This window comes from Chryseobacterium sp. ON_d1, from assembly GCF_006829085.1.
In the GTDB taxonomy this organism is placed as follows: Bacteria; Bacteroidota; Bacteroidia; order Flavobacteriales; family Weeksellaceae; genus Chryseobacterium.
In genome coordinates this window covers 57,672-115,342 of record NZ_BJTC01000011.1, presented here as the reverse complement: position 1 = coordinate 115,342, position 57,671 = coordinate 57,672, and the positions used below count along the sequence as shown (strand labels likewise).

Genomic DNA, 57,671 nt, shown 5'->3' with positions numbered 1-57,671 from the left:
ACAATAAAACTTCAGAGGTAAGCGACCTCGATAAACTACGAAACAGCAACAATGAAAAAAGCTATCCTGCTGTACAGATGGATAGCATGCAGGCCATTAACTCCATCACCAAACAGAAAGTTCAGGAACTTCTTGACCTGTCAACTCTTTATCTGACCGGAAATCGAAATACGGAAATAGATACTGTCATTTACTCACAAATGGAAAGCTATTTCCACAAACCGGATTCGTTGACATTCAAAAAACTGCTGAAAGAGCTGGACAGCATGAAAGTAAAGACGGCAAAAGTAAGTAACCTGAATGTTTATAAAGAATTTTACAAAAAGGATACTTTGGATTACGCCAAGTTCAATGTTGAGTATTTTGACAATAAAAACAAGTCTCTCGGAAGCTTTGAAAAGAATGCACAATACATTTTGCTGTCAACTTCAAAACTTAAAAAAGAATTTAAATTTTATTTTCTGGATTTTTATTCCAAACCGCTTAAGAAAGACAGCACTTCTGTAGGAGTGACCAAATAGTCAAGGGGAATATCATTCTCCCAGACATCATCCACATATTCATCGGGGTCAAAATAATTGACTCCGATTTTTTTGGTGTCCGGAGATATACTTTGAAACAAACCATCATAAAATCCTTTCCCGTATCCTACCCGATTTCCTTTCCTGTCACAATACAGCAATGGGGTAATGACATAATGAAAGTCATTTTCAACGGAATCTTCATTGGAAACCGGTTCTGAAATTCCCCAGCTGTTAGTTTCAAAAACAGTGTCTTTAAAGATCTCAATATTAATCAGTTGATCAGCAACAATCTTAGGTACATAAACCCGGATATTCTGTGCTAAAAAATATTGAATGAAGATTTGGGTATCAATTTCCTTTCTTGCCGAAATAGGGATGAAAATATGTACTTTTTCCCCTTCTTTCGGATTGAAATACTGAATAAAATTTTCAAAAATCTTCTGTGATAACAAGAAAGCCTCATCATCAGACAAGGCTTTTCTTTTTTGGGTATATTTTTTTCTAAGCTCAGCTTTCAGCATCATTATCAAGTTGTTTTAACTGACATAATTTTTACCCGAGAGGTTTTGGATTATGCGTTATCCAAAATTCTATACAGCTTATCAGACAAACGAACTCTGAAAGGAAGCTCGAAAGTGATTTGATCTCCAGGCTTCGCGGTTTCACAAGGACCACCATTAGCATAGATTTGAGTAATGGTAACTTCCTGCTCTCCTGTTGTCGGACCTGAAATCAATATTTTATCTCCTACAGACAGATCTTTATTCTCAATTAAGAACTGTGCAATTTTTGATTTTGAGTAGTAATGTTCAGCCTTTCCAATCAGCTCTTTTTTCACAGCAATCTTCTGGCGGATATTCTTTGTTTCAGCTTTTGCCAGAGGTTGGTCAGGTAAATCACCAGACTTTTTAAATTTCAAGGCATCTGATTTTCCTTTTCTGAAGACTTTATTTCCGACCTGCAGGCCTTTTCTTAGTTTCACCTGTTCGTCCCAGGGCAGATGTATGGTATCCAGACATTCTGCAGAACAGCAGTTTTCCATTGCAGCTTTACATTCGTCACATTGGATGAATAATAAATGACAAGCGTCATTGGCACAATTCGTATGGTTATCACAAGGCTTACCGCACTGGTGGCACTGTGCAATAATATCGTCTGTAATCCTCTCCCCTAAACGGTGGTCAAATACAAAGTTTTTACCAATGAACTTACTTTTTATTCCTTCTTCTTTAATCTGGCGTGTATATTCAATGATTCCTCCTTCCAGCTGGTATACATTTTTAAAACCCTGATGTTTGAAGTAAGCACTTGCTTTTTCACATCGGATTCCACCGGTGCAATACATCAATAGGTTTTTATCTTCCTTAAAGTCCTGTAACTGCTCATTGATAATCGGTAAACTTTCTCTGAAGTTTTCCACATCCGGAGTAATCGCTCCTTCGAAATGTCCTACTTCACTTTCGTAATGATTTCTGAAATCCACTACAATGGTATTCGGATCTTCAAGAAGATTATTGAACTCCTGGGCTTTTAGGTGAATCCCTTTATTGGTAACATCAAACGTTTCATCATTAAGACCGTCAGCAACAATTTTGTTTCTGACCTTAATGGTTAGTTTTAAGAAAGAATAATTGTCCTGATCTACCGCTACATTCAAACGGATTCCTTTCATAAAGTCATAAACTTCCAGCGTATTACGAAAAGCCTCAAACTGGTCTGCAGGAACACTCATCTGAGCATTGATTCCTTCAGTAGCAACATAAATACGGCCAAGAGCATCCAGTGCATTCCAGGCTATAAATAATTCGTCGCGAAATTTTTTGGGATCTTCAATTTTGGCATACGCATAGAAAGACAAAGTAAGGCGGTCTTTACCGGCTTCATCAATAAGTTTAGCTCTTTCTTCTGCGCTTAAGGTGTTATACAGTTGCATGCTATAAACGTTTTAAGTGAGAATAAAATTTTTGCAAAGATAATCATTTTTGAATTAAGTATATTTATGACACCAATCAATGCAATAAGAAATGAATGATCAGCATGAATATTATATGATGTCCTATCTTGTGAAAGTCTGACATATTTTCCTTAATTTTTTTTTAAGTTTTGTTAACTGTGACATTAACAATTATGATTTAAGACACAAAATGATATAATAGCCGTTAAATTTTAGTTAAAATTGAAACATAGCATACTAATTGCTTACTTATTTAACATTAAATTTGTTTACTCAAAAACATAAAAAAGAAATTAATTAATAAACAAGAAAGATATACAATGAAGAGTACTTTAAAAAAACTATTACCATTTGCAGTAGTTGGAGTCATTTCCGGAGCTACTACCGTTGGAGCTCTACAATATTTCGGACACAACTCCAACAATGGAGATCAATCTTATTTTACAACATCAGCACCAAACACCTCATTCGCAGGAATGAATACGGGAGCAGTAGGTGATGATTTTGTAAAAGCAGCTAAAACAACCGTTCCAGCTGTAGTTACCATTAAAAATTACCAAAGCAGAACTTCAAGCAGAGCTTCAGAGCAAGACCTGTTCGACTTTTTCTTTGGAGATCCTTTCGGTGGAGGAAGAGGCCAGCAGAGACAGAAGCAGCAACAGGCTCCTGATAACATGCCATCTGGAATGGGTTCTGGTGTCATCATCTCTCCGGACGGATATATTATCTCTAATAACCACGTAGTAGCAGGCGCTAATAAGCTAGAAGTCGTATTAAGCAACAAGAAGTCTTACATTGCTACTTTGGTTGGAACAGACCCTAATACAGACATTTCTTTATTAAAGATTGAAGAGAAAGGACTTCCTTATTTAAATTTTGCAAATTCTGACAATATTGAAGTAGGACAATGGGTTCTTGCAGTAGGAAACCCACTTGGGTTAAATTCTACAGTTACAGCAGGTATTGTTTCTGCAAAAGGAAGAGGTATTGGAATCCTTGGAAGCCAGGGAAAAGCCGCTAATCCTATTGAAAGCTTCATCCAGACGGATGCTGCGATCAACCCGGGTAACTCAGGTGGTGCATTGGTGAACACCAATGGTGAACTTATCGGGATCAACTCGGCAATTCAGTCTACTACAGGATACTATCAGGGATATGGATTTGCAGTTCCGTCCAACCTTGCCAGAAAAATTGTTGAGGATATCAAGAAATTCGGAATTGTACAGCGAGGATTCTTAGGAGTACAGTCTCTGGATCTTTCAAATGATCAATTGGTAAGCTCCTACAATCAGCAATATAAAACGAACCTAAAAGTAGGGTCCGGAATTTATATTACAGGATTTGGTGAAAACAGTGGTGCTGAAGATGCAGGCCTGAAAAAAGGTGATATTATTACCAAAGTAGATACCTATGACATTACTGATTTTGCAGATCTTTCTATGTCTATCGGAAGCAAACGTCCGGGTGATAAAGTACAGGTAACTTATCTGAGAAATGGTAAAGAAGGAACAACGAACGTAACGCTTAGAGACCAAAAAGGCGGGACTTCCACAAGAACAAAAGCAGATCTTAGCGTGACGGAAAAAATCGGAGCAGAATTCCAAAGCATTGATGACAGAACAAAAGCTTATTACGGCTTAAATAGCGGAGTTGTTGCTAAAAACGTTATAGAAGGAAGTGAGATGGCCAAAGCAGGAATTGTAGACGGTTATATCATTACAGAGATCAATGGAAAACCTGTCAACTCACAGAAAGACGTAGAAAACTTACTGACTAAGTTCTCCGGAACCGCTCAAATAAAATACATGGACGACTACGGAAGAAATTACCAGAGAGGATTCAAAATGCCTTAATTAAGAAAACAAAATTAGTTTTTCATATCAACAAAAAAACGCTGCAAAAACCTGCAGCGTTTTTTTATTTATTATTCATTTTTTCAGCAATCCTCTTTTTCTTATTCCGTTCATAGATCACTTCTACAATCTTACCGCCAATCCAGGAAAAAGGGAAAAAGGTAAGGAAAATAGAAATTTTATAAAATGTAGGATGATAAGGAAAAATAATAACATCCAGCATAGCAATAAAGAGCATGATAAACCCTATCAGAATAGCATAAGCCACTTTAGCATATTTGACAATAATGGCTGTAGCGACTCCTCCAATAGTAGTTCCCAGTCCGGAAATGAATAAAAGGAAGCCAAAAAATGCCTTATCATCTTTCATGCTGAAAAGAAATCTCTGCCAATGCTCAAACGGAGCGAAAGCCTCAAAAGTTACCCATTGCGGAAAAGCCCTTATACCAAGAGTGATAATAAGTCCTGCAATACCAAGACCTATCAGAACCGCAACTGTATTTCTTATAAAGTTCATTAATCCTGATGTGCGATCATAGAAATTTCAATATCCACATTTTTAGGCAAACATGAAACCTGTACTGTTTCACGGGCAGGATAGCTTTCTGAATCTAAGTAAGATGCATAGATATCATTCATTACCGCAAAATCATCCATATTCTTAAGGAAGATGGTAGCTTTTACAACATTTTTAAAAGTCATTCCGGCCTCTGTAAGGATCGCCTCAAGGTTTTTCATTACCTGATGCGTTTCTTTCTCAATTCCCTCTACCAATTTACCCGTTGCAGGATCTACAGGAATCTGTCCGGAGATGTATAAAACCCCATTGGCCATATTAGCTTGTGAATAAGGTCCGATAGCTGCAGGTGCATTCACGGTGTTGATTATTTGTTTCATATGTGGATATTTAATTTTTTTAAGCTCATATACTGTCACTGCCCACTCTATTCTTTATAAAAAATCTGTCTTGCAGTGATCTCATTAGAATTTATTTTGGTTGCAAATATAAAATTTATATTTACAAATGCCAATCTGATATTAGAAAGGCGCATTAGGCTGGGTAAAGCTTCTGTCTTTGTACTTTAAGGCATCACTTAAGATATTGGCTTTGATGCCAATAAAGAAGTCATACACCTTATATTGACCGAAAGGCACCCAGTTGAAGTTGATTGTAAAGCTTCGCTGATCTCTCGAAAAACCGATCCTTGTATATGCCAATTCTTTAGTCACCATATCATAATGGGTACTTCCGTTGATATTCCAGTAAGGAGTAAGCTTGATGCTGCCATCTAGTCCGATAGATGCAATTTTATTGGCAAATCTGCTCAGTCCTTTGGAGTAAGCATAGTTAGCGCTGATATTTAAAGTCCAGGCCTGATCAAAATGAGCATAATGATCATCATCAAAATAATAATTTTCATTTCGAACCTCTCCTTTTGATGAATATTTTTTAGCATAATCTGTTTTCTCCCCAAAAATCTCGCTGCTTAAAGGATATGATAACTGAACATTGAATCCCTGAACACTGAAGTGACCGAACTGTTCTGTTCTTATTCCGTTGTCCTGGCCTGATGAAAAATCAATTTTATAAGGCTCCAGCGCAAGACTGGTATTTACGGTAAGCTTATTATTGAAGAAAGACGACTGTCCGTTGATGGAGAATACAGACCAAGGGTGATCTTTAGCAGCAAAGTTATAGCTTCCGGCAAGGTTTAAAGATTCAAAGATTTTAATCTTTTTCACTCCTGTAGAATCACTCTTAGACTTTATTTTCATTTCAATATTGTTCCCAATGTTGAAACCTAATGCCCCCTGCATCCCACTGGAAGGACTTCCAATAATCCCTTTTTCAAAAATCGAATAAGGGGTTAAAGCTCCGGTAGCATTATAATAGTTCCTGTAATATCCGAAATTAGGACTTGAAAAATCCGGAGAATATGTGAAGCTAACGCTTGGTGTCATCATATGTCTTACGGCCTCCACTGCGGATCCTTTTTTGAATTTCAGCATCCCGTACAATGTAGTCTGAAGGCTGGCAGAAGTAGAGAAGGTAGAGTATCCGCTGAAGTTTTTCTTAATCTCATCAACTGTTACATTTTTTACAGGATCATAATATCTGTTCAGTGTTTTTGTAGTGAGGGCATTATCAATATTGGCACTTAAGCTGAATGTAAAGTATTTGGCTACTGTTGTGTTGGTTGCCAATGCGATATTATTTTTAAGACCAGTCTGCATCTTATCCCACATTTCTTTTTTAAACAGCTCATTTTCCTGAGTATTTACAAAATTGGTAAGATTGAAGCCTGTGTTCACTGTAATATTTTCAAGAAGCCCCTGTCTGATGCCTGTTCTTGATTTAAACAGATAAAACTGATTGATTGCTACGTTCATCTGCGGAAGACGCAGATCTGCCAGTCCTGTTGCAAAGTTCTGGGAATAAGAGGCCGTTCCGGTAATGGTCATCGGAAGCTTCAGGAATCTTTTGGTAAGGGTTACCGTAGAATTCTGTTGGGTATTCAGTACATTTTGGTTGAAAATGTAGTTATTGTTAAGTGGGTTGTTATAAAACTTTGTACTTACAATATCCACAGAAGCACTGAACGTAAGAAAAGGATTGGCCTTGGAATCCTGGGAGTGAGTCCAGTTGATTCTATAGGTACTGTTCTTGGTATAATCGTCCAAACCTTTGATTCCTCTTACCATAGTACCGATATCTGCAGTAAAGTTACCTGAGTACCGGTATTTTTTCTGATAGTTTACCTGAGGGCGCAAGTTCCAGCTTCCTTTTGTATAAATATCCGCTAAAACCTTAAGATCAAAGTGTTCTCCAATAGGCTGGTAATATCCTATCCCGTTCAGAAAGAAACCCACATCTTCTCTTTCCCCGAAACTCGGGATCAGAATTCCGGCAGCTCTTTTATCGGAAAACGGTAAAATGGCAAACGGAAGATACAGAGGGGTAGGCACCTGCTCGATAAACATCTGGATAGGACCTGTAACGATCTGGGATTTTGTTTTGGTTTTAATCAGCTTAATATTATAAGCTCTCATAAAATAATCCGCAGCCGTATCTTTTTTCTTAATGAAATAATCATCCGTTGTATAATCCGCTTTTCTCATTGCGAATACCGAATCATTATATTTTTTGGTCTTCTGGGCTATAATTACCCCTTCGCTTTCTTCTGTACGGGCATTGAAAGCAATAGCCTGTTTCGTCTTTGTATTATAGCTGAATTCGTTGGTCTCGTATTTTTTTCCGGCCTGGGTCGTGATTACGGGCTCAATTATTTTCCCTAAAGAATCCTGTTTTCCTCTGGCATAGATAAGATTTTTATTATCATCTATTGAGATATAATCTGCATCAATCTGCATATCCTGATATTTCACCTGTGCGTTTTTATTCAGGAATGTCATTTTTTTCGGAACATCTCTTCTCTGATCGTCTGCCTTTGTTCGAAGAACATCATTTAAAGATTCTTTTTTTACAACTATGGTATCCTTTTTGGAAATAGTATCATTAACCGCATTTTTAGGCAATTTTTCAGGAGTTTTCTGTGCTAAAAAATTGTTAAAAATTAGGATAATTAAAATTTGTAATATATTTTTGAAGACGGTTTTGGCCAATTTTATACTATATAATTAAGGCCCAAAATTAATATAATTTTTATAACTGTAAGATGCACAAACAAAATTTTAAAATAATTTTATCATTTCTCCTTATCCTTGCCAGTAACTTTATTTTCTCTCAGAAGAAGTTCACTATCGTTTTAGATGCCGGACACGGAGGAAGTGATCACGGGGCCAACAGGACCTACGCAGACATCGGAAGAGTCGCAGAAAAAGACATTACCCTTGCTATTACCTTAAAGATAGGTGCGATGTTAGAAAAAAACAGGGATTTCAAAGTAATATATACCCGTAAAATCGATGAATATCCATCTCTATCCGACAGAACGAATCTTGCCAACAGAAGCAAGGCAGACCTTTTTGTTTCCATTCACTGTAATTCTTCACAAAGACCTACAGCGTATGGTACCGAAACTTATGTACAGGGACCTAACCAGAATAATGAAAACCTTGAGGTAGCCAAAAGAGAAAATGATGTGATCTTTCTGGACGAAAAAGATAAGCAGACCTTTGGATCTTACAACCCGGATTCACCGGAATCTTTAATTGCTTTGAAACTTCAGCAGAGTAAATATCTTGAATCCAGCCTTCTTTTAGGAGGATTGGTTGAAGATAATTTTGTCAATAAAGATAAAAGGTCTTCCAGAGGAGTATTTCAGAAAAACCTTCACGTTCTCCGTATGAATGCCATGCCTTCTGTACTGATTGAAACAGGTTTTATCAATCATCCTGAGGAAAGCCATTATATAGCATCCGACAAAGGGCAGACTGAAATTGCAGAAAGTATTTATAATGCAATTATCGATTATAAGAAAGCGATTGACAGAAAATCAGGAGGTTCTGTTGCGGTTAGAAAACCTGAACCTGAAAAACCGGCAGAGGTTCCTCTGAAAAATGATTTCAGAATTTTACTGATGAGCTCACCTACAAAGTATAATGAGAACGACCCTGCTCTTAAAGGATTGAATTATATCCTGACTCTTAAAGAAAACGGACAATATAAATATTACTATGCTGTAACAAATATGGCCTCTGTAAAGGATATTAATCTTAAAACGGCCAAGGACGCAGGATTTAGAAATGCTTTTGCCGTAGGATTCATGCCTAACCAGAGAATCAGCATGGGGTATTATACAATAGAAGTCTATTCCGGTGATAAACTGAATGGCAATTCTTATATTCTTCAGAACCTGAAAGATGTGGAAAGAGAAAAAGACAGCGGTGTATTCTATTATACCTATGGAAAAGTATACACACTGGAAGATGCTGTAAAACTTCAAAAGGAACTTGAAGCTAAAGGCATCAAAAATACAGTGATACAAAAAGTATATAAATAATTTCTAAATAAATTTTGAAGTTTAAAAGTTAATTTTTACTTTTGCAACCTCAAAATTTGGCCTATTCGTCTAGTGGTCAGGACTCAAGATTTTCATTCTTGCAACAGGGGTTCGATTCCCCTATAGGCTACAGTTAAAAACCTTTAACAGATTTGTTAAAGGTTTTTTAATTGCTTCAACAGCTAATTGATTAGATTATATTTACTTTTGATCTTGAAAAAGAATTTTTTCCCGATTAGTGGCAAATACATATAAACAATGCATAACATATCATTATAATATACTGAAGAAGAATCATATTCGATAAAAAAGACAATTGCTTTTATTTTAAAAAGAGATTCTGTTTACATTATATCTGACAAAAGCATTATATTTGCAAAAAATTTTTAACCATAATGGGTCACACCATATGGTGACACAGGTGAAAAAAAATTATTTATAAATCATGTTTGTAGCTGGCTGCAGACTATCAAATTTTATATCATGCCGGATTTAAAAATACAAGAAGCGAAATTGCTTTTTAAGAAAATCCACTCTAACCCAAAAAGTTATGATTTACAAATCAATGAAGACGGGATTACAGGCAGAGATGATAAAATCAGTTTCAGACTTTACAGGACTGGAGAAAGGGTTGCTTTTGAAGTAACAATTGACGGACTTACTTTCACCAATACCACTGGAGAATGGAACAACGCACTGATCATGCTGGGAAATACGATCAAAAAATTAGAAAAAGAACAGGAAAATTTAAAAATAGAACAGGCAATAAATAAACTTAGAAAGTACCTCTCAGAAGAAAATTAATTTTTTTAAAAAATAATTTGGTAGTTTAAAAAAAAGTTTATAGTTTTGCACTCACATTTAAACGATATGGCAAATCATAAATCAGCACTAAAGAGAATCAGACAAAACGAAACTAGAAGACTTCGTAACAGATATTATCACAAGACTGCTAGAACAGCTTTAAAAGCTTTAAGAAATGAAGAGAACAAAGCTGCTGCTACAGAACAATTGCCAAAAGTTATCGCTTTATTGGATAAATTAGCTAAGAAAAACATTATCCACAAAAACAAAGCGGCTAACTTAAAAAGCAAATTAACAAAGCACGTTAATAAATTAGCGTAATAATATAGCCGGCCCGTTCGTCTATCGGTTAGGACCTCAGATTTTCATTCTGGTAAGAGGGGTTCGATTCCCCTACGGGCTACTTACATCTTAAAAAAACACTGTATAACATCAGTGTTTTTTTAAAGAGCGTATTAAAGCTATAAATATAACTAACCGGCCCGTTCGTCTATCGGTTAGGACCTCAGATTTTCATTCTGGTAAGAGGGGTTCGATTCCCCTACGGGCTACAATAAGAGTTGATACTTATCAAAACAAAAGCTAACACATTGCCTTGGCAATGGAAGATAGAGGGCCCGTTCGTCTATCGGTTAGGACCTCAGATTTTCATTCTGGTAAGAGGGGTTCGATTCCCCTACGGGCTACAAAAGGACTTTTTCGAAAGTCCTTTTTTCGTTTCTTACTATTCTTTTTGGTGATTCTTGAATCAAGCGCAAAAGTTGGGGGCTAGTACAAAATCTATACTTTTATTGAACCGACAGGTCATTTTTTAATCGCAAAGAAAAATGATTCAAATGTTTTATTCTAGAAAGCTAAGAAGTACGACTTTGTCGCTTAAGAAGCTTAGTGGATATGTATTTGCTTAGAAAGAATCAATGAAATTCATTCCATCCTTTGCCCCCTTGAAAATATGGGATAAGAGGCTAAAAACTTTGCGTTAGTTTAAATTCCATAAATACAATATTCCCCCAGCTTTTGAGACTGCCCCCTAATAACCTTCTCAATTATAATTCCATTAATCAAAACGATAATGCTATTTTCATTTTCAACGAGAAAGCTGTATTAAATTTCATTAAAAATATCACTGATATTGGAAATATTATTTCCTATTTCTTCCATTAATCCTTACATTTGAATAAAACTATTCATTTTAAAATATATAACATGAAATTCAATCTACTTTTGAGAAACAAATTCTCCTTTAAAGCCGGTTTGATGGCTTTATTTTTCTTTTCAACCGGTACAATGTCTTTGGCTCAGAACAGAATTTACGCCCATGCACAAAATTCAGGCGTATTTGGAGTGGCATGTCTCGGATGTCGTGTAGACAATCCTTTGAATGCTATCGGAGACAACGAAGATGATTATTCAACAATGGTATTGGGTACTGCTCTTTTAGGTGGTATTCAGCAGACTTTGACCTTTCCTGATCTCAGGTCAGATACAAGATTGGTAGTAGGAATCGGAACAGACAATATTCCTTTATCTGTGCAATTACTGAGCGGGGTAACCCTTGAGACGATGAACGGCGGCACTTCAAATGAAGACCGCAGAACAATAGATGTAAGCCTGCTTAAACTGGGAGCAACTCCCAACAGAGGTACGGTTGAATTTAAACCGACAAAACCTTATGATGGAGTAAGAATAGGCTTAACCGGCGGTGTCCTGAGCCTTGGTGGAGGGTTCAGAATTTATTATGCTTACCAGGATCCTTTAATCAATATTATGGCGCACAGTCAGAACGGACAGACTACTCTTAGCGGAAACGTCTCTTTAGAGGGATCCGAGATCACTTTGTTCAATACTTCAGGAAAGGAAGTATTCCGCTCTGCACTGAAATCAAATACATTTGAGTCAAGACAGTCTGAAGGTGTTTATATAATGAACATACAGACTAAAGAAGGAAAAACATATTCCAAAAAAATTATAATCAAATAATTTGGCAGGAAACAAAAAAATGCGGCGGGCTTATAGCCTGCCGTAGTTTTTCGTATTGGTATTTATAGAAATATTTTTAAAAAAAATTTAAATAAAACAAATCCATAATTACTAATATCAACAAATTATTAACAAATCACATAAATATGAAATAAAATAAACAACATAATCATTTTATTTATAAATTTACAAAAAAGCTAAAACCCAAAATTTTTCTACATATGAAAACTTATTTATTACTTGGCCGCCGCACTGTGAAAGCTGCAATGCTGGCATCATTCCTATTTTTAACAAGTGCAGTATCTTATGCACAGATTGTAAAAACCTATGCAAGCAGTCAGACCAATCAGGTACTTGGAGTATGTCTTGGTTGTGGTGTGTTGAATCCACAGAATGCTGTAGGGAGCAATGAGAATGACTACTCTACTTTACAAGTTTCAGTAGGGCTTCTGGCGAGAACAGAGCAGACATTGATCTTCCCTACTACCAATATCGCAAACAATACCAACAAGCTTGTTCTTGCCATTGGTTCAAACGGAACTCCTCTGTCTGCTCAGGTATTGGGCGGTGTTTCTATTGAAACATTTAATGGAGATGTTTCCAACAACGATTACACAAGTCTTGCCACAAAACTGATCAACATTGGAGCCGGCGACCCAAGCAAAGGAGAAATTGAACTGACAATGAATATTCCTTTTGACCGTATTAAGATTAATGTTAACTCAGGGTTATTGAATATTGGTGGTGAGCTTAGAGTATACTACGCTTATCAGTACAAAGATCCATTCATCAATTTCATGGCTCACAGTCAAAACGGACAGTTTACTCTTGACAAAAATGTTTCAGCAGAAGGTTCAGAGGTAACACTCACCAATACTTCAGGAAAAGAAGTATTCCGTTCCAAGCTGACCTCAAATACATTTGAATCCAAACAGCCACAAGGAGTATACATCTTGAACATTACCACAAAAGAAGGAAAAACATATTCTAAAAAGGTGATCATCAAGTAAAACAAGATGCATTATAAATCAGACCCGGCAAGCCTAAAGGCTTGCCGGGTTTTATATACCAAACTGTTATCATATCTGCAGTATTTTCCAAGTCCAATAAAAAACCCTGGCCAATTACGGCCAGGGTCAGACTAACAAGATTAACTATCTGCGATAGTATTAGTTTTTAATCAGTTTTTGCTGATATACTGCTTTATCTGTCACAGCTTTCAAAATATAAATCCCTTTCGGAAGCGTACTTACATTAATTTGTCCATTATTCAACTGTGTGTTGATTACTCTTCCTGAAGTATCGTAAATAGAAACATTCTGGATTTTCTCCTGTGTTTTAAGAGTAAGGATATCAGTAACCGGATTCGGATAAATACTGAATTCAAGCTTCTTCACCTCAGCAGTAGCTAAAGTTGATGTTGTACTGGTTACCGCAAGCGTTTTCTCCACTAACTTACCGTTTGAGTTAAAGCGGATCACAATATCAGAAGTTCCTGAAGCAAGCGGCGTCAAAACAAGCTCATCATTATTATTAATAACAGCAGAGACAACCGTAGGACTGCTGTTTGATTTTATAGATTTTACAACGGATACTGTCATGTTGTCTGCATCAGAAATTACTGATTTCAGATCGATCGAAGTTGTATTTCCTACTGTAACCTGTGAAGGTAAAATATTACTTACAGCAGGAACTGAATTATTGGTAAACACCGTCAGTGCAGGAAACCAATAGTAGTCATTCAATGTTTTGGTATTGATAAGAGCCCCGGTCATATCATAGGTATGAATCCAGTTTTTCTGATAATGTGCTCCGTAGCCGCTTTCTGTTGTATTGAGAACCAATTCTCCGGTAATTGGGTTGACACGAAGAGCTGCACCGTAAGGAATTTGTTTAAACTGTCCTGTCTGACCGGGAATTGCAGCAAAATTTTCGTTAAATGTCTTGGTGGTAACATCAAATCTCACAATCTGTGTTCCTGAACTCCAGCTGCTGATGGAATTGATCCAATATAATGCATTTTCTTTGTTGCTTGCTGTAAATCTGCCGGCGTTCCATGCTCCCCAGTCACCAATATATTTAGTAGTAGGGATATTATAAACCTGTGTCGCAAAAGTGACAGGGTTGATGCTGATCAGTTTCTGATCCTGAACTCCCCATACACTTCCGTCTTTAGCCTGAACCACTGAATAAAACCCACCTGCAATAGTACTCACTATCGTATCTGTATTCGGATCAATGACTAAAATTCCTGCACCTTGTTTCACTGCAAAAACATATTGTGAAGTACGGATCATATTTCCAATCTGTCCGTTACCTCCGGTTCCGGTAATCAGAGAACCTACCTGCAAATTGTCGATATTAAACAGAACAATCCCTGTAGAAGTTCCTATATACCCTTTATGTTCGTTTACCCCTACAAATGATCTTCCGTCACCTCCTCCGATGTTATTAAAACCGGCAAGTTTCTGCATAGTTTGTGCATTGGCAACAACCAGCCTTCCTCCCGGAGTATATTGAGTATCTCCACCGTCAGCAGCCTGCTTTGACACAAAGTAAAATTTATCCCCGTAGATCGTTCCATATTGTGTAGTCGCACCGAAAGCCTGATTATTATTTACATTACTGTACACACGATAATTGATCTGACCGTTATTATCAATAAAATTTACAGAACCATTGGTATGACCAAACCATTCTTCGTTCACCATGAAATAGCCATTGGCAAAGTTATTAGAGGCTACATACGGAGAAACCGGAGTCATGGTAGAGGAAATTGGAGTATCATTAAATCCTACATTAAAATTCCAGACATCCCATGAACCATTTACCAAAGTCCGTGAAGAGGCTCCAACACTGGAATATCCGAAATCCGCATCCGTCGGGTTCTTTACCCAATAAGCCCAGTATCCGTTAACCGTCCATCCGGACTGCCAGTGATCATTAGCTGCGTCTACAATAGTATAGCTGTCAAAATCGTAAGCTGTCGTATTGACAAAACCATTCACCGGATATAATGGATACGTGGTATTTCCACTTTTGATCAGAGCATTGGTACCCTGGCCGTTAAGATCAAAACCTATCCCTCCGACTGCAGATCCAAACTGCGTTCCCTGATATAGCAGTGTATACAGTCTGTGGTCTGCTTTAGCAATAGCTTTCAGCATATCCTCCCCTGTAGCATTTCCATCCCACTTATACCCCCAGACCATGGTATCAGGATTTTTACTGTCATTCCACTGTACTACAAAAGCAGCCTGGTTGGTTCCTGATCCTACCCAATACTGAATATCAGAAAAACTGATCGTGGTGGTATTAAGTTTACTGGTCCCTGAAATGTCATTTCGGGGTACACCCTGAACTTTTATCTGTGCATTCGATACGCATGCGAACAGAAAAAGCATCATAAAAAGATAAAACTTTTTCATTTTTATTAATTTAAATAGATTGTATTATTGACTTATTTGAAGTGTAAATCGTAGGCTCCTGCCACTTCTGTAGAAACCTCTCCCAGCCAGCCGGCTTCCTGATTGACCCCTGTATATATTTTCATAAAATCAACTCCCGGAAGTTTTACGTATTTTCCGCTTCTGTCTACTGCCCATGAAATATCAATATTGGAAGCATCATCATTATTCGGCGCATTATCTGCATATCCAAACTCATATGATCTTCCTACCCAATAGGATCCGTCTCCGCTCTGATCAAAGAAATTATTAGCAAGCCTGGTTCCTGAAAAACTGTAAGAAGATTCTGTAAACCATAAAGGATAATAGCTTTGTACGTGAAACGTATTTTTCGTTTTAAATCCCTGGTTTCCCAGATTGTCATTCCATTTGATATATTGTATATCTGTCTGCCAGAATTCCGTTCCGGGTATGGGTATTTTATTCTCATCAGGCTTATAGTAAGTGATGCTGTAGTCTTTTACTGTTGTATTTTTAAAGTATTCACTGCCTGCAATTTCGTACCATTCATCGTTATCCGGTTTTCCATTTTTATTCCTGTCGTAGGCTACCATAATAATTCCCGGCTCACAAGATCCTGAGCGAGGTTCACTGGCATCATTCCCAAAAAAAGCATTGCCAAGCACCTTAAAATCTCTTCCATTCAAATTGGGAATCGTATGATCAAAACCGAAAACTACATATCCGCCATATCCGCCCAGGCTGATCATGGTAGAATTACCTCCTACCAAAGATTCATTTGCTTTCTGAAGCATATTTGCTGCTGTATTTCCGGGTAAGTATTCCGGGATCTCATTCATAAACTGTCCTACAGCAGGACGAAATTCCAATACTTTGGCAATATATTTACTATATGGTATTTTTTCTTTGGTAACGATTATTTTAGAATGATAAACCTGCTCATTTCCTTTACTGTTAATCTTTAAAGTCAAAGGATAAGCATCTGCCTTCGGACTGATAAATTCGAGTTCTGAGTTTTGAGAAATAATAGAATCATTGATACTCCATGTAACCGATCCTGATGCGTGGGTCGGAATACTCAACACTTTAAAACGCTCTATGGAATAAGAATCATCAAGACCGTTAAATGTAAATTCGTCTTCATCATCGTGCTTACAGGCTACTACTCCTGTAAGGAAACATGATAAAAATCCGATTTTTAAATAAGTAAAGCTATTTCTGTTCATTTCTTAACATTTGGTTATTTATATAAAAAAGCAAAGTGGGCAGGGATATTTCCACCTTCCGTTTTCCATTTAAAATGTCCGTTTTTATCAAAACAGTACACAAATCCCATCGAAACATAATTTCTTGCGTCTGTCATATAGATATCTTCTGTGATAGGGTTTACTGCAATTCCGTAAGGCGTTTTAATGGCATCTTCATACTCTTTGTCAAAAATTCTGTTGGCGATTATTTCTTCTGTTTTCACGTCAATGATTCCGAATGATTTTTTATAGCTGTGGGTATTGTAATTGAATTCATTGCCATAGAAATAGAGTTTATCATTAACAATTGTCATTTCACTGACTGAGAGATGAAAGTTTTTCTTGACAGTTCCTGTTGCTGCATCCACTATATAAAGATTGGAAGGAACATTATAATAATCTCCTCTGGAGCTTACATACAGATCGCCATAATTGTCTTTTTTAATGTGATGAAGGTTAATGGCAACATTTATTTTTTTGAGTTCTGTAAAAGTGTTCAGATCGATTACGGAAACCGTATTGTCATAATCGGGAGCTTTGTATCCTCCGGAATTGGCTACAAATAATGTATTCCCTACAATTTCCAGTTCTTCGGGCTGGTATCCTACCACCACTTCGCGCTGGATGGAAAGAGAAGTAGTATCAATTTCCACCACTTTTCCTTTCGGTGCTTTCGGGTTAATCGCTACAGGGCCGGCATAGCTGCTGGCATAAGCTTTTCCATTTTTGAAGGCAAGATATCTGCAGTTCTGCAAGGGAATAGACGTAATACGTTTAGCCGTTTTGGCATCCAGAACTTCAATTTTGTTGGAAACATTCACAACAATATAGAGTTTGCTTCCGTAGATTTTAATATCGTTTCCTACATCTCCAAGCTCTTTTACCACATTGGGATTGATTTCTGCGTAGATATTTCTGTAATAGGTTCCTTTGGTATAATCAAAAAAATCCAGGGTACATTTATTACTTCCCATATTCCCTTCATTGAGCATATAAAACCCCTTTATTGCAGTATTTTCTGAAGGAAGTCCTTCTACCACTTCCTGGCGGACGATGATATCATCTGTACGGCATGAGGTAAGAAAAGCTAATACCAGAAATAAAAAGTAAAAGTTTATTTTTCTCATAAAGTGAAGTTTAGAATAAGTTTAAAGTTTCTTCCGGGCATAGGGTAATTGATAACAACATCATAGTATTGATTGAAAATATTATTCATCTCAAGGCTTACTTTAAATTGATGATTCGCCCAGTTGAATTTTTTCTGAACTGACAGATCGTGAGTATACCAGGGCTGCACATAATTGTACTGAATATTGTCCTGATTCACATCATATCTTTCTCCTACGTACATCGCACTGTAATTGAAGCTCCAGTCTTTGTAATCTGCCATAAGGCTGAAAGATCCGCTGTGCCATGGTGTATAAGGAATCTGATTGCGATAAAAGGTATCTTCCGGATCACTCATATCTCTTGCGCTTTGGTAAGTGTAGGAAAGTAAAGGTCTAAAGGTTACTTTTCCCAGCTGAAGTTCGGTCTGTACATTGACATCAGCTCCTATGATTTCCACCATTCCAAGGTTCATCATCAGCCATCGGAACATGCTTCCGTTAGGAGCGGCTACAATTTTATCCTGTACTTTGTTGTAGTAGCCGTCTGCTTTAGCATAAAAGGTTTTAAAGAAACGGTTGTTATAATTCTTCTGATAGGTAAATCCGAGGTCATACTGGTTGGTAAACTCCGGTTTCAGGTAAGTGTTTCCGATATTGGTATAATACAGATCATTAAAGGTTGGAAGCCTGAAAATTCTTTTATAGAATGCCCTTAGGGTAAGCTCAGGAATTTTTTCAGGCTGATAGCTCATAAAAACGGCAGGTGTCCACTCTCTGGCATCTCCCGGTCTTTTGTTTTTTCTTACTTCTTCAAACGTAAAAGTTCCTAAAAGACTTCCCAGGATTTTGAGCCTGTTCCACTGATACGTTGTCGCCAATGCTACCAATGTGGTGTAACGTGTAGGATAAGAGAAGTTATCCAGATTAGCATCGAGATTATTATACTGGAAATCTCCACTCAGACTGACATCCCAATTGGGTGTAATTGAATAGATATTCGATGAGGAAAGGTAAAGTTCTCTTTGGATATAGGTATTATCGGTATGAATAATAGACTGCGAACGAACTGTATCCATAAAATGGGTATAATCGTAAGCGAATTTTGCTTTCAGCTGTGTTTCAAATTTCGGGAACAGTTTTTTTCTCAGGTTGGCTTGCACAAAATAATTTTCATCGTAAAGTCTTGCCCCTCTTCCTCCAAAACGACCATTGACAATAGGAGCCGGCATCCCACGGTCCGAAATATAACCATATCCCCTGATATTCCAGCTTCCGTTATTTAAAGCTCCGTTGAAAGAGGTTTCAAAGCGTTTTGCTTTAATATCTGAATCCTGTCTCTTTGCAATAGTATCATACGCCTGCTGGCCGTCAGGATATTTCTTTGCATACCTAAATCTGTAAATCCCGTCACTCTGCATAAATTCTCCGCTGAAACTGGCAGAAATCCTGTCTGAAATTTTCTGCTCCAACCGGAATGACGGATTAAAGAGATCAATGGAAGCACTTTTTGTCCTTATCACGAGATTGGTCTTTCTCGTTCCTTTAAATACAGGAGTTTTTGGCTGTAAATAGATGGATCCTGAGGATCCGAAATCTTTTGCTGGCTGAAAAATTTCACTTTTCTGTCCATTATATAATGATATTTCTTCCAGATCATCCAATGAATATCTTCCAAGATCCACCAGTCCGTTTTGCGCATTCCCCAATTGAATTCCATCATAGAAAACTCCCACATGCTGGCTTCCCATACTTCGGATATTAATGGTTTTCAAACCTCCTATCCCACCATAATCCTTGATCTGAACTCCTGAAAAATACCGGAGTGCATCAGCTACAGAATGACTGTTCAGTCTCTCAAGCACTTCCCCCTGCATGGTTTGTGCCGGAATGATTTCTTTAAAATTCTTTTTATAAAGATTGATTCCTTTAATGGTCTCTTCCTGAAGACTGTCTTTTTTCCTGGCTTGAGAAGACAAAAGTTGAGATGTGATCACCAATATTGTGAAAACAGCTTTATGAATTGCAGAAGTAGTTAATTTTGCCGCCATTAGCTCATTTAGTATCATGAAGACGCTAATGGATATAAGAATACAACGACAAAGCACAGCTGTCACTGCACAGAATCATTGATGTCCTAAGCTTTATTCCACGAAAGCGTCAAACGATTATTGTCTGGCAGGTCTTCTGACTTACTCCATTTTTGAAATCCTTCCCATTAAAAAAACAGTGGATATATTTTTCAAAAACTTTGGTGTGGAGCTTACAGCAGCGGGTCTGTTCCGGATTTTCACCGGATTCCCTTTTAAGAGCTTTTTACGGCTCACCAAATTCCGGCAAAGATAAATAATTATTCCTAATACCCAACTAAAATCATGATTGATAAACAATTAAAGCTCCCGGAGGAGCTTTAACATGATTTTATTGAGGGTACACTTTAAATTCCAATATTCAGGAAAATACTGAATCTTGATTTTGCTTCAATATCTCCTCCTGCAAGATGGGTGTACATGGGAAGCATCATTTCACTTCCCAGACTCAGCTTTTTATAAGAAGCTTCAAATCCTAATTTCCCATACAAAGCACTTCCCGCAGTATTGGGCAATGCTTCGTCAAACTGTTTGTTCTGAGCATACACTTCTCCCTGAACTCCTGTTTTTACAGAAAAAATAGATTTTTCATTTCCTGCGACCTGATAAAAGCCCGTTGCAGCGTAGTTCCACTGATTTCCAAATCGGTAGTTTTTCTTATTCTCTGTTTTGACGGTATAATCCGTATTGACCAATACTGCCACTTTATTTTTCTGAAATTTATAATTCAAAGCGGCCTGATAATCCCAGCTTCCTGTTCCCAGCTGAAAACTTGGGTTAACTCCGGATGCTCCTTTTTCATCAAACTTTCCCAGAGGAATTTTCACGCCCAAGCCTCCGCTCAGATGATGGAAATTATCTTTAGAACTCATCAGCTGATAAATTCCCATCAGGTTCAGGTCTCCTATCCCATTTATTTTGATATCTCCCTGCATCGTTTTCTTCTCATGAAAATGGAAGGGCAGGCTTGCATAAACACTCAGTTTTTTCGTCACCGGAATCTTTCCCCAAAGCTGCAGGGTATTGAAATACTGATCCTGCGTAAGATCTTTTACAAATAAGTTTTCTTTGGCTTTGTAATGCTGGGCAAAGTATTTGATTCCAACAAACTGTGGATTCAGCAGAGATTCAAAGCCGGAAGATCCGTTTCCTGCCGCACAGCCACAGGCATCACAATCATCATCAAAATTGAATCTGCCAAAGGTTTCCGGGGCAATGTATGCACTGTCTCTAATGGTCTTCGCCTGATACTGACTCAACAGGATCAAACTTATGATTACTATAATCTTCTTCATGTTTTCTATAAATTATTCTGCAAATTTTGGATTGGATATAAAACTTTTATCCGATAGTGTTTTCAGGAATGCAATGATCGATTGTTTTTCCTGACCGTTCATCGCAATTCCTGTATGACCGTTCTGCTTCAGCTGCAGATCAAGATTCGGATTATCTTCCACCTGGTCCGAATAGAAATTAAGTACTGCCTCCAAGGTGTAAAATCTTCCGTCATGCATATAAGGTGCTGTATATTCTACATTTCTTAAGCTAGGAACCCGAAATTTCATCCAGTCTCCCTGGTTAAGAGTAACTCTGTAGCGTCCGGCATCTTTAAATTCCGTATTGTAATACATTCCTGTATTTCTGAAACTTTCATCAGTAAACAGTTCTCCACTATGACAGGAAGCACATTTCTGTCCAAACAAAGCCATTCCCTGAGATTCTGCCGAAGTCAGCTGCTCTTTTCCCTGTCTGAATCTGTCATATTTTGAATCTGCTGAGATCAGGGAAGCCATAAACTGTGACAATGCCTTTAGGATTCTTTCTCCGGTAATCGTTTCATCACCATAAGCTTCCCTGAACAGTTTTTTATACTTCTGGTCATCTTTTATTTTTGAAATAGCCTCCGGTATGGAACTGTCCATTTCATTGACATCTGTAATCGGGCTGATTGGCTGTTCATTCAGGTTGTGAATCACCCCGTCCCACATATATCTTTTCAAAAAAGCCATATTCTGAATGGGTGGCGCATTCCTTATTCCGATTCTGTCGTCCACACCATGGCTTACGGTATGGCCGTGATGGGTAAAGGCATTTTCCTGTATATGACAGAAACCGCATGAAATGGTATTATTTCTGGAAAGCCTGCCTTCATAGAATAATTTTCGTCCCAGTTCCACTCCGTTTTTTGTCACGGGATTCATTGATTGATCGAAAGTCATTTCCGGAAAATAAGACGGAAACCGGAGGTTATAGGCTTCATCCTTCTCAAGTGGCTGAATAACCTCATCAGAGCATGAAACGAAACTTAATACCAATACAAGCAGAACGAGTATCGTTTTGATAAAAAAATTAATCATTGTGAACATGGTCTACTTTAAACATCTTTGTAAGGTTATTGGTAACATCTGCCAGATGCTGGCTGGACCCCATCAGCATATCATTGGATGTGGTAAGAGTAAGTGCTTTTTCTCCGCTCAGAAACTGGTTCAGGTCTGCCAGAATATGAACAGAAGGACGGATTTGTCCTGTTACCCTGGCCGTTGTTGGAAGACTCAATGTGATTTCCCGATAAAGATCTGGTGTATTGTTGGCTGCAGTATTACCCATATTTCCAGTGTGGTTCATGAATTCCTGAGACGGAGCATCTGCGCCATATTTCCCTTCCAGCTTTACAAAAACATAGCCGGCAGCCCATGACCATGACATTCCTTTCTGCTTGGCCTTAGTCCAGAATTCAGCCTGTCCGTCCTGCCCTAATAAGTAGGCTTTCTGGCTGATTCCCAATCCGAATCTTATTTTTTTATAATTATTTTTCGGAACCCCATCCAGGTTAAGATAGATAATTCCTGCTACCGCATCTGCCTGATCAACGATAAAAGCACCTTTATCAGGGTTATTTTCATTGTATTTAAACTCGTTCCCGTTCTCGTCTATCAGTGCGATATTACTGATGACGTATTTCAAAGCAGAGAAATTATGTTTCTGACCATTAGAAGAAGTCTGAACCGTCTGATTCAGAACAATATCTCCAACATTATTGAACCCGTTTTCAAATTTGATCTGAAGCTTTCCGGGGGTGGTATCCTGTGGATTATCATCGTCTCTGCTGCTTTCGCAGGCTACAAAAGAGAATACAGTAAAGGCAATAAAGAATAGTGATAAAAATTGAGAAATTTTCATTGTTGATTTTTTAAGTTGAATTATAATTTTTGAATGCAAAAACATTCTTTTTTTACCACAAAAGACACAAAAGTTTTTCCACTTAAGTTTATTAAGTGATAAGCTTTATGTACAATAAGAACACTTAAGCTTTTAAAAATCTTTGATTCTTAATTGATGTAAGCTTTTGTGACTTTTGTGGTTGAATATTGATAGTTTTAACTTAAAAAAGCGGCGGTTTGAAAATGTGGGTAAGAAACAGAAAAGAATAAGCTGTTTCGTAGGTAAAACTGAAATTGAGAAACATCCTTTTTTCAGCAGTAATGATCTCTGTAATTTCGGGCAGAATATAAGTATCGAGAATTTTCTGTCCTGAGTTTTTGAGTTTCTGAAAGGGTGAAGATTCCGGATCACTGGTCTTGGCGAGTTCTTTACTCAGGTAACATTTTCCGTTACAGTGAATCTCCGGCCTGTCTTTATTGATACAGAGAACTTTTACAATATAATCATAATTTACAGCATACTCCATCAATGGCACCAAAGGTCTCAGTACCATATAAAAAGTAAAAAGTATGCTGTAAAATAATTTCATCAGATTATTTCTTGCTTAAAGCTTCGTCATATCTTCTGCTGATCTCCTTCCAGTTGGTAACATTCCAGATAGCACTAAGATAATCTGCTCTTTTATTCTGATATTTTAAATAATAAGCATGTTCCCAGACATCAATTCCGAAAATAGGAGTTCCCTTCTCTTCCACAACATCCATTAAAGGATTGTCCTGATTAGGAGTTGAAGAAACGAACAATTTTCCGTTTTTATCTACAGAAAGCCACGCCCATCCTGATCCGAAGCGGTCTGCTCCTGCCTTAGACATCTTTTCTTTAAAAGCATCCATACTTCCGAAAGTTTCAGTAATGGCTTTTGCCAACTTTGCTGAAGGCTGTGTATTTTTCTGAGGCGTAAGAACCGTCCAGAACAATTCGTGGTTGTAATGACCTCCTGCATTATTTCTCACGGCTGCCGGCAGTTTTGAAACATTGGAAAGAATCTGAAACAGGGTTTCTTTTTCCTGTGGAGTTCCTGCAATCGCTTTATTCAGGTTAGCTACATAGGCTGCAGCATGTTTTGAATAATGAATTTCCATGGTCTGGGCATCAATATTCCCTTCCAAAGCATTGTAGGCATATGGCAGAGGTGTCTGCTTAAACTGAGCCAGTGCAAACTGGGCTGCGAAAACTGCACTTAAAGCAGCTATTTTCATAATCTTCATAACGTTTTTGTTTATGGTTGAACAATGTTTTTTATTAAGATGGGAGATGGAGGCTGGAAGTAATGAATGTGGTAACATAACTCCTTCAACTTCTATTTACCTTTACAGCCTTCTCAAAATCGCCAGAGATGCATCGTCTGGAATAACTTCCGGCTTCAAATATCCAGCTTTCCTCTTCTCTATTTCAATAATTTCTTAATATCCTCGATCAGAATTTCTCTGTCAGGATGGTATTTCCCTGTCAGCATAGGTGTTTTACCTTCCGGATCTCCGTAATTCAATCCTGAATAATAAAGAATAGGCATATTTTCTTTGTTGTATCTGCATCGGATATTTCCATCCTGATCTACCAGGGCAATCATTCCGCTATGATTCAGACTTTCCCCTTCATCTTCTTTGTCTCCTACGTAGATATTAAATTTATCAGCAAGATCTCCTATGTATGTACGGTCTCCTGTCAGAAAATGCCAATTGGGAGATTTTGCACCTATTCTTTGAGCATGTTCTTTCAATGCTGATGGAGTATCGTTTTCCGGATCAATGCTGATGGAGATAATACCGAAGTCCGGATCATTAATCTGGTTCTGGATTGCCTTCATATTGGTATTCATCACGGGACATATCGTAGGACATTTGCTGAAGAAAAACTCAACGAGATATACTTTTCCCAGCATATCTTTATTGGTGATTTTTTTATTGTTCTGATCCGTCAGTTCAAAATCGGGAACTTTCATTACGGTATAAAGATTTTTTTTAAAATATCCCATTCCTACGCCGATTCCCAGAAAAAGCAATGCAAATACCGCAATTGGTATGATTACTTTACTTTTATTATTAGTCTTCTTATTTTTGGGCATATTTCTCAGGGCTTTTTTTAAATTCATCTTTGCAGTACACACTGCAAAAACCATACGTTTTATTTTTATATACCATGGTATCTTTAATAGATCCGGAAGTTTTCATGTGGCAGACAGGGTCTTCTTCATTCACTACCTGTACATTTTCTATTTTCTTTCCGGAAGAGTCCATATGGCTTGCATGCTTTACCTGAGGTGTTTCTTTAGCACACGCCAGTAATGATATTGACAGCACAGCAGTCAAAATAATAAGAGATTTCATTTTAATGTTAAATTGAAATTAATAATGTTAAATGATGTTATGATACAATACAGAAGTCTAAAAAAGCACAGTATTTTCTTTTGAAAACAGTACCTTCCTCACTTCTCACAAGGATGAATTGCAAAGTGTATCTTTAGGGGCCTGTTGACAAAAGCTGCAAGAACTTTCATCATTCGGCTAAAAATATAGTTGATAATAAAATTAAGCCAATGGAGGATGGAATATCCTTGAAAAGTATTCTGAGGAATGAGAATTAAAATAACTGGAATCTGGAATTTCAGTAAGTAATTCTGCGTTTAACTGAGAGGGAAATGAAAGGATATCATAAGAAATAAAAACATCTAATCCTGCGATCTTTATGGTTTGAGGGCTATTGGACTGTTTTTCTGTTTTTGCCAGCTCTTTTTCCACATAACATTTTCCCTTACAGGTTGATTGTGGTACATTTCTGTTTTCACAAAGGTTTTTCACAATATAATCATAGTTCACCACATAGTTTACCAGTGGCAAAACAGGACGTAATGCGACGGTAAAAATGATGAATATGGAAAGTATTAACCTCAACGATTTATTCTGTGTTACAAATATACTACTTCAAAACTGTTTTATAATAGATTTATGATGAATGTCATTATGGTTATCTACTGTTACCTATAAAAATCACAAAACTGTGCCTGTTTCCAGGCTCATTTTATCCCGAACTTTGAATGAAACTTGAGATCTAAACAAAATTTAGTTCTTTATATCAAATTTAATCTTGTTGATAAAAGCTTTGCTGATGTTTTTGGCAGAGCTTTTTTATTACATGTCTTTTATTGTTGGAAATCGCAAAGACGAAAGTTTTTTTTAAATACTTACTGTTTTAAGGCACCAAGATTTTATCTCAGATAAAATTTAACATATCTAATATAGAAAGTAAAAACAATCCCTTTGTCACTCCGTAGGAGTCTCAGCAGCATAATACGGATTTATACAGAATGGCTGCATGATGTATAATTTAAAACAAAAGCCCCACTGAAATTCAGCAGAGCTTTTATTGAATATAATTGAGTTGTGTTTATTATTTGCTTCCTAAAATTTCATTCTCTGAATCCTCACCGCATTTAAAATAGCAAGCAATGCTACTCCTACATCAGCAAATACAGCTTCCCACATCGTTGCGAGCCCTCCGGCCCCGAGGATAAGAACAACAGCTTTTACAGCGAAGGCAAGGACAATATTCTGCCAAACGATCTTTTTCGTTTGTTTACCGATGTTGATCGCCATTGGAATCTTACTTGGTTTATCATCCTGTATCACGACGTCTGCTGTTTCAATAGTGGCATCACTTCCCAATCCTCCCATTGCGATTCCCACATCACTTAAAGCAACTACCGGAGCATCATTTACTCCATCTCCTACGAAAGCAACGGTCTGGTTTCCGGCTTTAATTTCTTTAACCTTGTTTACTTTATCCTCAGGCAAAAGATCCCCGAATGCATTGTCTATTCCCAACTGATCTGCCACATATTTCACAACGGTACTTTTATCACCGCTCAGCATTGTAGCCTTAACATTCATTTTATGCAGTTTGTCTACGGTTTCTTTGGCATCTTCTTTTATACTGTCTGCAATCGTGATATATCCTGCAAATTTTTTATCATAAGCTACCGCAATGACTGTATAGACAATATTGGCATGGTTAAGATCATAAGTGATGCTGAATTTATCCATCAACTTAAAGTTTCCTACCAGAAGCTCTTTTCCATTAACCGCGGCTTTCAGCCCATGACCGGCAATTTCTTCTACATTTTCTAAAAGAATGGAATGATTGATATCTCCCACATAATTGTGGATCGCTGTAGCTACGGGGTGGGTACTTTTACTTTCAAGAGCATTAACGAGCTGAAGGACTTCCTCTTTGTTAAATTCAGGGCTTATGCTTACTTCCTGAACTTTGAATACACCTTCTGTCATGGTTCCTGTTTTATCCATCACTACATTCTGGATCTCTGCAATACTGTCCAGAAAATTACTTCCTTTGAACAGAATTCCGTTTCTACTTGCTGCCCCAATTCCTCCGAAATATCCTAACGGAATTGAGATCACAAGGGCACAAGGGCAAGAAATCACAAGGAATATCAATGCTCTGTACAGCCAGTCTCTGAACTGATAATCATTCACAAAAAAATAGGGAAGCAAACAGATTCCTATGGCAAGAAATACCACGATAGGTGTGTATACTTTTGCAAATTTTCTAATGAACAATTCTGTCGGTGCTTTCTGAGCGGTGGCATTCTGAACCAATTCGAGAATTTTACTCAGCTTACTGTCTTCATAAGCGGTATTTACTTTTACCAGAGCAATACTGTTCATATTGATCATCCCGGCAAGAACCACCTCTCCTTTATTTTTGGTATCAGGTTTACTTTCTCCTGTTAAAGCTGCGGTGTTGAATGAAGCAGAATCTGAAAGCAACTCCCCATCCAGCGCCAGTTTTTCACCGGGTTTCAGCTGTATGACGTCTCCAATTTTAGCTTCTTTGGCCTTCATGGTCTTTGGCTGATTATTTTCCATAACCGTTACCTCATCAGGACGCTGATCCAATAATGCTTTTATATTTCCTTTCGCTCTGGTAACCGCCATTGACTGGAATACCTCTCCTACCGCATAAAAAAGCATTACTGCTACTCCTTCAGGATATTCTCCGATGGCGAAAGCACCAATGGTTGCAATACTCATCAGAAAGAATTCTGAAAACACGTCTCCCTTGATGATACTTTTATAAGCATCTTTCAATACTGGAAATCCTACAGGAATGTAAGCCGCCAGATACCAGACCAGACGTATCCAGCCTGTAAACCATGCGGGTTTTATATAGTTGTCAAAGGCAATTCCCAATAATAAAATTACAAAAGAGATAATAGCTGGCAGAAACATCTGAAAGACCGTTTGATCTCCGGAGTCATGAGAGTGATCATGCCCGTCATGGTCATGTCCGTCTTCTTCTGCATGATGATGTTGGTGTCCTTTTGTATCTGGTTTTTCCGGGGTTGTACTACAGCATTTTTCCATAACTGATATTTTTATACAAATGTAAAGATGAGACTGATGCAATGCTATTGCAAACTTTCAAGACAGTTTTCGCAGATACCTTTGGCAAAGAGTCTAATTTCATCAATCCTGAAATTGGTCTGGATATTTTCAGGAAAAGAAATATCTTCCTTACAGGTGGTCTGTTTGCATATTTTACAGTAGAAATGCAGGTGCCAGTCTTTATGTGTTTTTTCATCACAATCGTCTTCGCATAATTTGTATTTCGTGGTTGTGTTTTCCTGAATGCTGTGAACAATACCCTTTTCTTCAAAGGTTTTCAATGTTCTGTAGATGGTAATCCTGTCAGCATTTTCAAAATGATTTTCTATTTCAGAAAGAGATAAAGCCGCATCCTGGGAGCTTAAGAAATCATATACCAAAATCCTCATACTGGTGGGCTTGGTATTTTTATCAATGAGTTTGTGTTCTATGTCTTTTTTCATTGTACGCTTTTAAAATTTTACAGATGGACTTCATTTTCTTCATAACCTTCCTCTTCTATCTGAAAAGTGGTGTGACTGATCTTAAATTTATTCACAGTAGTATCTGTCAATGTTTTTAATAATTGGTTTTGAGAAGATCCCGCTTCTTTTACCACATGAGCACTCATTGCATTGACACTGGATGTCAGTGACCAGACATGCAGATCATGAACATTTTTCACGCCGGGAGTTTTCTCCAATGATTGGCGAAGTGCATGAATATCTACATCTTTAGGGGTTCCTTCCAGCAGAACATTAATGGCTTCTTTCAGGAGTCTCCATGTTCTTGGAAAGATCAACAGTCCGATGGCAGCTGAAATCAGCGGATCGGCATAGTACCAGCCTGTTGTGAGCATAATCACTCCTGCAATCATTACGCCTATTGAAGTAAGCATATCCGAAAGAACTTCAAAATAGGCGCCTTTCATATTCAAACTTCCTTCTGAGTCTTTTCTCAGGATCATCATTCCGACAATATTGACGATCAACCCTATTCCTGCGACAATCAGCATTGATTTGCTCTGTACTTCCGGCGGATTCTGAAACCGCTGATAGGCTTCAAACAAAACATAGATCGAGATGCCCAGTAAAACCACCGCATTAATCACGGCTGCCAATATTTCTGTTCTGTAATAACCGTATGTTCTGGAAGGATCTGCTTTTCTTTCTCCAATTTTGATGGCAATAAATGCCAATAACAATCCTACAACATCTGTCAGCATATGGGCTGCATCGGCTAATAATGCAAGACTGTTGGTCAGGATACCCCCTATTACCTCAGCGATAAGATAAGTTCCGCTGAGGCAGAGTACAATCAGGAGGCTCTTTTTATGTCTGCTTCCTGCAGAAACTGTTTGTGTTGGTGTGTTTTCCATAGGATGTATGGTTTATTTACATTTCGTAATAGGATGTATTTTCTTTCTTAGGGGGAACATTCTGCTCACCCGTCATCTGTCTGATATTGATCTCTATGGTCTGTGCCAGTGAAGTCATCGGTGTATCTACAGGTCCATTTTCAAAAGGATCCTGCATAATGATAGATGTTTTTTCAATGGCAATGAATGTCACCGGAACCAGGAAAGTAATGGCAATTTCTACCAACAGCTGCGAATCATCAAGCCCAAACGGAAGGATGGCCGCAAAAACATAGATCAGTATATGAACTAAAACACTGTAAGACCGTGGGAAAACGGTATTCTTCAGTCTTTCGCATTTTCCCATACTATCACAAAGCCTTGTAATGATGTCGTTCAACTGCATCTGCTGGAAATCTGTCAGTCCTTTGGCAGCTGCAATTTCTTTCAGCTGTCTGGAATGCCCGTCCAGAATTGCGTTGGGAATATTTGCTGCTTTGATCTGATGTTGATCCAGATAATGCTGAACTTTTTCAGAAAAAGGTAACTTTCTCAAAGATTCTCCAAGTGCATACGTCCAGATGATCTGCCTTTCTGCAAAATCTTTTATTATTTTGCCTTCTCCTGATGGCATAAACTGAATGATAAGCCTTACAAAAGTCCGGGAATCATTTACGATTGCGCCCCAGACAGTCCTGGCTTCCCACCATCTTTCGTAAGACTGGGAAGTACGGAATGCCAATAGCAGTGATACCGCTGTTCCAAGCAATGCAGGAATATTCAAAGGCAATGATATCTTTCGAAACCATGGCAGCTCATCCAGAAGGCCAATGGCTATGGCAAACATTCCGATCAAAAGAATTTGAGTTTTTATTTCACGGATGAAATACCAGACTGATATTTTTTTGTTTAATAACATAATCAGGTCATTTATTAAAAATTCGGTGAGATATTCTTTACTTTTTTTCTGCCGCTTTCATCAATAAAAACTCTATAAACAGCTCTAATTTAAGGATAAAAATCGACATTTTACAGGTCCCGGCTACTTTCATTAATGCTCGTGTTCCCCTGAATTCACCAGTTTTGCATTCACAAAAAAGGCTCCTTTCACGACAATCTTCGCCCTGTCCGGAATATTTCCTACTGGCGTTATCGCAGTATATCCCATATCTGATGTTCCTTTTATCACTTCTATTTTCTCGAAGTTTAAGGTTTTCGGATGCGGTTTTCCTTGTTCATCGTGTTCTTCTTCAGCTTTTTTATCAGTCTGAATGAATACGTAATATTTACCGTCTGCTTCTACAATGGCTTCTGTAGGTACTGCCGGTGTTGTGCTTTTATCCAGGCTAACAATTCCGGTAATGTTCATTCCGTCAATCAGCCCAGATTTGTTCCCTATCACTTCACAATGCATAGAGATGGTTTTACTTTCGTTTTCAAAAGAAGATCCTATGCTGTAAATTCTTGCATCATATTCGGTTTCCGGATTGTTGGTTAATTTAAAATGAACAATCTGCCCTACTCTCATTTTAGGAAGATCTTTTTCAAATACCTGAAGATCTAAATGGATGGACCCGTTATCAATTACCGTAGCCACAGGAGAAGATATGTCTACATAGCTTCCGATCTGGGCTGTAATACTGCTGATTGTTCCGCTGATAGGTGAAGTGATGACCAAACCGGATTTCATATTTCCATTACTGACTTTTCCCGGGCTTATTCCCATCATCTGAAGCTGTTTTAAAAGGGATGCTCTTTTTGTTCTTAATGTTTTCAGTTCAGCATCGGCACTCTGAAGGTTTTTCTTTGCTCCCGCATCATTATCAAAAAGCTCTCTCTGTCTTCTGTATTCCTGTTCCGCATAGGTAATTCTGCTGTTGGTAGTCAGATAATCTTCCTGAAGCTGGATATATTCCGGATTGGCAATGGTGGCGATCACCTGTCCTTTTTTCACAATACTTCCTACCTGAATATTGATGGTTTTGATGATTCCTCCATACAGGGAAGTAATGGTCGCTTTATTGCTGTTGGGAACACTCAGCAAACCGTTGGCTTTTATCGTTGATGTCAGTTCTTTCATTTCTACTTTTCCCAAAGCTACTCCTACAGATTTCATCTGATCTTCTGTAAGAGAAGCTATAGTTTGAGGATCCTCGTCATGGCCTTTTCCTGACTGTTCAGTTTTAACATCAGCATTTTCCGTTACCTTTTCCTGTTTTCCGCAGCTTATGATAGAAAGGGCCGTGACTGTAAGGTATATGATATTGTGTTTTAGTTTCATGTTATTTATTGATGATTGAATTAATAGTAACGACAGATTGATTCACCTGCTGGATAGATTCCAGGTATTTTAATTGAATATTTGTAGCAGTCTGCAAGGCAAAAAGATATTCTACATAGGAAATTTCCCCTGTTTTATATCCTAGTTGAGCTGCTTTTACAATTTTTTCAGCATTCGGCAGTGCCTGATTTGTGTAATATTCATACTGCTGTAAGTCCTGCTGATATTGGCTGAACGCATTTTCCAACTGAGCAGAAAGCTGTTTTTGCTGCATTTTAGCATTGGTTTCAGCGATCTGTTTTTCATATTCCAGTGCCTGAATTCTTGCTTTTGTAGCTCCAAATGTTAATGGAATGGCTACTCCTACTGTTGCTGACTGAAAACGTTTTCCCGAATTATAAAAATTTTCCTGTCCGTTGATGGTATGAAGACCTATCAAAGACTGGTTGGTATATCCTAAACTGAAATCGGGAAGTCCAAGGGATTTTTCAACTTTTTTATTTTTCTCAGCAATTTCCATTTCCTGATAAAAAGCTTTTACCGTGGGATTATTGGCTACTACAGTACTGTCGAGCACACTTTCTGCTTTCAGAGGAATATAGTCTTTATTAAATGGGACTTCAATATCTTCTGAAGTGTTCATAAGGGTTTTTAAATTCTTATAAGCATTGTTCAGAAAGACTTCATTTTGTCTTAGCAGCAGATCAATTTCTCCTTTCTGGGTTTCCGCAGTACTTATTTCTATCTTCTTAATATCACCTGCTTTGAATCTTACGGTTGCAATTCTGATGAATTCCTCATAATATTGATCCAGACTGGTCAGCTGGGCCTTGTTATACTGAAGGTATTCAATCTGATAATAGTAGGTACGCACCTGTTTTATCAGCTCATTGGCTGTAATCTCCCTATCAATCTGTTTGCTTTTAATATTCTCATTGATTAAGTCTTTTCTCGCTTTAAAAAGTGTCGGAAAAGGAATACTTTGTGAGATGGCAAACGACTGGTCAAACTTTGGGCTATTATACTGTCCAAGCTGAGCTTCAAAGCTTAATTTCGGAATCTCTTTTGCCGTGGGCCTTAATGCTTCGGCGGATTTAATGCTTAAATCTTTTGACTGCAGGGTTAAATTATTATTCACAGCCTGCTCTACCGCCTGTTCCACAGAGATCGGTCTGGACTGTGCTTTAAAAGTCTGCCCCAGCATCATGAATCCTGCAACAAGAACTGCAGTATACATTCCGGTACTATTATTTTTCTTTTTCAAAATCTTTGTGTTAAAAATGATATACAGCATTGGCAAAACAAATAGCGTAAGGAATGTTGCTGTTACCAGACCTCCAATCACTACTGTCGCCAAAGGTTTCTGTACTTCTGCCCCTGCTCCGGTGGAAATAGCCATTGGCAAAAAGCCTAATGAAGCCACTGTAGCGGTCATCAATACGGGTCTTAATCTGGTTTTTGTCCCTTCGAACACTCTTTTCAGGATATCCGTTTCACCATCTTTTTCCAGTTGGTTAAAGGTTCCTATCAAAACAATCCCGTTCAATACGGCCACTCCAAAAAGAGCAATAAATCCTATTCCGGCACTGATACTGAACGGCATATCTCTTACTAAAAGCGCAAACACCCCTCCAATAGCACTCATAGGAATCGCAGTAAAGATCAATGTTGCCTGTTTAAATGAGCGGAATGTGAAATACAGCAGCATAAAAATAAGAAGCAATGATACCGGAACAGCGATCATTAAACGCTTGCTTGCCTCCTGCAGATTTTCAAACTGTCCTCCATAGGTAAAATAGTATCCGGAAGGAAGTTTCACTTTATCAAGTTTTGCCTGAATATCTTTCACCACACTTTCCACATCACGATCTTTTACGTTGAAGCCAATCACAATTCTACGTTTTCCCTGTTCACGGCTGATCTGTGCCGGTCCCAATTTATAACTGATATTAGCTACCTGCGACAAGGGAATCTGAGCTCCGCTGGCGGATGTAATCATCAGGTTATTCACATCTGAAATGTCTGTTCTGTGAAGGCTGTCCAGACGGACCACCAGATCAAAACGCCTTTCATTTTCAAAAACCTGCCCGGCAGCTTTTCCGGCAAAGGCTGTACTTACCGCATTATTGACATCTTCGATATTCAATCCGTAATTCGCAATTCTTGTTCTGTCATACTCTACATTGATTTGCGGAAGACCACTTACTCTCTCAATCTGAGGCGCTGTAGCCCCATCTACGGTCTGAATAATTTTCCCAACTTTATCTGCATATATGGCAAGAGAGTCTAGGTTTTCTCCAAAAATCTTTACGGCAACATCCTGTCTGATCCCGGTCATCAGCTCATTGAAACGCATCTGAATAGGCTGGTTCTTCTCAAAGAATACTCCAGGGATTGTTTCCAGCTTTTCACTGATCTCATCGGCCAGTTCGTTATAGGATTTCTTGGTTTTCCATTCGCTTTGTGGTTTCAATACAACGATCATATCTGTAGCTTCAGGTGGCATTGGGTCAGTAGGAACTTCAGCGGAACCGGTTTTCCCAACTACCATTTTCACCTCATCAAACCGCTTGATAATCCTCGAGGCCTGCATGGAGGTTTCTATACTTTGGCTCAGTGAGCTTCCCTGCGGTAAAATACAGTGGAAAGCAAAATCTCCTTCCTGCAGCTGTGGGATAAACTCCCCACCCATATTTTTAAAGATAAAAACAGAGATAAGAAAGACTACAGCTGTTGCGGAAACAATCACATATTTTACTTTGATTGCTTTCTGCAATAACGGCTGATATATCTTTTGAAGGCGGTTCATCATTTTATCAGAGAAAGTTTCTTTGTGGGATATTTTCTTAGATAAAAACAGGGCGCTCATCATTGGGATGTAGGTCAGCGATAAAATCAATGCACCAAGAATGGCAAATCCTACTGTTTTGGCCATAGGGGTAAACATTTTTCCTTCTACACCAGCCAAGGTAAGAATCGGGATGTAGACAATAAGGATGATGATTTCTCCGAAGGCGGCACTGCTTCTGATCTTTGATGCAGAAAGGAAAACTTCTTCATCCATTTCAGACTGTGTCAAAGCACGGACAGATTTTCTTACACCTAAATGATGTAATGTGGCTTCCACAATGATAACCGCACCATCTACAATCAGTCCGAAGTCTATAGCTCCAAGGCTCATCAGATTGGCACTTACCCCAAAAACATTCATCATTCCCAAAGCAAACAATAAGGAAAGCGGAATGGCAGAGGCTACAATAAGTCCTGCTCTCAGATTTCCTAAGAAAATAACAAGAACGAAAATAACGATCAGGGCTCCTTCGATAAGGTTTTTCTCTACGGTATTGATCGCCCTGTCTACAAGGTCTGTCCTGTCCAGAAATGGTTCTATAACGACATCATTAGGAAGAGATTTCTGAATGGTTGGGATTTTTGCTTTGATATTGCTGACTACTTCATTACTGTTGGCTCCCTTAAGCATCATTACAACTCCACCTACCGCATCCACTTTTCCGTCATACGTTAATGCTCCGTAACGAACAGCACTGCCTAAACGGACATCGGCAACATCTTTTATGAAGATCGGAACGCTTCCTGTTTCGTTTTTAACAGCAATGTTTTTGATATCCTCAAGCGACGTTACCAGACCAATTCCACGGATAAAATAAGCGTTGGGCTTTTTATCAATATAAGCTCCTCCTGTATTCTGATTGTTTTTTTCAAGCGCTGTAAATATTTCAGTGATGCTGGTTCCCATTGCTTTCAGACGATTGGGATCAATAGCCACTTCATACTGTTTTAATTCACCTCCGAAACTGTTGATTTCCGCCACTCCCGGCGTTCCGTTCAGCTGTCTTCGGACAATCCAGTCCTGCATGGTACGGAGTTCTTTGGCATTGTATTTCTTTTCACTTCCTTTTTTAGGGTGAAGAATATACTGATAGACTTCTCCCAGACCTGTACTCACGGGAGCAAGTTCAGGAGTTCCTACTCCTTTAGGGATTTCTTCCACCGCATTTTTCAGCTGTTCATTGATGAGCTGTCTGGCAAAGTACACATCTACATTTTCTTTGAACACGACTGTAATCACAGAGAGACCGAATCTTGAAATACTTCTTGTTTCCTGAATGTCAGGAACATTAGCAATGCTCTGTTCAATAGGAAAGGTAACCAGCTGTTCCACTTCCTGCCCTGCCAATGTAGGACATACAGTAATAATCTGCACCTGGTTATTGGTAATATCCGGTACAGCATCTATCGGTAATCTGGTGGCACTCCAGGTACCCCAGATGATCAGCACCAGAGTCATTAAGCCAATGACAATCTTGTTTTTGATACTGAATTTTATGATTTTATCTAACACGATTTGTATTTAATTTTTATTGAAAGATGAATGCATACAGCGTATAATGCTGCAGCAAAAATATCCTGAAAACCCCTGCAATGGTATTGCAAAGTTTCAAGCACAGTTTAAAATCAGAAAGCATAGGCTTTCTAAAAGTCAATAAAAATTAAATTTTAGGAGGCTGCCAGATAGGGTCATAAACCTGGTAAGCAAAGTCGTTTTTGTGAAATAAGATCTTCTTTGAAAAGTAAGCAGGAATCTGCTCAGGAATCTCCAGTAATGGATCCATTTTAAATGCTGAAACTGTGATCTGACAGCAGCTGCATGCACAAAGCGGAGAACATATGTCTCCTTTTTCTTTTGAATGATTTTCCTGAACACTCAGGGAAACTATTTTGTTCCCGGAATTCTGCGGATGAGACACGTCAGCACATGGCATTAGTGATAACGCCATAAAGTAAATTGCCAGTATCCATCTTAAGAGATTCATTGTTACAAAGGTAGAGATTTTTTGTAAATTGCAGGATAATTCATTTCAAAGTTCAAAAACCGAATTACAAGTTTTCATTATTTATTAATTTGTATAGTGCAGAATTCAAAATTGATAACAAATACTCTAATGATATAGAAATTATAATCATGATTAAATATATATTTTTTTTCTTTACATTATGCACAATTACAAGCTGTGTATCCACCAATTTTGAAAGTTATCAATCAATTGACAATTTAAAAAAAGATAAGAAGCATTATGAAATTATAGATGCAAATGGTAAAGTTAGTTATGTAGAAGTAGGTCTAAGTACTCTTTACAATATACAAAACCACTATTCTATATATATTTCTTTTAAAGGTAAAGATATAACTGCTACAAGTATTCGATCTTCTACTTTTGGAGAGATTCCTCCCTCTTCTCATGAGAAGATCTATCTCAAAAAAATTGATGGAAAACCAATTTCAGACACGGTATACATTAGCTTTCCAAATAAAGTTTATACATTTTATTACAAATAATACTTATGTAATCTTCCCAAAATCCGGAACATTTAAAAACAATATCTTTGTAATGTTTCAAAGTCGGGGCCTTCGAAAAGCGGGAGATTAACCAATTATTTAATAATCCAATGGAAAATAATAAACCCGAATTAAAAAAAGCAGACATTAAAAAACTTATTGAGGCTTTGCTTAATAAGTTAGAAAAATTAAATGATTCAACCTCTTTTACTTTTAATAATGACTTGTATTGGAATATTACTGATGAAGAATTATATGATCCATATAAGGATCCCAAAGAATTAACAATGGGAAGTTTAATTGAGGATTGGGAATTTTTGCAAAATTTTTTAGATGGAAAACGAGAGATAATAGATTATGATTTATATAAAATTGCATCTCTTATAAGATTTCTAGGGAAAAGTATGATTATTACAGAAGCTCAGAATATAAGTAATCCTTAAATAGTAAAAAATAATTTAAAATAAAACCGTTGCTCTTTTAGCAACGGTTTTTTAATTAAAAAAACCACCGCAAAAGCAGTGGCTAAAAAAAATCAATCTAATTATGGACTATACCTTATAAATTCGGGTTATTCTCAAACTCTCTCTGCGGAATACTGAATAAATAATAAGTACTGTTTGGGGTGAAAGCAGATTTATCCGGGAAATCAAGAACAGAATGCCCTCTTCCATCTACTGTTTTTACCGTTCCGTCTGGTGTAGTGACCTGAACTTTTATCGGTTTGCCATCGGCATCTACAAACGGCTTTCTTACTACTGTTCCCTGCGTTCTGATAATATCTGAAAGGGAGAAGCCTTCTCCAAACAATTCTTTTCTTCTCTCGATCAACACTGCATCTACCACAGCATTTTGTGATAACGAGCCATTATAAATATTGGCATTTCTTGCTGATTTCAATTGGTTCAATACGGCTACTGCCTGAGATACATTTCCGCTTCTTGCTTCTGCTTCCGCTTCGATCAGGTACATTTCAGCAGCTCTCATATACACAATATCTGCAATAAGGGTGGGTTTGAATTTAAACTTGGCATATCTCAGCAATCCTTCCCTACCTTTCTGCCCGTCCCATGAAAATAACTGGTATCTGATATCATTGGTATCAAAAAGGTCCTTAAAATAAGGGTCCGCCATAAAGCTGTAATAATAGCTCCCTGAGGAAGAAACATCCAGATAATGGAAGGCATAACTTTCATCAGACTGTTCCTGAGTCTGCGCATGTCCCCAGATCCATTCTGCATTGTTGATGTCATTAAAGCCATCTTTATATTTTTCCGGAGCCATCAGCGGGAAACCTTCCCTTGCAATTTTTGCTGATGCTGAAGCTTTACTCCACTCGCCCGTATTCAGGTAAGTTCTTGCTAAAAGTCCGTTCACTACAGAACGGTTGATCTTATCTTTATTATTTCTTGTATAATTTTTCAACAGGTTATCAGCATCGGTAAGATCACTTTTAATCAAAGTATAGATTTCTTCCAGACTTGCTCTTTTCTTCCCTACCGTACTGGTTGTTGAAGGCTCCGTATAAATGGGAGCCGTTAATGCTGACTTGTCTTTCAGGTAACTAAACTGATAAAAGCTCGCCAGATTCAGATAACAGAAGGCGCGTAATGCCTTTGCCTGTCCTTTTACCTGATCTTTTTTCTCCTGGCTGCCTTCTGTACCATCAATTCTTGTAATGACATTATTCATATTATTGATAGTGGAATACAACAGAGACCAGATAAATAACGGCCGGCTTGCTGTATTATTCACCATTTCTGTAAAAGCATAAGTAGAAGCAAAACCGTATTTATTCGTCAATACCGCCACATCACTTCCCATCGCATCGCTGGCTCTTAACACTGTGGAATACCCAATATTGGCATACGTTGTCCCATCATTATTAAATTTTGCCCAGGTACCGTTCACTACTGTTTCAGCACTTTCAGCGGTTTTGAAAACCTCCACGCTGTTGGCCTGATCAGTCGGAGCTGTGTCCAGGTCATTTTCACAGCTTGTCAGCGACAAAAATCCAATGAGCACAAACGATAAGTATTTTAATTTTTTCATTTTTCAATTTTAAAAGGTTAAAGCGTTGCCTGAAGACCAAAAGTGATCGTTCTCATAGCAGGATATCTGTAATAAGTTGTTCCATCCAAAGCCTGTTCAGGATCCATTCCTTTATGTTTATAGAAGGTCAGAAGATTTTCTGCCTGGATATAAATTCTGAATTTTTTAAGTCCAATTTTCTCAAAATAATCTTCAGGAAGTGTGTATCCTAAACTGACATTTTTCAGTCTTGCGTAAGTGCCGGAATACAGGAATCTTGAAGAGGTTGATGTCCAGTTATTCGTTGTTGTACTTAATGCAGGAACATCTGTGTAAGGATTATCAGGCGTCCACCTGTTCAGTATTTCGGAACTCCATGCTCGTCCTCCCGAACTTCCGTTATGCATGATGGAGGTATAATCGGTATCTAAAACTTTTCCGCCGATTTTGAATGTCAGTAATCCTGAAAAATCAAAATTCTTATAAGTAATACTGGTACTGATTCCCCCTGTCAGTTTAGGCAATGCAGAGCCTTGGAGCAGTTTTGTTGCTTTAGAATATTCTGAAGTAGTTCCTTCCACTGAATTCCCGTTAGCATCGGTAGTAACTGTTTTCCACAAAGGCTTTCCATTGCTCGGATCTACTCCTACCCATTCCGGAATAAAGAAATCATATACTGAGCCTCCTACTGTCAGCAACTTAGTTCCTACAACCAAAGAACCTCCGGGTAACTTGGTCACTTTATTATTTAAAGTACTCAGATTCACATCTACATTCCACTGGAAATCATCATTTTTAACTGGCGTTGTAAATAATGAAAATTCAAACCCTGTATTCTGAATTGTTCCGATATTCGCAGGATAATCACTGATTCCCAGCGATGGCGCCACTGGCATATTGAACAGAAGATCCTGGCTTTTTCTTTTGAAGTATTCGATATTTCCTTTAATTCTGTTATTCAGAATCGCGAACTCCAATCCAACATTTAAATTAAGATTGGTTTCCCATTTCACATTATTGGTAAATGTCTTTTCCAGCGTTGTGCCCGGCTCTCCGCCAAGGCTGATAAATCGATATAATTCCTGATATGCATAGTAAAGCGGCTGTCCGTTAGGTCTAAGCAATTTGTCATTTCCCTGACCTCCATAGCTGGCACGTAATGTCAACTGATTGAAGACGTTCAAGCTCTTAACAAATTCTTCATTGGATATTTTCCATGAAACTCCTACTGACCAGAATCTCCCCCATCTGTTATCTTTCGCAAATCTTGAAGAGCTGTCTGCCCTTCCTGATGCAGATAGGAAATAGGTATTGTTATAATCATATTCAACTTTTCCCAGGAAACTCAACAGGCTTAATTTATTGCTGTTTCCACTGAAACTTCCCAGCAGAGAAGCAGCGTCCGGCTCATAATAGTATGGCAGAGAAAATTGGCTTCTGGTCCCGGAAATCGTCTGATAATCGTACTTATAGAATTCATGTCCTGCTAATGCATTAATGTGATGTTTTCCAAACTTTTTATCATACGTCAGAATATTACTGGTTGTATACGAAAGCGTTCTGGTATTCGTTTTCGTCACCGAACCCCCAATTTCAGCCCCTTGTCCAAGCAGTGGATTTGAATAATAATGTCCGTTATAATTCACCAGATCAACAGAAAAACTCGTTTTGAATTTGAGTTCCGGCAGGAAAGTAAATTCCATGAATCCTTTTCCTGAGAAGTTATCTTCTTTATTTTCGTTTTTATCTAATGGCAGGGTCGCAGCGGCATTCTGATTCTGAAGAGCATTGGTAGGCCTGTATTTTCCAAAATCATAAACCGGATTTCCATCTGCGCCCAAAACATAAGTTCCATCTGCATTTCTTTCATAATAAGGATAGAATGAAGGAATGAATCTTGCCGCATTGATGATATTACTGGCCTTTGAATCCGAGGAAGTCGGCGCCTGCTGAATACTGTTAGTATAGCTTAAGTTTACCCCAACATTCAACCATTTTTTAACTTCAGAATTGACCTTTAATCGGGTATTATACCTTTTAAAACCAGATTCAATAGCCATCCCTTTGTCATCCAGATAACCAAGGGAAAAGAAGTAGTTACTTTTCTCACTTCCCCCGCTGATATCGAGATCTACCTGATTTCTTGATGCCACTCTCTGTAAAATATCTCTCCAGTCATCATTCCAGAGTGGTGAAGCGCCGGGCAATAGCTTTCCATCTGTTCCTACCGGTTTTGGATAGGCCGTTCCATAAGGATTGATACCAAGTGTTGAAACAAGATTGTCAGTAGCCATCTGAGCAGCTTGCTGAGCATTCACTTTACCAGACTGATATCCGTTTCTCAATGCCTCCCAGTATAATTGGAAATACTGATCCGTACTGACCTGTTGATAATCTTTTACTGCTCTTCCGGAGAATCCCTGACTGATGTTAAAATTAACTTTTGATTCTCCTTTTTTACCAGATTTTGTAGTAATAATGATAATCCCGTTTGCTCCTCTTGAACCATACAAAGCACTTGCTGTAGCATCTTTCAGCACACTGATAGATTCTATATCGCTTGGGCTGATAGAATTCAGGTTACCGTCAAAAGGAATCCCATCCACTACATATAAAGGATCACTGGAAGCGCTTATCGAGCCAATTCCTCTGATCCGTATGGTAGAAACGGCTCCTGGCTGGCCCGATGCACTTGTCGTCTGAATTCCTGCAACCTGCCCTTCTAATGCTTTGGTAATATTGGTTACAGGTCTGTTATTGATCTTATCGCTGGAAATCGTAGCCACAGAACCGGTATAGCTGTTTCTTTTTGCTTTTCCGTAGGCTACCACCACTACTTCATCAATTTCTTTTTCATGAAGACTATCTTGTTTCAGCCTGGAATTCTGTGCCTGTACGCTGGCAATTCCAAGAAAAAATGCAGCAACCGGAGGGATCCACACTTTAGAATTAAATGAATTTTTATTAATCATAATCAATTTTATTTATCATATATTAAAATTTAGCCCTTTGCCGAATATTCAGCAAAGGGCATCGATAAATACGAAAACCAAATGCTTATTTTCCCTTAAAAGGCTGAATGTAACACCTTGCCTCCACAGGTAGGTTGTTAAGATTTCACAGGGTCAGTTCCCTCCATCTTTCTTTATAAGCCGATCGAAATATGTCTGCAAAGCTAAAAACTTTTAGTCTACAAAACAAGTAGACTTATTTATTTTTCATGATAAATTTTCAGAAATTAACTTAATTTTTGAATAAACTCCATGACATTAACGAGTTAAGCACATTATCATTTTCTTAAACATGATAAATATCATTATCAATAATTCAATTAAAAAAAAGCAGATTCCCTAGAGTTTTTTTTGAGACTTAATGGAAAAAAGTTTTTAATTTTATAGTATGAAAGTTTTGATCATCAATGGCCCTAACCTCAATCTGTTAGGCACAAGAGAACCGGAAATCTATGGTAACGTCTCCATGGAAAGCTATTTGGAAGTTTTAAGATCCGAGTTTACCTCTTATGAATTAAAATATTACCAGTCAAATATTGAAGGAGAGCTTATCAACAGACTTCAGGAAGATGACTTTGATGCAGTTGTGATCAATCCTGGGGCTTATACTCATTATTCGTATGCGATTGCAGACTGTTTAAAAAATATCAGAAAACCCAAGGTTGAGGTTCACATCAGCAATATCTACAAAAGAGAAGAGTTCAGGCAGAAATCTGTAACAGCGGCAAATAGTGATGCTGTTTTATCCGGCTTTGGGATGGCTGGATATCGATTAGCTTTACTAAGTTTAAAATAATTTACATTTTTTTATTTGCTCCTGGATTGCACAGGCTCTCACAGATGTTTATGGTTATAAAATAATTAATGAAGATAAAGGATCAAATTTACTGTAATGCTATTGGAAACTACTCCAATCAATTAACAAAGAGAAAATCTTATGTTATTGAGGAAACAAATCCGAGAAATATAAAAATCTGTAATGATGAAGGAAAACTCAGATGGTATCCTAAGTTTTATTTCAGCTTGGAGAAAGAGCCGAAAATTGTATCCATCCATATTGATGATGAAATAGAGAATACCGAATCTGATGCGATAGAAGTCACTATTGAACTTTCCAATAAAGAAAAATACTGGCTGACATTTACCACTCCAAAATATCTGGATAAAATATTGAATGAAGAATCCTATTTTTCTTCAAAACATTTTATGATCATAAAACATCTAACTGAAGCATCAATCAAATCAACAGTCCTAAAACTGGATGAACAGAATGAGTTGATTAAGAACTGTAAAAAATATTAATAAAAGAAAGCCCCATCAGTGATGAGGCTTTTTATGCTTATTGATAACTATTAGATAGTCTGTTCCTGTAACTGAGGCCCCGAAGCAACTAACTTCTTACCTTCTTCAGTATCACAGTACTGCTCAAAATTTTTGATGTATCTTGAAGCAAGATCTTTTGCTTTTTCTTCCCATTCTGAAGCATTTTCATATGTATCTCTTGGATCTAAGATCCCCATAGAAACATTAGGTAATTCAGTAGGAATTTCCAGGTTCATGATCGGAACCTGAGTTTTAGGAGCGTTTTCAATAGAACCGTCAATGATTGCATCGATGATTGCTCTCGTATCTTTTAGAGAAATTCTTTTCCCGGTACCATTCCAACCAGTGTTCACCAGATAGGCTTTAGCACCATGTTCCTGCATTTTACCAATCAGTGTTTTAGAATACATTGTTGGGTGCAGTGTAAGGAATGCTTCACCAAATGCAGGTGAGAAAGAAGGTTCCGGCTCCGTAATTCCTCTTTCTGTTCCGGCTAATTTTGATGTATATCCGCAAAGGAAGTGGTATTGAGCCTGATCTTCGTTCAGGATAGAAACCGGAGGAAGTACACCGAATGCATCTGCTGAAAGATAAACAATCTTCTTAGCATGACCTGCTTTAGAAGGCAATACAATTTTATTGATATGATAGATTGGATAAGAAACCCTTGTATTTTCTGTGATTGATCCATCTGTGTAATCAGCTACTCCATTGTTTACCACAACGTTTTCAAGAAGTGCATCTCTCTTGATAGCCCTGAAAATATCCGGTTCCTTTTCTTCCGATAAGTCAATTACTTTGGCATAACATCCCCCTTCATAGTTGAATACTCCGTTATTATCCCATCCATGCTCATCATCACCGATAAGATACCTCTTAGGATCTGCTGATAAGGTAGTTTTACCAGTTCCTGAAAGGCCAAAGAATAAAGCCACATCACCTTTTTCTCCTACGTTTGCAGAACAGTGCATTGAGGCCATACCTTTTAACGGCAGGTAATAGTTCATCATGGCAAACATTCCTTTCTTCATTTCACCTCCGTACCATGTACCTCCGATGATCTGTAACCTTTCAGTAAGGTTGAACATAATGAAGTTTTCAGAGTTCAGTCCCTGAGCCTCCCAGTTAGGATTTGTTGTTTTTGATCCGTTGATTACGGTGAAATCCGGCTCACCGAAGTTTTCAAGTTCATAGTGAGAAGGGCGAATGAACATGTTGGTAACGAAATGCGCCTGCCATGCTACTTCAACAATAAATCTTACTTTAAGTCTTGTATCTGCATTCGTACCACAGAAAGCATCCACAACATAAATTTTCTTAGCTTCAGAAAGCTGATTCATCACTAGTTCTTTACAAGACCCGAAAATTTCCGCAGTAGTAGGTAAATTTACTTTACCATCCCAGAAAATTGTATCTCTTGTAACATCATCCTGAACAATATATCTGTCTTTAGGTGAACGACCTGTGAAAATTCCTGTTTTTACTGATACCGCGCCAGATTCTGTAAGCTCAGCTTTCTCAAATCCCTGATTTTCAGGAGAAACTTCAGCCTGATATAATTCTTCATAAGAAGGATTATACACTACTTCATAGTTTCCTTTAATCCCTAATTTTTCTAAATCCTGGATGATTTTAGTGTTTTTCATTTTACTTATATTTTCTATTTCTTTATTGCTTTCAACAAAAATAATATTAATTATTTGTTAAAGGTGGTTTAAATATACTGATATAAGTCAGAATGGCAAACAAAAAAACGGTTTTGTAAATTACTGATTATAAATTAATTATATCTGACCATTCAAAAACTGCAGGAAAACCTTTCTCCCAAAAATAGTTCTTATAGCCCCCAAATTTTGCACTCATTACAAAATCTCCACCCCATGCGCCCAAACTTTTGACAAATGAGGGACAATCTGGGAATAATCTCTCTTTAACTGTGAGAATTTCAAGAAAATCAGCTATTTTTCGCTCATGAATCATCATTAATTCGGAAAAATTTTCCAATTCATCGCATAACATTATTTTCTTTGTGATTTCCGAAAATTGATTGACCAGTTCCTGGGACTTCTTCTTTGACTTGTAAAAACGGATTCCTTCCCTGCTGTCCTGTTTCTGATTCAGGTGAATAAAAATCAGTTCATTTTTAAAAGAAGGATTGAAATTAACCTTTTCATATTTAATCTCAGGTTTACTCTGGAAAAGGACAGCAGATTTTTCTTTTGCCACAGCTATATCATAACCGCTTCCTCCCAGGCTGATGGTATTAAGATGAAAAGGATCAATCTCTGCCCATTCCGCAAGGTTGGTCATCAGTGTGGAGCTGCTCCCTAAACCATAGTCTGCAGGAAACTGAAGATTCGTTTTTAAGTGATAAGTAAGATCGGTTTTGAATTTAATGTGAGAAAGCTGCTGAACATTCTTTAAGGTTTGAGTGATAAATTCAGCGCTTGATGGAATATTGGTTTCCAGAACCTGCCAGGTTTTATAATCAATGACAGCCTTCAACCATAATATGTTCTGATGATAGGCTTCCCAGATAATCAGAGAATTTTTATCATCCGTTTCTTCAAAAAAAAACTCTTGTCCGAGCCTGGTAGGTACCGCTAAGACAAGAGCTCCATCGATTGCGAAATATTCTGAAGTAAGCATAAGCTTGCCCGGTGAAAATATCGCACTCATATATTTTAAATTAGATGGCAGAAGCAGCTTCTACTGATCCGTCAATTTTTTTGATCAATCCCTGAAGGGTTTTTCCCGGCCCTACTTCTACAAAGTTAGAAGCACCGTCTTTAATCATATTCTGAACAGATTGTGTCCATTTTACAGGACCGGTAAGCTGTGCAATCAGGTTTTGTTTGATCTCATCAGGATTGGTTACCGCTGTAGTCGTAATATTCTGATATACAGGAATCGTTGCTTTTCTGAATTTCGTTTTTTCGATAGCTGCAGCCAATCTCTCCTGTGCAGGCTGCATCAATGGTGAGTGGAAAGCGCCATTTACAGGTAATAATAAAGCTCTTTTAGCTCCTGCTTCTTTCAGCTTTACGCAAGCTTCTTCTACAGCTGGTGTTTCTCCTGAGATGACCAACTGGCCTGGACAGTTATAGTTTGCAGGAACCACTATTCCACTGATCTGCGCACAGATCTCTTCTACTTTCGCATCATCTAACCCTAAGATCGCAGCCATAGAACTTGGATTCGCATCACAAGCCTCCTGCATTGCCTTAGCTCTTTCAGAAACCAATTTCAAGCCGTCATCAAAGGATAAAACTCCGTTGGCAACCAAAGCTGAAAACTCTCCTAAAGAGTGTCCTGCTACCATTTCAGCACCAAGACCATTTACTGCTTTTAATGCTGCTACTGAATGTATAAATATTGAAGGCTGGGTAACCTCTGTTTTCTTAAGATCCGCATCTGTTCCGTTAAACATAATAGAAAGGATGTCGAAACCTAAAATTTCATTGGCAGATTCCATCAGATCTTTAATATCTTTTCTTGAATCATACAATTCTTTTCCCATTCCTACGAACTGAGAACCCTGCCCTGGAAATACAAGTGCTTTCATGTATTGAATTAAATATTATGCAAATATAACTATAATGTTAACAATATTCTTTTAAAGAGCTATAAATCATTTAAGGTACTAACCTGATTACTCTGTAACCGGTATTTACATAAGCACCATTAGCTTTAGATTTTACAAACTCAAATTTGGTAGCAAGCTGAGTCTGAACTTTATTCATCTGCCTAAAGATCTCTCCCTTTTTATTTTCTCTGGTTAACATATCGTTGACTACATCAAAACCTACGATTGCATATTTCGGCGGAGTTTTACAGTATTTACTCTTATAGGCTGCCAGAATTTCTTTTTCAAAACTACCGTCTGTATTAATCTTTCTATCCATCAGATATACCAGATTTGCCTGGCTCAGTTCATCTACTTTCTTCTCAAAAGTAGGAGAATAGAACATACTGAATGCTTTTACCCCCTGTACTTCTTTGGAAATAGCAATGATTCTGTTGGCAAAAGCATCTCCTGCTGCATTATCATCATTTGCCAAAATAGCAATAACCGGTGCAGACTGACCTGTCATCATATTCTGATCCAACTGAATATCCGCTGGAGAGTTAACAATAATGATATTAGGATTTTTTACTGCTTTTTCAAGTCCTGCTTTGATGTAGTTGGCATTCTCTTTCTTAGCATCTGCTACCACATATATTTTCTGGTCCGAATAAATTCCTTTTACTTCTTCTACAATCTTATCAGCATAAGTCTGATTGTTTGTTTCAACAATAATAAGGTTACTGTAGTTATAGAGTTCCGGAGTATTGGCAAATGGTGCGACAACCGGAATTTTTTGATTTTTGGTAAAATCAAGAACATCAATTACGTTTGATTTAAAGAATGGCCCGATAATAAGATCTGTATTATCAGGATTGATCTGTGTCAGAGAATTTTTGAATGACGCTTCATTTCCAGAGTCTACAATTTTAATATCCAGCTTCTGTCCTCCTCTGGCATTTCTTTCAATAGCAAGTTTAGCTCCTGTTAAAAAGTCAAGCGCCATTGTTCTGTACTGGGTTTCGTTGGTACTATACCCAAAAGGAAGCATCAGGATAACACTCAATGCATCTCCATTTTTCTTTACGTAGGCAGCATCCTGCTTTTTGATTTTTAAAACCATTCCGGTTTTCAAACCGCGTGAAAGGTCCGGATTAAGAGCAATAAGCTCATCTATAGATACACCGAATTTATTAACAATCGAGAATACAGTATCTCCCTGCTGCACGGTATAAGTAACATAATCATCACCCACAACAACACTGGAGGAAGCAGATGATTTTTCGTTTCCGGAATCCATTTTTGCTTTTGGATTCGATGGTTCAGCAGCGGTGTCGGTGCTGGTATTATTTGTATTGGATGTTTTTACTTTAATGGTATCACCAGGTTTAAGTCCTTTTTCTTCCAAACCAGGATTCAAAGCAAAAAGTTCCTGCTGGCTGATGCCAAACTGTTTGGTAATTCTGTAATAATTATCTTTAGCCTGAATTACATAAGATTCTCCTTCTGCTGCATTCGCAACAACAGTAGGAGTATTAGTTGTTACTGCTTTTTCTACAGGAGGTTCAGCATGTTTTTCTGCTGTTACAGTCTGTTGGGTACCCCCATATTTTTTGATGCTGGCAAGAGGTAAGGTGATTTCATCTCCGATTTTCATGTGAGAATCCAGTTCAGGATTCAGTTTTCTCAAATCCGTTTCAGAAATTCTGTACTGTTTTGTAATACCGTAGATGGTTTGTTTTGGCTGTAAAACAATTTTACCCAGAGAAGATGTACCGGTGGCTGAAGTTACCTTTTCTGCCGGAGCTGATTTTGTAACAGCCGGAGCCGCTGGCTTGTCTGATTTTATCGTTAAAACATCTCCGATCGCCAGTTTGCCATCTTTATGTTTAGGGTTTAGCTTCAGCAATTCATCTACAGTCATTCCATACTTTTTGGCAATATTGTAAGGATTGTCACCTTGCACAACCGTATGTGATTTCTGGGCTGAAACTCCCAAAACCATACATAAACTGGATAGAATAAAAAACCTCTTTATCATATTCGATAATTATAATTTACAAAAATACTTCTTTAAAATTAAATGGCAACAATTATTAATTTGGAATCTTGAACCACCATTTCTTCCAAACAATTTTCAAGCCATGAATAGCCATAATCTGAAAAGAATACACTAAAGTTATACACTCTTTCCTGCCATGTTTTGCCGGGATGAACATCTAAAAACAGGTTTTCAAGCCTTTCCAGCAGTTCATTCTGTTTTATTTTTTCAGCATGAAGCAAACGTTTTTTCATTCTTTTAAATGACTTTAACTGTCTCACCTCTTCTGCCTTCACCATATTTCCGAAAGATTTTTCAGTAGTTTCTGCAGAAGCTTTCAATACTGAAAAGTTGCTAACCAGCAATTCTTCTTTTTCTTCCAGTAATTGTAAAATAGGATTATCTTTTAAAATCTTCTGATTGGTAAGTACTGTAAAATTCTTGAAGAAATCTTCTATTTTAAGATTCAGTTTCTCAATTTTCCCCAGCGTTTTTTCTTTCAGGAAGAGCATAGAGTTTCTTGGGATCAGAATAGGAAAAGGAATATTAATCTTTGAGAAATAATCTTTCAATTCAAGCCAGTACATAATTTCGGCATTCCCTCCAATATAAGCCAGATTCGGAAGTATATTTTCCTGATATACCGGACGCATTAAAGCATTTGGACTGAATCTTTCAGGATGATTTTCCAGTTCGGCAAGAATTTCTTCTTCTGTAAACTGAATATTTTTATCTACGATGATATATTTCTGGCCATTGAATTCAATCCTGTCTCTGGTTTCAGAAAGATAGAAAAGATTAATTTCACGGGGATTTACCTGGACCTTCCCATATTTTTCCGTCAGAAAATCTACTTTGTCTTTGGAGGCTTCGTGTAAACTGAAATGCAGAATCTCATCTTTAAAAAACTCCTTTATCTGATTTTTCAGTTTCTTAGAGTCTCCGTCCAGAATCAAAAGTCCGAATTCCGAAAAAAGACGATTGACAAGAATCTTAATCGCTTCTGTCAAAGTATTTCCAGGTTTATAGGCTTCCTTCATCATTAGGACCAGTTCTGTTCCAAAAATAGAATCTTTGAATTCTTTTTCAAATTCAGTAATAAAATAAGTATCACTGATTTCAATACGTCCTACCGGTCCACCGGACTTTTCATTGGTTTCGTAATAATTATTTTCGGTTTTAAAATGATTGATCTCTACAAAATCATGGTCCTCCGAAGCCATCCAATATACCGGGACAAAATTAAAATCCGGAAAATTTTCTTTCAGATAGGCACATGTTTTTATAGTCTGAAGAATTTTATACACAAAAAACACCGGCCCGGAAAACAGATTCAACTGATGTCCGGTTGTAATGGTGAATGTATTGAACAGCTTAAGATCATCAATATTTTTCCTCTGTTTTGAAGAAAGTGTAATACCTGAAAGCTGGCCTTCGAGCACCTCAGATAAAATATTTCTTTTTTCTGGGATGAATGAATCTTTTTTAAGATGAATCTGCTGTCTGAAATGATCTAAGGAAAATGTATTATTTTCAAAACCCTCAATTTTCTGATGTAAAAAATCTTTTACCAGCTGAGGAATACTTTCTATATCGTTAAATGATATTTTATTAATTGTTTTCAACCTGTACAGTTTTTAGTTGAACAAATACCACACAATTCCGATGTTTAATCTGAAATCATATACCGGATAGTGTGGAAATGCGTATGCTTTGTTATTGGAGATAACAGTTCCTATCTGCTGGCCTTCTATGAAAAAGAACATCTTTTTCACTTTCATATTGATATAGATATCGGCGATGGGCTGCCCTCCAATTGAAAATGAATCTGCTCTCGGAAGAATATATTCATTAAGAACGGGGAAATAATCCCTCGAAGCAAATTTAGAGAAATAGTATACTTTAACTCCCGCCTGAATCTCTGCCGCTTTTTTGAAAGCCTGCGTCTGATAGAAGAAATTGGCTCTACCAATGAAACCTGGTAAAGGAAGCAATTCTTTATTGGTTAGAGTATTCTGGAAATGTAGTCTTGTATTCAGATGAAATTTGTTGAAGCTGAATGTTGCATCTCCTCCGATCTGAGAAATATTCACTGAGTTATCACTCTGCTTTGGATTTCCATTGCTGTCGAAGTAGGTATAATTATCAATTCTGAAGTAATTGGCAAAAATTTCTGTCTTGAACCATTTCAGATTGATACTTCCTCCCAACTCCATTACTGATTGGTTTTTTGCATTTTCAAGATAATAATTGAAGTTATTGTAAACGGAAGTATTCAACAGGTAATTGAATGACGGATATGCACTCTGGAAGTTCACTTTAGCATTAACAAAATAGTCTTTGATAGGTTCAAATTTCAGATTATTGGTTGTTTTAAGGTAGCTCTTAAACTGGCTCCCGTTTGAAAATTCAAGGAACGAATTCAACTGAATTTTATCCCAAAGTTTTACCTGTAAGTTTCCTACGGCTCCGATTCTGTTTTCTTTGAGTTCATTCGGAAAAGGAAATCCATTATTAATAGCTGCAATATCTGTTACTCCAAACTTAATAATCTGATAGCGTACCCCTGCATCCAGTTTAAATTTTTCATTATTAAAGATCAGGCTTACCGTATTGCTGAAATTTTCAGAATATTTTTTTGTTGTCAGTGGAAAGCCATTTACCAAATCTGTAGGAGTATTATACCAATATGTTTCAGGAGTTGCCTGGTTATAGTAATACTTATTTCCCTGATGAGAAATAATATGCCTGATACTGAAAGGAAATTTTTCAGCATTGAATGGAGTAAACTGGTGACTCAGGTAGTATCTTCGGTAAGCAAACTGAGAGCTTGAAGAGGCCAGATTTACCTGAGCATTCTGTCTATTGCTATAATTGCTGTCACCACTCTGAAACAGATTGTCTTCAGTAATCCCACCACTTTCCTGATTATTTACATTCTGGTGGAGATAGTGAGCAAAAATTTCATAATTCCCACTTTTTGAAATATAGTGTCCCGAGAATATGGTATTGTTATTCGCAGCTAATGAATTTCTGTAAAGTCCTTGAGAACGCAGCCCCATATATTCAAGGGCAAAGTTGAATCTTTTCCCGATGTTCTGGGTATAGGTAGATCTTAAAGCAGCTCCGTTTCTCATTGCATTATGGTAAATGAATGAGGCTGTAGGAGTCTTTACATCATAGTATTTCACATCATTTGCACCAATAATCATATAAGATTTATTGGATGGCAGTAAGGAAAGGTTTTCCTCCGCATTTACTTCGAATACAAGAGGGTTGAATCCCGAACCAATATTGGCAGGCTGTACTCTCCCAAAGTTATCTTTATTATTTTGCTGTGAAAAGATGTATGTTTTGTCAAAAGTCATTACGGTATCAAAAACTTTCTTTTCAGAAAACTGAGTCTGATACTGGTAATCATTAATAGTAGGCTTAAAAATTTTCAGGGAGTCTTTTTTCCCGGAGTCTATCACCAGTGTATCTTCTTTTTTGGGTTGAGGCTTGTTATCAGCTTTATTAACAATCTGAGCTTGGGCTACAAAACCTAAAGAGAAGAGTATGAAAAGGATGTACTTCATTATTCATTATTGTACAGCAAAAATAAGAAATAAAAGGACATAAAAAACCCCTGCTTGGAGCAGGGGTTCTGTATCTAGGATTATTGTATATTAATAACCAGGGTTTTGTTGGATTGGATTTCCATTAATCTCATCTGAAGGGATTGGCAATGTAAATCTGTAATCTGTAATGCTAAGGTTTTTATTAGCATAACCTTCAACATCTTTAGGGTGTCTTTCAGTTGTAGTAACGCCTGCAGAAGCCCCCATTCTCTTAAGATCAAGATATCTGTGTCCTTCAAGAGCTAATTCAACTCTTCTTTCTGTAAGGATATCTTTTAAAGCAGCTGTAGCATTTGCATACACAGGTAGAGCAACCGGACCAAGATAATTTCTTGCATCTCTAACCGCTTTTATTCTTAGTGCTGCACCTGTAAGATCATTAGCTGCAACTCTACATTCAGCCTTAATAAAGTACATTTCAGAAAGTCTGAATAATTTCAGATCACTCATTAGTTCAGCTCCGTTTGCTGTTCCTGCTTTTCCTGAATACTTATCTATACAAAGCACATCATTGGCAAGATATTGAGCCCAAGGATAACTCTCATAGTTAGGATCAATTTTAGCTGTAGCATCGATAAACGCATGTTTTCTTACGTCACCAGGAACATTGATAATATTATATACTGCTCTACTTAAATCCATATATGGACCTCCAGTTATATTCGTTCTATTAAAATAGAATTGAGCAGCAATAGCAGCCTTACCAACAGGACGATCTAAGGCCATAATAATTTCACCTCTTGTAAAATCCTGTAACATACTTTTATATGGACTTGTAGAAGCAACCGTATAACTACCATAGAATGCTGAATTGGCAACACCATTAGCATTTGTCACTACTGTACCTGCAGGAGTCAAAACTAATCCTGAAGTGTTGATAACTGTATCTGCATATTGTTCAGCCAATGTATAATTACCTCTGTATAAATACATTCTTGCTCTTAAAGCATCAATAAATGTTTTAGAAATATATTTATAAGGTGAAGAACTTGTAGAAGATAATTTTACTGGATTAATATTTGCATATGCAAAATTCAAATCGCTTTCAATTGAAGCAAAAACCTCACCTACAGTATTTCTAGGAAGCTTTTCACTTACAGCAGGAACTTTGTTCAATAATATTACACCTAAAGAGTTATTATCTTTAATATTAGGAGAAAAATAACACAGAAGCTGAAAATGACAAAATGCTCTGATTGCATAAGCCTGAGCCAAAATCGAATTATATGCTTGTTTTTCTGTAAAATTATCAAAAGGGGCCGCTAATGGTTTATCAGTTGGAGTTATTAATTTAGCACCTTCTATCAATCTGTTCGCTGAGTTAATAGCACTATAGTGCGCTAACCACATACCTGAAGCAAATCCGTTTCCTGAAGTAAGAGCAAAGTTATATAATGATACATTCTGCCCCCCATTTTGACTTCCAATTCCCAACTCATCTGTAAAAACAGAACTAATTCCTATTTCATTTGAAACATCAACCCTGTCATAGGTATTGTTTAGGAATTTCTGCATATCATTTACCGTTTGAAAAGTTGCAGATTCACTAAATTCCCCATCCTGGATAATCTCATACGCATCTTTACATGAATTAGCAACAGAGATGGTTGCAAATAGAATAATTATTGATATTATTTTTTTCATTTTTTTAATTTTTAATTGTCTCATTAAAACTGTACATCAACTCCTAAAGTTACTACTCTTGGAGTAGGGAAACCACCCTGATTGGAGGACACACCTCCTTCAACATCAAATCCTCTCCATTTTGACCAAGTCAAAAAGTTTTCTGCCTGTGCATATACTCGCAATTGAGAAATAGGAGTACCTCTTAACATATCTTTTCCAAAATTATATCCTAAAGTAATGTTTCTTAATCTTACATAAGAAGCATCTTTCAAGAATCTGTCTGAGAAAGTAGAAGCATAATCAGCACCCGTGATGTCTGTAACAACAGGAACATCAGTATTGGTATTTGTAGGAGTCCAAGCATTCAATAAGTCAGTCGTTACTGGGAAAACACCAATGTTCGAAGGACTACTTAGTGAATCTAAATCAAAGTCAGCTCTCCACACTTTAGCAGCATATGTGAATAATACATCTAAAAATACACCTTTATAGGTTGCATTCAAACCGAATCCACCTTGATAAAGTGGAATGAAAGATTTTCCAGTCCATCTTCTATCATCATTAGTAGGAACGTTTGTTATATTTCCATTTCTATCTAAAAACTGAGCTTTACCATCCGTAGGACTAGCACCTAAATAAGGAACCATGAAATATTCTCCTAGCATATGTCCTTCTGCAGTTCTACCATATAAAGTATTAGTGTTATTGGTAGTAAGGAAAGGGTTTGTAGGAATTGTATTTCCTGGCGCAAGTCTTGTTACTCTGTTTTTGTTATATGAACCATTAGCAAATACTGTTATTTTTAGATCTTGTTTATTTATTATATTAGACCTTAAGCTTAATTCGATACCTTTATTATACATATCTCCAATATTACCATTGATCTGATACTGCCCTGTTACAGCAGACAATGGAGATACACTATAAAGGTCGTTAGTTCTCTTATCATATACATCTAAAGTACCTGAAATCAAACCATTTTTATAATCGAAATCTAGACCAATATTGGCTTGTTTTTGAACCTCCCATCTTAAATCTTCATTTGCAATTGTAGTGCTCAATTGTGGATTTAATCCATATCCCGATCCCGCAGTTGAAGTTAAAGATCTCACCAATGACGCTCCTAAATAAATAGGATTAAATCCTGGGGCGGCAGCTAGAATGTTTTGGTTACCCTGTGTACCATAAGATGCTCTTAGTTTTAAAAGTCCAAATGAAGAAGACTTCATAAATTCTTCCTGTTCAATATTCCATCTTGCTCCTACTGACCAGAATGTTCCCCATTTATTATCTGCAGCAAATTTATAAGCAGCATCTCTTCTTATACTTCCGGAAATACCATATCTTCCATTATAATCATAATTTAGCGTTCCAAAGTAAGAAAATAATCCTGCATCATTTTTATTGGCTTGAATAGTTGGTCTATATAATCCTGGAGAAGGAGTTGGAATAAACGATGGCCATCCCGTACCAGCACCAACTACCCATGTCTTAGGATCCAATCCATTTTGGGTAAATGCGCTACTAGTCCTATGATATTTTAAGTATTCAGTAAATGCACTTACTTCCAAATGATGCTTGTCAGCAAATGTTTTTTCGTAAGTCACTCTAAGAACATTGGTTAACGCTAAATCTTTTGTATCAGATCTTTGTTCAATACCTCCAAATTCAACGTTTGCTGGTCTACTAGAAACAGCAAGATACGACCATGGAGCTCTCGCAAATAATCTTGATTCATTTGAATAATCAGCACCAGAAGTAAATTGTGCACTTAGATTTTCAGTAAATTTATACTTAGCCATTGCATTAGCAGTAAGTCTGAATTCATCAAATCTACTTGGAATGTTTCTAGGATTTAGATAATCCATCAACATATATGGAACAATCTGAAAACTTGGAGCTCCAAATTGATCAAATAATTGTTGACCACTTACATAAACGTTAGGATCAAGATATGGCAAAGAGGTTAATAGACCCTGTAATGGGTTTTGAAGTACATTGGCATTAATATCAGTTCTTGTTTCCTGTTCTAATTGGTTTCTTCTAGAAAAAGTTAAACCAATATTTGTTGAGAAATTAAACTTATCATTCTTTGATTTACCCACCAAATTTGTTCTTACAGACATCCTTTTGAAACCAGTATTAGCTACAATACCGTCCTGATCCAAATAATTGAATGATGTGAAATTGGATAAATTTTCTCCTCCTCCCTGTAATGTCAAAGAGTGATTTTGAGTAAAGCCTTTTCTGAAGAAAATTTTATCCCATTGAGTTGTTGGGAAATTAGCAATTTGTTCATCAGTTAAAGTAGAACCTAATCCAGCATCATTATCTTTTTCAAGTCTTAATGTTTCAGGAGATCCAGCAATATTATACTTATGCTTTTGAAGCATACTGACACCAACATTTGCAGAATATCCCACTTTCAAAGCAGAATTATATTTCCCTGACTTAGTTGTAATAATTATTACACCATTTGATCCTCTATTTCCATAAATAGAGGTTGCAGCTGCATCTTTAAGGATAGAAGAACTAGCGACATCATCTGGGTTAATACTTCTGAAATAACTTTCAGAAACCGGTATACCATCAACAACATATAAAGGAGAAGTAGATCCTGATATAGAGCCAACCCCTCTAATTAATGCTGTTATTTTATTACTCCCTGGCGAACCAGAATTAAATGAAATTTGTAAACCTGCAGCCTGCCCCTGAATAGAAGCTAATGCATTAATATTGGGACGGTTTTCAATCATTTCCGGGGTTACGGTAGTTACAGCATCATTACTATTTTTAAGTAATCTTTTATTGTTATACCCCGATATAACAACTTCATCAATCTGTTTTGTAGAGTCAACAGGTTTTTTTTGAGCGAGTACAGCTTGACCTGTAAAAAATAGGACA

Annotated in this window: 45 protein-coding genes, 4 tRNA genes and 2 riboswitches (2 of these 51 cut by a window edge); of the genes, 15 read left to right on the top strand and 34 right to left on the bottom strand. The window is 37.4% G+C overall.

Features of this window, described 5'->3' with window-relative positions; genetic code table 11:
- Window positions 1–521 carry the 3' portion of a hypothetical protein gene (locus CRS_RS17590; RefSeq protein ID WP_142725309.1) on the top strand. 61 nt of this gene lie to the left of the window's left edge, so only the last 521 of its 582 coding nucleotides appear in the window; the start codon falls outside the window, past its left edge; its stop codon occupies window positions 519–521.
- On the opposite strand, the gene CRS_RS17585 is transcribed toward CRS_RS17590, so the two are convergent.
- Together CRS_RS17585 and CRS_RS17580 are read right to left on the bottom strand one after the other, a co-directional pair.
- The gene (locus CRS_RS17585; RefSeq protein ID WP_308463717.1) at window positions 470–1,048 is read right to left on the bottom strand and encodes a 5-formyltetrahydrofolate cyclo-ligase; all 579 of its coding nucleotides are present in this window, start codon (window positions 1,046–1,048) and stop codon (window positions 470–472) included. The two genes, CRS_RS17590 and CRS_RS17585, sit on opposite strands and share 52 nt — an antisense overlap.
- A gap of 47 nt (window positions 1,049–1,095) precedes the next feature.
- The gene (locus CRS_RS17580) at window positions 1,096–2,457 is read right to left on the bottom strand and encodes a rhodanese-related sulfurtransferase (protein ID WP_142725308.1); all 1,362 of its coding nucleotides are present in this window, start codon (window positions 2,455–2,457) and stop codon (window positions 1,096–1,098) included.
- 341 nt (window positions 2,458–2,798) lie between these two features.
- On the opposite strand from CRS_RS17580, the gene CRS_RS17575 reads away from it, so the two are divergent.
- Complete coding sequence (locus CRS_RS17575; RefSeq protein ID WP_142725307.1) at window positions 2,799–4,331, top strand: trypsin-like peptidase domain-containing protein; 1,533 nt, start codon at window positions 2,799–2,801, stop codon at window positions 4,329–4,331.
- Window positions 4,332–4,395: 64 nt separating this feature from the next.
- Here the strand turns inward: CRS_RS17575 and CRS_RS17570 are convergent, their stop codons facing one another.
- The 3 genes from CRS_RS17570 to CRS_RS17560 all read right to left on the bottom strand — a co-directional run bounded on the left by CRS_RS17570 (window position 4,396) and on the right by CRS_RS17560 (window position 7,955).
- Window positions 4,396–4,848, bottom strand: a complete 453-nt coding sequence (locus tag CRS_RS17570; RefSeq protein ID WP_142725306.1) for a hypothetical protein — start codon at window positions 4,846–4,848, stop codon at window positions 4,396–4,398.
- A complete protein-coding gene (locus CRS_RS17565) occupies window positions 4,848–5,228 on the bottom strand; it encodes a RidA family protein (protein WP_027380362.1) in 381 nt (126 codons plus the stop codon). Before CRS_RS17565 ends, CRS_RS17570 begins: the two co-directional genes overlap by 1 nt.
- A 141-nt stretch (window positions 5,229–5,369) precedes the next feature.
- The gene (locus CRS_RS17560) at window positions 5,370–7,955 is read right to left on the bottom strand and encodes a putative LPS assembly protein LptD (RefSeq protein WP_142725305.1); all 2,586 of its coding nucleotides are present in this window, start codon (window positions 7,953–7,955) and stop codon (window positions 5,370–5,372) included.
- 53 nt (window positions 7,956–8,008) lie between these two features.
- Between CRS_RS17560 and CRS_RS17555 the strand changes: the two genes are divergently transcribed.
- The 9 genes from CRS_RS17555 (at window position 8,009) to CRS_RS17515 (ending at window position 13,089) form a co-directional block, all read left to right on the top strand.
- Window positions 8,009–9,295 (top strand): N-acetylmuramoyl-L-alanine amidase, encoded by a 1,287-nt coding sequence (locus CRS_RS17555; RefSeq protein WP_172617103.1) that lies wholly within the window; start codon window positions 8,009–8,011, stop codon window positions 9,293–9,295.
- A 58-nt stretch (window positions 9,296–9,353) separates the two neighbouring features.
- Window positions 9,354–9,425, top strand: a tRNA-Glu gene (locus CRS_RS17550).
- Window positions 9,426–9,778: 353 nt separating this feature from the next.
- The gene (locus CRS_RS17545; protein ID WP_047380487.1) at window positions 9,779–10,099 is read left to right on the top strand and encodes a hypothetical protein; all 321 of its coding nucleotides are present in this window, start codon (window positions 9,779–9,781) and stop codon (window positions 10,097–10,099) included.
- 66 nt (window positions 10,100–10,165) lie between these two features.
- Entirely contained in the window at window positions 10,166–10,420 is a 255-nt protein-coding gene (rpsT, locus tag CRS_RS17540; RefSeq protein ID WP_002983073.1) for a 30S ribosomal protein S20, read from the top strand.
- A gap of 10 nt (window positions 10,421–10,430) precedes the next feature.
- A tRNA-Glu gene (locus CRS_RS17535) sits at window positions 10,431–10,502 on the top strand.
- Window positions 10,503–10,578: 76 nt separating this feature from the next.
- Window positions 10,579–10,650: transfer RNA gene (locus CRS_RS17530), tRNA-Glu, on the top strand.
- Window positions 10,651–10,713: 63 nt separating this feature from the next.
- Window positions 10,714–10,785, top strand: a tRNA-Glu gene (locus CRS_RS17525).
- Window positions 10,786–11,305: 520 nt separating this feature from the next.
- On the top strand, window positions 11,306–12,079 hold the full coding sequence (locus tag CRS_RS17520; protein ID WP_142725304.1) for a T9SS type A sorting domain-containing protein: 774 nt from the start codon (window positions 11,306–11,308) through the stop codon (window positions 12,077–12,079).
- Window positions 12,080–12,300: 221 nt separating this feature from the next.
- The gene (locus tag CRS_RS17515; protein ID WP_142725303.1) at window positions 12,301–13,089 is read left to right on the top strand and encodes a T9SS type A sorting domain-containing protein; all 789 of its coding nucleotides are present in this window, start codon (window positions 12,301–12,303) and stop codon (window positions 13,087–13,089) included.
- Window positions 13,090–13,248: 159 nt separating this feature from the next.
- Here CRS_RS17515 and CRS_RS17510 read toward each other — a convergent pair whose 3' ends face one another.
- From CRS_RS17510 to CRS_RS17420, 19 genes are all read right to left on the bottom strand, one after another.
- On the bottom strand, window positions 13,249–15,507 hold the full coding sequence (locus tag CRS_RS17510; protein WP_142725302.1) for a DUF5074 domain-containing protein: 2,259 nt from the start codon (window positions 15,505–15,507) through the stop codon (window positions 13,249–13,251).
- A gap of 32 nt (window positions 15,508–15,539) precedes the next feature.
- Window positions 15,540–16,733: a cell surface protein gene (locus CRS_RS17505; protein WP_142725301.1), complete on the bottom strand. Its 1,194-nt coding sequence runs from the start codon at window positions 16,731–16,733 to the stop codon at window positions 15,540–15,542.
- 14 nt (window positions 16,734–16,747) lie between these two features.
- Window positions 16,748–17,881, bottom strand: coding sequence for a YncE family protein (locus CRS_RS17500; protein ID WP_142725300.1), 1,134 nt, complete (start codon window positions 17,879–17,881; stop codon window positions 16,748–16,750).
- Window positions 17,878–19,911 carry a TonB-dependent siderophore receptor gene (locus CRS_RS17495; RefSeq protein WP_142725299.1) on the bottom strand — a complete coding sequence of 678 codons (2,034 nt, stop codon included), beginning with the start codon at window positions 19,909–19,911 and terminating at the stop codon, window positions 17,878–17,880. The genes CRS_RS17500 and CRS_RS17495 overlap by 4 nt, the downstream gene beginning before the upstream one ends.
- A 108-nt stretch (window positions 19,912–20,019) precedes the next feature.
- Window positions 20,020–20,206, bottom strand: a riboswitch (cobalamin riboswitch).
- 91 nt (window positions 20,207–20,297) lie between these two features.
- The gene (locus CRS_RS17490) at window positions 20,298–21,245 is read right to left on the bottom strand and encodes a transporter (RefSeq protein ID WP_142725298.1); all 948 of its coding nucleotides are present in this window, start codon (window positions 21,243–21,245) and stop codon (window positions 20,298–20,300) included.
- Between the two features lie 12 nt (window positions 21,246–21,257).
- Window positions 21,258–22,307, bottom strand: a complete 1,050-nt coding sequence (locus CRS_RS17485) for a cytochrome-c peroxidase (protein ID WP_142725297.1) — start codon at window positions 22,305–22,307, stop codon at window positions 21,258–21,260.
- Entirely contained in the window at window positions 22,300–23,130 is an 831-nt protein-coding gene (locus tag CRS_RS17480; protein ID WP_142725296.1) for an MbnP family protein, read from the bottom strand. Before CRS_RS17480 ends, CRS_RS17485 begins: the two co-directional genes overlap by 8 nt.
- A 202-nt stretch (window positions 23,131–23,332) precedes the next feature.
- Complete coding sequence (locus tag CRS_RS17475) at window positions 23,333–23,701, bottom strand: hypothetical protein (RefSeq protein ID WP_228451288.1); 369 nt, start codon at window positions 23,699–23,701, stop codon at window positions 23,333–23,335.
- Window positions 23,702–23,705: 4 nt separating this feature from the next.
- Entirely contained in the window at window positions 23,706–24,380 is a 675-nt protein-coding gene (locus CRS_RS17470) for a superoxide dismutase (RefSeq protein WP_142725295.1), read from the bottom strand.
- Window positions 24,381–24,559: 179 nt separating this feature from the next.
- Window positions 24,560–25,237, bottom strand: coding sequence for an SCO family protein (locus CRS_RS17465; RefSeq protein ID WP_172617102.1), 678 nt, complete (start codon window positions 25,235–25,237; stop codon window positions 24,560–24,562).
- On the bottom strand, window positions 25,224–25,499 hold the full coding sequence (locus CRS_RS17460) for a YHS domain-containing protein (protein WP_142725294.1): 276 nt from the start codon (window positions 25,497–25,499) through the stop codon (window positions 25,224–25,226). Before CRS_RS17460 ends, CRS_RS17465 begins: the two co-directional genes overlap by 14 nt.
- A gap of 201 nt (window positions 25,500–25,700) precedes the next feature.
- Window positions 25,701–26,063: a hypothetical protein gene (locus tag CRS_RS17455; protein ID WP_142725293.1), complete on the bottom strand. Its 363-nt coding sequence runs from the start codon at window positions 26,061–26,063 to the stop codon at window positions 25,701–25,703.
- Between the two features lie 507 nt (window positions 26,064–26,570).
- Window positions 26,571–28,220 carry a heavy metal translocating P-type ATPase gene (locus CRS_RS17450; RefSeq protein WP_373995767.1) on the bottom strand — a complete coding sequence of 550 codons (1,650 nt, stop codon included), beginning with the start codon at window positions 28,218–28,220 and terminating at the stop codon, window positions 26,571–26,573.
- A 377-nt stretch (window positions 28,221–28,597) separates the two neighbouring features.
- Window positions 28,598–29,017, bottom strand: coding sequence for a Fur family transcriptional regulator (locus tag CRS_RS17445; RefSeq protein ID WP_142725291.1), 420 nt, complete (start codon window positions 29,015–29,017; stop codon window positions 28,598–28,600).
- Window positions 29,018–29,034: 17 nt separating this feature from the next.
- Window positions 29,035–29,931 carry a cation diffusion facilitator family transporter gene (locus tag CRS_RS17440; RefSeq protein WP_142725290.1) on the bottom strand — a complete coding sequence of 299 codons (897 nt, stop codon included), beginning with the start codon at window positions 29,929–29,931 and terminating at the stop codon, window positions 29,035–29,037.
- A 16-nt stretch (window positions 29,932–29,947) separates the two neighbouring features.
- Window positions 29,948–30,829 (bottom strand): bestrophin family protein, encoded by an 882-nt coding sequence (locus tag CRS_RS17435; RefSeq protein ID WP_142725289.1) that lies wholly within the window; start codon window positions 30,827–30,829, stop codon window positions 29,948–29,950.
- A gap of 132 nt (window positions 30,830–30,961) precedes the next feature.
- On the bottom strand, window positions 30,962–32,191 hold the full coding sequence (locus CRS_RS17430) for an efflux RND transporter periplasmic adaptor subunit (RefSeq protein ID WP_142725288.1): 1,230 nt from the start codon (window positions 32,189–32,191) through the stop codon (window positions 30,962–30,964).
- A 1-nt stretch (window position 32,192) separates the two neighbouring features.
- Window positions 32,193–36,554 (bottom strand): CusA/CzcA family heavy metal efflux RND transporter, encoded by a 4,362-nt coding sequence (locus tag CRS_RS17425; protein ID WP_142725287.1) that lies wholly within the window; start codon window positions 36,552–36,554, stop codon window positions 32,193–32,195.
- Window positions 36,555–36,702: 148 nt separating this feature from the next.
- The gene (locus CRS_RS17420) at window positions 36,703–37,026 is read right to left on the bottom strand and encodes a DUF6660 family protein (protein WP_120232553.1); all 324 of its coding nucleotides are present in this window, start codon (window positions 37,024–37,026) and stop codon (window positions 36,703–36,705) included.
- Between the two features lie 149 nt (window positions 37,027–37,175).
- On the opposite strand from CRS_RS17420, the gene CRS_RS17415 reads away from it, so the two are divergent.
- Together CRS_RS17415 and CRS_RS17410 are read left to right on the top strand one after the other, a co-directional pair.
- Entirely contained in the window at window positions 37,176–37,550 is a 375-nt protein-coding gene (locus CRS_RS17415; RefSeq protein WP_142725286.1) for a hypothetical protein, read from the top strand.
- Window positions 37,551–37,660: 110 nt separating this feature from the next.
- The gene (locus tag CRS_RS17410) at window positions 37,661–37,993 is read left to right on the top strand and encodes a hypothetical protein (protein WP_142725285.1); all 333 of its coding nucleotides are present in this window, start codon (window positions 37,661–37,663) and stop codon (window positions 37,991–37,993) included.
- 115 nt (window positions 37,994–38,108) lie between these two features.
- Here the strand turns inward: CRS_RS17410 and CRS_RS17405 are convergent, their stop codons facing one another.
- Both CRS_RS17405 and CRS_RS17400 read right to left on the bottom strand, forming a co-directional pair.
- Window positions 38,109–39,602 (bottom strand): RagB/SusD family nutrient uptake outer membrane protein, encoded by a 1,494-nt coding sequence (locus CRS_RS17405; RefSeq protein WP_142725284.1) that lies wholly within the window; start codon window positions 39,600–39,602, stop codon window positions 38,109–38,111.
- Window positions 39,603–39,619: 17 nt separating this feature from the next.
- Window positions 39,620–42,553 carry a TonB-dependent receptor gene (locus CRS_RS17400; protein ID WP_142725283.1) on the bottom strand — a complete coding sequence of 978 codons (2,934 nt, stop codon included), beginning with the start codon at window positions 42,551–42,553 and terminating at the stop codon, window positions 39,620–39,622.
- 82 nt (window positions 42,554–42,635) lie between these two features.
- Window positions 42,636–42,735: riboswitch (SAM riboswitch) on the bottom strand.
- 245 nt (window positions 42,736–42,980) lie between these two features.
- Between CRS_RS17400 and CRS_RS17395 the strand changes: the two genes are divergently transcribed.
- Together CRS_RS17395 and CRS_RS17390 are read left to right on the top strand one after the other, a co-directional pair.
- A complete protein-coding gene (locus CRS_RS17395) occupies window positions 42,981–43,388 on the top strand; it encodes a type II 3-dehydroquinate dehydratase (protein ID WP_142725282.1) in 408 nt (135 codons plus the stop codon).
- 68 nt (window positions 43,389–43,456) lie between these two features.
- Window positions 43,457–43,894: a hypothetical protein gene (locus CRS_RS17390; RefSeq protein WP_142725281.1), complete on the top strand. Its 438-nt coding sequence runs from the start codon at window positions 43,457–43,459 to the stop codon at window positions 43,892–43,894.
- 50 nt (window positions 43,895–43,944) lie between these two features.
- On the opposite strand, the gene pckA is transcribed toward CRS_RS17390, so the two are convergent.
- From pckA to CRS_RS17350, 8 genes are all read right to left on the bottom strand, one after another.
- Window positions 43,945–45,561 (bottom strand): phosphoenolpyruvate carboxykinase (ATP), encoded by a 1,617-nt coding sequence (gene pckA, locus CRS_RS17385; protein ID WP_142725280.1) that lies wholly within the window; start codon window positions 45,559–45,561, stop codon window positions 43,945–43,947.
- 127 nt (window positions 45,562–45,688) lie between these two features.
- Complete coding sequence (locus CRS_RS17380) at window positions 45,689–46,594, bottom strand: GYDIA family GHMP kinase (protein ID WP_142725279.1); 906 nt, start codon at window positions 46,592–46,594, stop codon at window positions 45,689–45,691.
- A gap of 10 nt (window positions 46,595–46,604) precedes the next feature.
- The gene (gene fabD, locus CRS_RS17375; protein WP_089692754.1) at window positions 46,605–47,480 is read right to left on the bottom strand and encodes an ACP S-malonyltransferase; all 876 of its coding nucleotides are present in this window, start codon (window positions 47,478–47,480) and stop codon (window positions 46,605–46,607) included.
- Between the two features lie 70 nt (window positions 47,481–47,550).
- On the bottom strand, window positions 47,551–49,521 hold the full coding sequence (locus CRS_RS17370; protein WP_228451287.1) for a LysM peptidoglycan-binding domain-containing protein: 1,971 nt from the start codon (window positions 49,519–49,521) through the stop codon (window positions 47,551–47,553).
- A gap of 38 nt (window positions 49,522–49,559) precedes the next feature.
- Window positions 49,560–51,146, bottom strand: a complete 1,587-nt coding sequence (gene bshC / locus CRS_RS17365; RefSeq protein WP_142725278.1) for a bacillithiol biosynthesis cysteine-adding enzyme BshC — start codon at window positions 51,144–51,146, stop codon at window positions 49,560–49,562.
- Window positions 51,147–51,158: 12 nt separating this feature from the next.
- Complete coding sequence (locus CRS_RS17360) at window positions 51,159–53,099, bottom strand: putative porin (protein WP_142725277.1); 1,941 nt, start codon at window positions 53,097–53,099, stop codon at window positions 51,159–51,161.
- 90 nt (window positions 53,100–53,189) lie between these two features.
- Complete coding sequence (locus CRS_RS17355; protein ID WP_172617101.1) at window positions 53,190–54,785, bottom strand: RagB/SusD family nutrient uptake outer membrane protein; 1,596 nt, start codon at window positions 54,783–54,785, stop codon at window positions 53,190–53,192.
- 23 nt (window positions 54,786–54,808) lie between these two features.
- Window positions 54,809–57,671 carry the 3' portion of a SusC/RagA family TonB-linked outer membrane protein gene (locus CRS_RS17350; protein ID WP_142725275.1) on the bottom strand. The gene runs 32 nt beyond the window's last position, so the window shows 2,863 of its 2,895 coding nt (coding positions 33–2,895); the start codon falls outside the window, past its right edge; its stop codon occupies window positions 54,809–54,811.

Excerpts from the sequence above, each read along its gene's own strand:
- CRS_RS17400 (WP_142725283.1), bottom strand. The coding sequence starts at position 42,553 with ATGATTAATAAAAATTCATTTAATTCTAAAGTGTGGATCCCTCCGGTT.
- CRS_RS17465 (WP_172617102.1), bottom strand. The coding sequence starts at position 25,237 with ATGCCCAAAAATAAGAAGACTAATAATAAAAGTAAAGTAATCATACCA.
- CRS_RS17415 (WP_142725286.1), top strand. The coding sequence starts at position 37,176 with ATGATTAAATATATATTTTTTTTCTTTACATTATGCACAATTACAAGC.
- CRS_RS17570 (WP_142725306.1), bottom strand. The coding sequence starts at position 4,848 with ATGAACTTTATAAGAAATACAGTTGCGGTTCTGATAGGTCTTGGTATT.
- CRS_RS17580 (WP_142725308.1), bottom strand. The coding sequence starts at position 2,457 with ATGCAACTGTATAACACCTTAAGCGCAGAAGAAAGAGCTAAACTTATT.
- CRS_RS17565 (WP_027380362.1), bottom strand. The coding sequence starts at position 5,228 with ATGAAACAAATAATCAACACCGTGAATGCACCTGCAGCTATCGGACCT.
- CRS_RS17420 (WP_120232553.1), bottom strand. The coding sequence starts at position 37,026 with ATGAATCTCTTAAGATGGATACTGGCAATTTACTTTATGGCGTTATCA.
- pckA (WP_142725280.1), bottom strand. The coding sequence starts at position 45,561 with ATGAAAAACACTAAAATCATCCAGGATTTAGAAAAATTAGGGATTAAA.
- CRS_RS17500 (WP_142725300.1), bottom strand. The coding sequence starts at position 17,881 with ATGAGAAAAATAAACTTTTACTTTTTATTTCTGGTATTAGCTTTTCTT.
- CRS_RS17585 (WP_308463717.1), bottom strand. The coding sequence starts at position 1,048 with ATGATGCTGAAAGCTGAGCTTAGAAAAAAATATACCCAAAAAAGAAAA.
- CRS_RS17475 (WP_228451288.1), bottom strand. The coding sequence starts at position 23,701 with ATGAAATTATTTTACAGCATACTTTTTACTTTTTATATGGTACTGAGA.
- CRS_RS17545 (WP_047380487.1), top strand. The coding sequence starts at position 9,779 with ATGCCGGATTTAAAAATACAAGAAGCGAAATTGCTTTTTAAGAAAATC.
- CRS_RS17480 (WP_142725296.1), bottom strand. The coding sequence starts at position 23,130 with ATGAAAATTTCTCAATTTTTATCACTATTCTTTATTGCCTTTACTGTA.
- CRS_RS17470 (WP_142725295.1), bottom strand. The coding sequence starts at position 24,380 with ATGAAGATTATGAAAATAGCTGCTTTAAGTGCAGTTTTCGCAGCCCAG.
- CRS_RS17430 (WP_142725288.1), bottom strand. The coding sequence starts at position 32,191 with ATGAAACTAAAACACAATATCATATACCTTACAGTCACGGCCCTTTCT.
- CRS_RS17395 (WP_142725282.1), top strand. The coding sequence starts at position 42,981 with ATGAAAGTTTTGATCATCAATGGCCCTAACCTCAATCTGTTAGGCACA.
- CRS_RS17515 (WP_142725303.1), top strand. The coding sequence starts at position 12,301 with ATGAAAACTTATTTATTACTTGGCCGCCGCACTGTGAAAGCTGCAATG.
- CRS_RS17495 (WP_142725299.1), bottom strand. The coding sequence starts at position 19,911 with ATGGCGGCAAAATTAACTACTTCTGCAATTCATAAAGCTGTTTTCACA.
- CRS_RS17485 (WP_142725297.1), bottom strand. The coding sequence starts at position 22,307 with ATGATTAATTTTTTTATCAAAACGATACTCGTTCTGCTTGTATTGGTA.
- CRS_RS17390 (WP_142725281.1), top strand. The coding sequence starts at position 43,457 with ATGAAGATAAAGGATCAAATTTACTGTAATGCTATTGGAAACTACTCC.
- CRS_RS17370 (WP_228451287.1), bottom strand. The coding sequence starts at position 49,521 with ATGATAAAGAGGTTTTTTATTCTATCCAGTTTATGTATGGTTTTGGGA.
- CRS_RS17410 (WP_142725285.1), top strand. The coding sequence starts at position 37,661 with ATGGAAAATAATAAACCCGAATTAAAAAAAGCAGACATTAAAAAACTT.
- CRS_RS17355 (WP_172617101.1), bottom strand. The coding sequence starts at position 54,785 with ATGAAAAAAATAATATCAATAATTATTCTATTTGCAACCATCTCTGTT.
- rpsT (WP_002983073.1), top strand. The coding sequence starts at position 10,166 with ATGGCAAATCATAAATCAGCACTAAAGAGAATCAGACAAAACGAAACT.
- CRS_RS17555 (WP_172617103.1), top strand. The coding sequence starts at position 8,009 with ATGCACAAACAAAATTTTAAAATAATTTTATCATTTCTCCTTATCCTT.
- CRS_RS17450 (WP_373995767.1), bottom strand. The coding sequence starts at position 28,220 with ATGAGTATTGCAACCATTGGTGCTTTCGCCATCGGAGAATATCCTGAA.
- CRS_RS17445 (WP_142725291.1), bottom strand. The coding sequence starts at position 29,017 with ATGAAAAAAGACATAGAACACAAACTCATTGATAAAAATACCAAGCCC.
- CRS_RS17520 (WP_142725304.1), top strand. The coding sequence starts at position 11,306 with ATGAAATTCAATCTACTTTTGAGAAACAAATTCTCCTTTAAAGCCGGT.
- CRS_RS17440 (WP_142725290.1), bottom strand. The coding sequence starts at position 29,931 with ATGGAAAACACACCAACACAAACAGTTTCTGCAGGAAGCAGACATAAA.
- CRS_RS17505 (WP_142725301.1), bottom strand. The coding sequence starts at position 16,733 with ATGAACAGAAATAGCTTTACTTATTTAAAAATCGGATTTTTATCATGT.
- CRS_RS17435 (WP_142725289.1), bottom strand. The coding sequence starts at position 30,829 with ATGTTATTAAACAAAAAAATATCAGTCTGGTATTTCATCCGTGAAATA.
- CRS_RS17460 (WP_142725294.1), bottom strand. The coding sequence starts at position 25,499 with ATGAAATCTCTTATTATTTTGACTGCTGTGCTGTCAATATCATTACTG.
- CRS_RS17490 (WP_142725298.1), bottom strand. The coding sequence starts at position 21,245 with ATGAAGAAGATTATAGTAATCATAAGTTTGATCCTGTTGAGTCAGTAT.
- fabD (WP_089692754.1), bottom strand. The coding sequence starts at position 47,480 with ATGAAAGCACTTGTATTTCCAGGGCAGGGTTCTCAGTTCGTAGGAATG.
- CRS_RS17510 (WP_142725302.1), bottom strand. The coding sequence starts at position 15,507 with ATGAAAAAGTTTTATCTTTTTATGATGCTTTTTCTGTTCGCATGCGTA.
- CRS_RS17380 (WP_142725279.1), bottom strand. The coding sequence starts at position 46,594 with ATGAGTGCGATATTTTCACCGGGCAAGCTTATGCTTACTTCAGAATAT.
- CRS_RS17575 (WP_142725307.1), top strand. The coding sequence starts at position 2,799 with ATGAAGAGTACTTTAAAAAAACTATTACCATTTGCAGTAGTTGGAGTC.
- CRS_RS17360 (WP_142725277.1), bottom strand. The coding sequence starts at position 53,099 with ATGAAGTACATCCTTTTCATACTCTTCTCTTTAGGTTTTGTAGCCCAA.
- CRS_RS17405 (WP_142725284.1), bottom strand. The coding sequence starts at position 39,602 with ATGAAAAAATTAAAATACTTATCGTTTGTGCTCATTGGATTTTTGTCG.